This window comes from Hydrogenophaga sp. (genome assembly GCF_050250835.1).
GTDB lineage: Bacteria > Pseudomonadota > Gammaproteobacteria > Burkholderiales > Burkholderiaceae_C > Hydrogenophaga.
This window is the reverse complement of record NZ_JBFWNX010000021.1, coordinates 1-40990: the sequence shown is the minus strand read 5'-3', so window position 1 is coordinate 40990 and position 40990 is coordinate 1. Positions and strand designations below refer to the sequence as shown.

Sequence of the window (40990 nt, the reverse complement as noted above, 5' to 3'; positions counted from 1 at the left end):
TTCGCCCTGAGCTTGTCGAAGGGTTCGTCAGTGTGTGGGTGGGGGCTTCGACAGGCTCAGCCCGAACGGAGGTGGGCTCAGCCTGAATGGAGGTGGGGTCAGCCGGAACGGAGGTGGGGTCAGCCCGAACGGAGGTGGGGTCAGCCTGAACGGAGGTGGGGTCAGCCTGAATGGTGAAAGACGACGTGCGAGCCCACCAACCCGTTCGCCCTGAGCTTGTCGAAGGGTTCACCAGTGTGTGGGCGGGGGCTGTGCTCATGACATTTCCTCCGCTTTGCGTTTCTTCGCCTGTTTCTCGTTCTGACGCCGGTTCTCCTTGCGGAAATCGGGGAACGGGCGGGGCACTTCTTCCCACACGCCGGCTTCGTCGCCCTGGCCTACGTCACCGAAGAACGCCTTCATGTCGTCAAAGCGCGCCTGGTTGCCCATGGCGGCGTTCACCACTTGAATCAGCGAGCCCGCACCGGCCACACCCATGAGCGGACGGGCGGAGATGAGGTTGGTGAAATAGAGCGACGGCACGCAGGCTTCCTTGGCTGCCTGTACCACCGGCGTGGTGCCGATGGCCAACTGCGGCTGGTATTCGTGCAGGGCGTCGAGGTCGTTTTCCAGCGAGGCGCGGAACTGCACCTGCACGCCATGGGACTTCAGCCACTCGGCGTCGTGCGCGTTCCAGGGCGTGGCCGGGCAGGCCGAGCCCACGTAGCGCAGGTCGGCGCCGCATTCCACCAGCAGGCGGCCCACCAGCAACTCCGAACCTTCGTACCCGCTCAGCGTGATGCGACCTTGAATCTTCTGCTGCGACAACACGCCGCGAATGGCCCCTAGCGACTGGTTGCGCGCGGCATCGACCTGTGCCGATGCGATGCCCATGGCCTGGCCCACCGCCCCGAGCCAGTCGTGCGTGCCGTCCACGCCCACCGGGGCCGAGCCCACGATGGGTCGGCCGGCGGCTTCGAATTCGCGAATGCTGGCGGTGTAGAACGGATGGATGGCGGCTACCGCCGCTCCGTCGAGCGCGGCGTACAGCTCGCGCCATTCGCGCGTGGGTGCCACGGTGCCGACCGCAATGCCCATGGGTGCGATCATCTGCGCGATGCCCATCGGGTCGGCGGGAAACATCTCGCCCAGCAATGTGAGTGTGGGCAATGCTTGGCGGCCCTGGCGCGGCGCGGCCACCGGGCCCGCCATGATCTCGTCGCGGGCATAGCGCAGCATGGCGCCAGTGAGCACGTCCTTGGCTTCGGCGTGCGTGGGCACACCGAAACCCGGCACGTCGATGCCGATGATGCGCACGCCGTTGATGGCCTTGGGCAGGATCTGCAGCGGCACGCCGCTGGCGGTGGGCACGCAGAGGTTGATGATGACGATGGCATCGAGCTTTGCGGGATCGGCCTGTGCATGCACCGCTTCGCGGATGTCTTCGAACAGCTTTCCGGTGACCAGCGATTCGCTGTTGAACGGCACATAGCCCACGCTGCGGCGCGCGCCGTAGAAGTGGCTGGTGAAGGTGAGGCCGTAGACGCAGCAGGCCGAGCCGCTGAGGATGGTGGCGGTGCGGCGCATGCGCAGGCCCACACGCAGTGAGCCGAAGGCCGGGCACATGCTCTGCGGCTGGTCGTGCGGACCGGTGTTCTCGCGCTTTGGGTAGTCCTTGGCGTACTGCGCCAGCACCTCGCTCTTGCCGGCCGATTTCGCGGCCGCCAACAGCGTCTCGCCGCCCGCGTGGCAGCCCATGCCATCGCCCTCGATGGCGGTGGTGCCCTTCAAGGGAACGATCGGGATGACGGGCTGGGCCATGGCGTCACACTTCGTCGTAGACCACTTCGAGGCTGGGTTTGACGGTGTCGGATTTGCCGCACATATCGAACACGGTGGCCGGCTCCAGCACCACGTCGCGTCCTACTGAAGCGGCGGAGAAAAGGCCGAGCAGGCCGTCTTGAGACATGGGTTTGGGCCGCATGGGCGTGGAGGTCCCCACGTTCTCGGCCAGCTCGGCAAACAGGGGGCCCCACACGGATTCCGGGCGACCGATGATTTCGTAGCTCGCGCTTTTGCGGCGGATGTCGTCGTCGGCCGGAATCACGGAGAGCACCGGAATGCCGACCTGTTCGGCAAAGGCCATGGCCTCGCCAGTGCCGTCGTCGCGGTTGATCACCATGCCGGCCACGCCGACGTTGCCGCCGAGCTTGCGGAAATACTCCACCGCGCTGCACACGTTGTTGGCCACGTAGAGGGACTGCAGGTCGTTGGAGGCGACGACGATGACCTTCTGGCACATGTCGCGCGCGATCGGCAGGCCGAAGCCACCGCAGACCACGTCGCCCAGGAAGTCGAGCAGCACGTAGTCGAAGCCCCATTCGTGAAAGCCCAGCTTTTCGAGCAGCTCGAAGCCGTGGATGATGCCGCGCCCCCCACAGCCGCGACCCACTTCGGGGCCACCCAGTTCCATGGCGTAGACGCCGTCGCGCTTGAAGCACACGTCGCCGATCTGCACCGCTTCGCCGGCCAGCTTCTTCTTCGACGAGGTTTCGATGATGGTGGGGCAGGCCCGTCCGCCAAACAGCAGGCTGGTGGTGTCGCTCTTGGGATCGCAGCCGATCAGCAGCACCTTCTTGCCCTGCTGCGCCATCATGTAAGAGAGATTGGCCAGCGTGAAGCTCTTGCCGATGCCGCCCTTGCCGTAGATCGCGATGATCTGCGTCTCCTTCTTCACCTCGCCGGTGTGCACCGGTTCGGGCTCGATGGCAGCTTCCTGTCGCAGCGCTTCCATGAAGCGGGCCGGTTGCACGTTGACAGGCAGTGAGTTCATCAGTGTCTCCAGTCCAGAACCATCTTCAGACATTGCGGATCGCCGAAGGCGGTCGCATACGCGGCGCTGGCGTGCGCGGGCGTCTCGTTGTGGGTGAGCAGGCCCTCGAGCGACAGGCGGTCGGTCTGCACCAGTTCGGTCACGGCCAGCAGGTCGGCGCGCTTCCATTCGGCAGCCACCCGTATCTGCGCTTCGCGCATGAAGGCCGGTGCGTACGCGAAGGAAATGTTCTGCTTGTAGAAGCCGGCCAGCACCACCTCGCCACCCTTGTCCAGGCGCGGGATCACGCGGTGCAGGATCTCGGCATCGCCGCTCACGTCGTAGATGGCGCGGTAATTCTTGCGGTCGTCTTCGTCCGGGTGCACCACGCTGTAGCCCTCGGCACCTTCGCGGCGCTGTGCCTGCGTTTCCCACACCACCGGGGCGGCGGCGCCGGCTGCCACCGTGAGGCGCGCCAGCAGTCGACCCATCACGCCGTGGCCCACGATCAGGTCGGGCGGGGTGTCAGGAGCACGGGTGCCACCGTAGCTCACCGTGTGGTACGCGGTGGCCGCCAGGGCGAGCAGCACCATGTTGGCGCTGGGCGCCGTGTCCAGTCGCACCGCGCGGCTCGCCTGGACCACCAGGCGCGAACCGGCGCCGCCAAAGAGGTTGTGCACGCCTTCGAAGGCGTAGGACCCAGGCACGAACACGTGGTCGCCCACGGCCAGGGGGCAGGTCCCCTGCGTGCGCACCACGCGACCGACCGTTTCATAGCCGGGGACCAGCGGATAGCCCATGCCGGGAAAGGGCGGCATGCTGCCGTCCCAAAGGAGCCGCTCGGTGCCGGTGCTGATGCCGCTGTACGACACTTCCACTTCCACGTCGCCCTCCGCGAGGGGGCGAAGATCCAGCGAGCGCACCGACAGGTTGCATGGACTCTGGAAGACGATGGCATCGGCTGTCATGTGATGTATTTAATGAGTGACAGATAGAAGTGTCAATCTGTATTGACGCTTCGGCGGTCAATCGCGGGTAAACACCTAGCCTTGCGGGCGAGCAGCAGTTGCGCATGGAGCGGCAGGCGGTTCGGCACGCGCTCAATGTGCGAGAAGCCGGCCTCCTGCATCAGGGCCATGAGTTGCTCTGACGTGCGCAGCCGGCCCGCGCCCATGGCCAGCAGGTAGAAGTGAAAGTAGGGGTCGCTCGGTTGCGGCGAGCCGCCAGCTTCGGCCATGGGCTCGGCCAGCAGCAGGGCCCCGCCCATGGGCAGGGCATCGAAAATGGCGCGCAGCACTTTGAGCACCGTATCGTCGGCGTGGTCGTGTGCCACGCGCACCAGCGTGACCAGATCGGCGCCGCGCGGCAGCGGGTCGTGGGTGAAGCTGCCGCCGTGGGTGGTGATGCGCTTGCCCAGGCCCAGGCGCTGTACCTGCTCACGCGCCAGCGCTGCCACTGGCGGCAGGTCGAAGAGTTGCATTTGCAGTGGCGGGTGAGCCTGGGCGAGCGCGCAAACCCAGCCACCCATGCCGCCGCCCACGTCGAGCACCACGCGGTGGTCCTGGAACGGGTATGCCACGAGCAGTTCGTCGATCACGAAGCGCTGCGAACTCGCCATCAGCGCCGAGTAGCGCGCGCACTGTTCCTGCGGCGCAGGCAGACTGCCCTCCTCGGTGTAGGGCCAGTACCGGTGCATGCGGGTCTGCGCCGGATCGCGCAACAGGCCCAATGGGTCGCGCAGGTCGTCGAACAGCACGGCGTTGTGTTCCACCATGTCTCGAATGCCAGCATGCGCCAGCACCGGCGCGCCCAGGCTGCCCAGGCCGAAGCGGCTGTTGTGGCCTCGGCGCTCCAGCAGGCGCAGCGCCACGGCCGAATCAAGCAGGCGCGAGAGCGGCGCCGCAGGCATGCGCGTGAGGCGCGAAAGCTCGTCCAGGGTGCGCGGTGCTTCGAGCACGTGATCCAGCAGACGCAGCCGCACGCAGGCCAGCAACACCTGGGTGTGCACGAAACCGGCCATCAGCCCGAAGAGTTGCGCCGAGCGCCGGCGCACCAGCCAGCGCGTGAACGGGCTGGCGCTGGCCCAGCGGTTGAGCGCGGGGCTGGTCATCCAGCGGTCGGCGCGTGCGGCCAGGCGCTCGCGCCAGGAGGGTGCGGGAGCCTGCGAGAGCGGGGGCTCGGTGGCGTGCAGCGTGGTCATGGATCAGTGACTCGCGAGCGGCGTGACCAGGTGTTCGCGCTCGATGCGCTCGCAGGTGCTTTGCGGAATCAGCCGCTCGGATTCCTGCAGCACCAGATGGCGCATGGCGCCCCGGCTGGGGCAATCGGGCAGCGAATCCACCGCCGACTTCATGAGTCCACGGAAATGCTCGATGGCGCCCAGCAGGCCGAGGTCGGCTGCTGCGCTGGGTCGTCCATGGTGGGCGTCCTGTCCGGCGGGCTTGCCCAGCTGGTCGGCCTGCAGCATGACGTCGCGGATGTCGTCGGCCACCTGGTAGGCCTCGCCGAGACATTCACCCAGCGCGCGCCAGCCGGCCGGATCGGCGCCCGCCGCTTGCGCACCCGCGCAGGTGGAAGCCACGAAAAGGGCACCGGTCTTGGCCCGCTGGTACTGGCCCAGGTCCACACGGATTTCGCACTCCCACGCCTGCCCAGCCACGATGCCATCGGGAGCGCCGGTGCCCTCGCACACGGTTTCCAGCAACCCGGCCAGGCGCATGGGGTGCTTGACGCCAGCGCGAGCCAGCGCCTGGTAGGCCATCACGATCAGCGCGTCACCGGTCAGCAAGGCCAGAGGCTCTCCGTAGACCTTGTGTACGGTGGGCTGGCCGCGCCGCGTGTCGGCATCGTCGAAGCAGGGCATGTCGTCGTGCACCAGCGACGCACAGTGCAGCAGCTCGATGGCCACCGCCGCGGCGTCGGTCAGCTCTGGCGCATCTTCGCCGCAGGCTCGTGCCACGGCCAGGCAGAGCTTTGGACGGATGCGGGCGCCGCCGGGAAACACCGCATGCCGCATGGCGGCCATCAGTCGAGGAGGGGCACTGGAACCGCTGGCCCAGCTCAACTGCCGATCGAGCGCTAACTGGATGCGTGACATCATGTCCATGGCTCCTCGTCCGAGTGGTGCAATGTCATTAAAGCGTGACATTGATAAATGTCAATCTAACATGACACATCGGAATGTCAAAGGCTCTTTGGTTGTGCACTGCACACAAACTGGCCTGGGAGAGGCAAGGCTTCGACAGGCTCAGCCCGAACGGAGAAGCAGGCGCGGCCCGAATGGGAAACAGGCGCGGCCCGAACGGGTAAGTGAGCGCAGCCAAGTTGCGCACCAACCGCCCCGTTCGCCCTGAGCTTGTCGAAGGGATCCTCCGCAGGGCAAGGCTTCGACAGGCTCAGCCCGAACGGGGAAGCAGGCGCGGCCCGAACGGGTAAGTGGGTTCAGCCAAGTTGCGCACCAACCGCCCCGTTCGCCCTGAGCTTGTCGAAGGGATCCTTCCCAGGAGGGCATGGCTTCGACAGGCTCAGCCCGAACGGGGAAGCAGGCGCGGCCCGAACTGGTAAGTGGGTTCAGCCAAGTTGCGCACCAACCGCCCCGTTCGCCCTGAGCTTGTCGAAGGGACCCTCCCCAGGAGGGCAAGGCTTCGACAGGCTCAGCCCGAACGGGGAAGCAGGGTCAGCTCGATCGGGTAAGTGAGCGCAGCCAAGTTGCGCACCAACCGCCCCGTTCGCCCTGAGCTTGTCGAAGGGATCCTCTGCAGGTGGGCACAAGGCTTCGACAGGCTCAGCCCGAACGGGGAAGCAGGCTCAGCCAGAACGGGAGAGACAGGCTCAGCCCGAACGGGAGAGACAGGCTCAGCCCGAACGCACCGGTGCCGCTGCTTTTTCCCGCGCCAGCCCATAGGGCCGCACCAAGTGCACCACGTGCTCGGGCACCATGGTCTTGATGCGGGCCGGGGCTTCACGCTGCAGGTGAAGCAGGGTTTCGATGGCTTTCATTTCCACCCGGGCGCGGGCGAACTCCAGCCCGCGTGGCCCGATGCGAGGCATGAGCCAGCCCACGATGGGGCGCAGCCAGTCGGGCATGCGCCGCAGCGGAAGGCCGCCGGCCGCAAGTTCCACGTTCTTCAGGAAGCCACGCACCGCGCCGGCCCGCTTGCCCGCGCTGCCCGGCGCCTTTGTCACCACTTCGTTGCCCAACAACTCCAGCAGGGCCTGACCGCGCTCATTGCGCACCAGCAGCCACTGTTCGCCCTGACCGCCCATGTAGCCCACGGTGATGTCCGACAGCGCATTGGTGTAGTCCACACAGGTGCGGCAGGTGGTGGGAAAGAAGTCTGGTGGCAGGGTGGACAGCGGCAGTTGCAGGAACGGGATCGTGCGCACCTCACCGCCTTTCATGCGGATCTCGACGTGGTAGTCGGCGCGGAATTCCAGATACGTGATGTCCTCGGGCCGGGGCGAGATGAGCGAGAGGAAGTGGTGGAAGCGCTCGGTGGTGGTGTTGTCGGAGCAGGGCGTGCCGATCACGAAAAGTCTCTGCAGACCGAGTTCGCGTTCCAGTTCCGGCTGGATCGCCCGCAGCGCGTACACCTGGCAGGGAATGCCGATGACGGCCAGGCGCTTGAAGCCCTGGCGCAGCGCGGGCTCCACCAGCGCAATGAGCGGCGCATACCCCATGCGCATGCCGCGGCATTTCGCCATGTCTTCGGGCCGCGTCACCAGCACCGGCATCGGCCGCCAGGCATCGTCCGGGTGCGGCGCCATGGCGATCACGGCGTCCACCTCGCCGGCGCGCAGCAACTTCTCTGCGATGCGGGTGGTGATGCCGGTCCACTGCGCGCCGGCCAACGGCTCGGCCAGACGCGCTTGCAGCATCTGGCGGTGCGGCCCGAAGAAGAGCTCGTCGCTGCCGCTCTCGCCGGGGGCGGGCAGGGCGCGGCTGCGGCCATGCACGCGGCGCTCGAGCGCGGGGTAGTCGGGCGCGATGAACTGGCAGGCCTGGCCGCAGCGGCGTGGGTTGTCTGTGCGGGAGAGGCCGCAGTCGGTGCAGAAGTGCCGGGCCGGCGCCTCTCGCCAGGGAGGCATCTGCCAGCCCGACTTCGGGGTTTCTGCGTTTGTGTCAACCATCGACCGATGATATAAGTGTCACATTAAGTTGACAACAACCCTTGAGGCCAGCCGGTGAACACCCCCAACAACCTCGGCGAATGGAGCGCTGGCCTGGCGCTGAACCGGGTGGCGTGTGTCCGTGGCGGGCGGCGTCTGTTCAGCGGCCTGAATGTGGCGCTCGGCGTTGGCCAGTTGCTGCGAGTGGCAGGCGCCAATGGCGCCGGCAAGACCAGCCTGCTGCGGCTCATGTGCGGCCTTCTTCAACCCACCGAGGGTGACGTGCGCTGGCGCGGCCAGCCGCTGGCTGCGCAGCGCGAGACCTGGGGGCGCGAGCTCGTGTACCTCGGTCACGCTGCCGCGCTCAAGGACGACCTTTCCCCGATGGACAACCTGCAGACCGCCTGCACCCTGGGCGGGCAGGATGTGACCCGCGCCCATGCGATGCAGGCCCTGGGCGAAGCCGGCCTGTGCGGTTTCGAACGCGTGCCGGTGAGGCATCTTTCGCAAGGCCAGCGCAAGCGCTGCGGCCTGGCGCGGCTGGCGCTGGCGCGTCACGCACCGTTGTGGGTGCTGGACGAACCCTTCAACGCGCTTGACACCACCGCCACCGCCTGGCTCGCAGGCCTGGTGCGCACCCAGTTGCACCGGGGCGGCTCGGTGGTGCTCACCAGCCACCAGGGGATGGCGCTGGACGACATGGCTCACCAGGAGCTGGCGCTGTGAACACCGCCGTGGTGACCACCCCTGTGGTGACGGCCAGCGCACCCGGCTGGCTGGCTGGCCTGCGCTGCATTGTCCTGCGCGACCTGCGCATCGCCGCACGCCGCCGCACCGACGCGCTCGGTGGCCTGCTGTTCTTCGTGATGGTGGTGAGCCTGTTCCCGCTGGGCGTGGGCCCCGAGCCCGCGCTGTTGCGCACCATGGCGCCAGGGGTGGTGTGGGTGGCCGCGCTGCTGGCGTGCACGCTGCCACTGGCGCGCCTCTTTGCCGACGACCACCAGGACGGCACGCTGGAGCAGATGCTGATCGGCGCGCACCCGCTGCCGCTTCTGGTGCTGGGCAAGGTGGCGGCGCACTGGTGCAGCTCGGTGTTGCCGCTGGTGCTGGTTTCGCCTTTGCTGGCGCTGCAGTTCGACCTGTCGGCCTCGGCCACTGGCGTGCTGCTGCTCTCGCTGCTGCTGGGCACGCCGGTGCTCAGCCTGGTGGGTGCGATTGGCGCGGCGCTCACCCTGGGCCTGCGCGGTGCGGGCGTGCTCATGTCGCTGCTGGTGCTGCCGCTGCTCATGCCGGTGCTCATCTTCGGCGCGGGCGCGGTGCAGGCGCACAGCGCCGGGCTGGACGTGGGCGGCCATTTTTCGTTGCTCGGCGCCATGCTGCTGCTCTCGCTGCTGGCCGCGCCGCTGGTGACCAGTGCGGCATTGCGCATTTCGATGGAGTGAACACACCATGAACACGACGCGACGCATCGACTGGTTCCATTACGCGGCGCCACAGCGCTTCTACCCGCTGGCGGGCAGGCTCATTCCGTGGTTCGGTGCGCTGGCGCTGGTGCTCGCGGCCATCGGTCTCTACATCGGCTTCTGGCTGGCACCGACCGACGCGCAGCAAGGCGAGGCCTACCGCATCATCTTCGTGCACGTGCCCACGGCCTGGATGTCGATGGTGGTTTACCTGGCCATGGCGGTGTGGGCTGCCATCGGCCTCGTCTTCAACTCGCGCCTCTCCAGCATGATGGCCTGCGCACTGGCACCCACCGGCGCGCTCATGACCTTCCTTGCGCTGTGGACCGGCGCGCTCTGGGGCAAGCCCACCTGGGGCACCTGGTGGGTGTGGGACGCACGGCTCACCTCCGAGCTGGTGCTGCTCTTCCTCTACATCGGCTTCATGGCGCTGCACAGCGCCATCGACGACACGCGCCGAGCCGACCGCGCCGCCGGCCTGCTGGCCATCGTGGGCGTGGTCAACCTGCCCGTCATCTATTTCTCGGTGCAGTGGTGGAACACGCTGCACCAGGGCGCATCCGTGAGCCTGTCCAAGGCGCCCAGCATGGCCACGCCCATGTTGCTCGGCATGCTGGTGATGGCGCTGGCGTGCTGGATGTACTGCATCGCCGTGGCGCTGGCCCGGGTGCGCGTGATCATGCTCGAGCGCGAACGCCACACCGGCTGGGCACGCCAGACCCTGGAGGCTGCACGATGAACTGGACCGACCTGCGCGATTTCCTGGACATGGGTGGCTACGGCCTCTACGTGTGGGGTTCGATGGGCATGACCGCCGCCGTGGTGGTGGCCGAGCTGCTGCTGTTGCGCCTGCGCCGCCGGCTGCTGGTGCGCGAGGCGAGCGACACCCAGGCCATCGGGGAGCGCGCCGCATGAAGCCGCGCACGCGGCGCGCGGTGGCGCTGGCGGTGGGCCTGCTCACGGTGGGGGCGGCCAGTGCCCTGGTGCTCAACGCGTTTCGCAGCAACCTGGTGTTTTTCTACAGCCCCACGCAGGTGCAGGCGAAAGAAGCGCCGCGAGACCGCGCCTTTCGCATCGGTGGGCTGGTGGAAGAGGGCAGCGTGCGCCGCGACGGCAAAAGCCTCACGATCCAGTTTCAGGTGACCGACACGGCACGCGCCATTCCGGTCGTCTACACCGGCCTGCTGCCCGATCTGTTCCAGGAGGGCAAGGGCGTGGTGGCGCAGGGCCGGCTCGGGGCCGATGGCGTGTTTCGTGCCGACCAGGTGCTGGCCAAGCACGACGAGAACTACATGGCGCCTGAAGCAGCCGATGCACTGGCCCGCGCCCGCACGGGGCAGGGCAGCCTGGTGGAAGGCAGCGCGAAATGATCGCCGAGGTCGGACACTTTGCGCTGGTGATGGCGCTGTGCGTGGCGCTGGTGCAGGGCGTGCTGCCAATCTGGGGCGCGCAGTGTGGCCGCCTGGCGTGGATGGCGCTGGCCGTGCCGGCGGCGCGCGCGCAGTTTGCGTTGCTGCTGGTGTCTTATGTCTGCCTCACGCACGCTTTCGTCACGCACGACTTCACCGTGCTGCTCGCGGCCAACCATTCGCACAGCGCGCTGCCGCTCATCTACCGGCTCAGCGCCGTGTGGGGCAACCATGAAGGTTCCATCCTGCTGTGGGCGTTGATCCTCGGAGGATGGACGCTGGCCGTGACCGTGTTCGCGCGAGGCATCGACCTGCCCATGAAGGCGCGTGTGCTCGGTGTCATGGGGCTCATCAGCGTGGGCTTCCTGCTGTTCACCCTGTTCACCTCCAACCCGTTCGAGCGCGTGTTCCCAGCGCCGGTCGATGGACAGGATCTCAACCCCCTGCTGCAGGACCCGGGCATGGCCATTCACCCGCCCATGCTGTACATGGGCTACGTGGGTTTCGTGGTGGCCTTTGCCTTTGCCGTGGCCGCGCTGCTCGGCGGGCGGCTTGACGATGCCTGGGCGCGCGCGTCGCGCCCCTGGACGCTGGCGGCCTGGAGCTTTCTCACCGTGGGCATTGCGCTGGGCAGCTTCTGGGCCTACTACGAACTCGGCTGGGGCGGCTGGTGGTTCTGGGATCCGGTGGAAAACGCGTCCTTCATGCCCTGGCTGGTGGGCACGGCACTCATCCACTCGCTCATGGTCACCGAGAAGCGCGGCGCCTTCCGGCGCTGGACCGTGCTGCTCGCCATTCTGGCGTTTTCGCTCTCGCTGCTGGGCACCTTCATCGTGCGATCGGGTGTGCTCAGTTCAGTGCACGCCTTCGCCACCGACCCGGCGCGCGGTGTGTTCATTCTGGTGTTCCTGCTGCTGGTGGTGGGCGGATCGCTCGCGCTGTATGCGTGGCGCGCACCGAGCGTGGGCGAGGGCGAACGCTTCGGCGTGCTCTCGCGCGAGAGCTTCCTGCTGGCCAACAACCTGCTGCTGCTGGTGGCCACGGCCGCCGTGATGCTGGGCACGCTGTACCCGCTGGTGATCGACGCGTTCGGCATGGGCAAGCTCTCGGTGGGGCCGCCGTACTTCAACGCCGTGTTCGTGCCGCTGATGGCGCCGGCGCTGTTCCTCATGGGTGTGGGGCCGCTGGCGAAATGGCGGCAGGCCCGGGTGGGCGATCTGGTGAACAGCCTGCGCTGGGCCGCCGCCGTGAGCGCTGCGGCCGCGCTGCTGGGCGCGTTCTGGTGGCAGACCAGTGCGCCACTCACCGGCCTGGGGCTGCTGCTGGCGGCGTGGGTGGCGCTGAGCACACTCACAGGCGCACTGCAACGCCTGCGCGCGCACCCGGCTGGCTTCTTCGGTGGGCTGGCCTCACAACCCGGCGCCTGGCTCGGCATGTTGCTCGCGCATCTTGGCGTGGCGGTGTTCGTGGCCGGGGTAAGCGTGGTGAGCAGCTTCAGCACGGAAACGGACGTGCGCATGGAAGCAGGCCAGCACGCCGAGGTGGGTGGCTACCGCTTCACGCTGGAAAGCATGGGCGTGGTGCAGGGACCCAACTACACCTCGGCGCAGGCGCAGATGCGCGTGACCACGGCCGGCGGCGAGCCGGTGGCGCTGCTGCGGCCCGAGCGCAGGCTCTACGCCGTGAGCCGCATGCCCATGACCGAAGTGGCCATCGACCGCCGCGTGTTGCGCGACCTGTACGTGGCGCTGGGCGAACCGGTGAGCGAGAGCGCCTGGAGCGTGCGCCTGCACCACAAGCCGCTGGTGAACTGGATCTGGGGCGGTTGCCTGATGATGGCAATGGGTGGCCTGCTCGCCATGGCCGACCGGCGCTACCGCGTGGTGCGCCGCCGCCGCGAAGAACACGCCGAGGCAACGAGGCCCGTGCCGCCGCTGGTGGTGGCGCAGAAGGTGCAGCCATGAGCGCGCCCGCAGGCAAGCCCGCGCCACGCGGCCTGCGGTTTCTCTGGCCGCTGGTGGCTTTCATCGCGCTGGTCGGCGTGCTGGGTGCCGGCCTTCAGCTCAACCCGCGCGAGGTGCCTTCGCCGCTCATTGGCCAGCGCGTGCCCTCGTTTGCATTGCCCACGCTGGCGGCGCCCGAACGCACACTGGGCCCCGAACAGTTGCGCGGCCAGGTGTGGGTGCTCAACGTGTGGGCGTCCTGGTGCGTGGCCTGCCAGGCCGAGCACCCGCTGCTGGTGGAGATGGCGAAGACTGGGCAGGTGACGCTGATCGGCCTGAACTACAAGGACCGTCGCGATCTGGCGCTGGGCTGGCTGGCGCGGCACGGCAATCCTTACACGGCCACGCTGTCAGACACGCAGGGCCGCGTGGGACTGGACTTCGGCGTGTACGGCGTGCCGGAGACCTACGTGATCGACAGCGACGGCGTCATCCGCCACAAGCACACCGGCGAGCTCACGCGCGAGGTGGTGCAGAAGCAATTGCTGCCGCTGCTGCGGCAACTGGAAGGCTGACCATGTCGTTGCGTCGTGTCATGGTGTTGATCGTGTCCTCGCTGGCATTGCACGTCGCCGCACAGGATCCCGGCAGCGCGAAACTGGCCGTGGCCGACCCTGCGCTCGAAGCGCGCGTGATGGCGATCGGCGCCGAACTGCGTTGTCTGGTCTGCCAGAACGAAACCGTGGCTGCGTCGAATGCCGAACTGGCGGTGGACCTGCGAGGACAGATCCGCGAGCAACTGAGAGACGGTCGCAGTGAGGTCGACATCCTCGCCTTCATGTCGCAGCGCTACGGCGACTTCGTGCTCTACCGCCCGCCGCTGAAGACCAGCACGGTGTTGCTGTGGCTGGGGCCCTTCATGTTGTTGCTGCTCGGTGGCTTTGCGCTGGTGCGGCATCTGCAGCGGCGCGCCGCTGGCAGTCTTGAGGCGGGTGAGGGCAGCGACCTACCCGCCGAACACGCCACGGCCATTTCTGGCGGTGCTTACAGTGCGCGGCAACTCACGCTCGGCGCGCTGGTGCTCGCGGTGCCCGCGCTTGCGCTCTACAGCGTGCTCGGCCAGCCTGCGTCCATCCTGCAGCCCGCCCATGCCGCACCCACCTTGGCCGATGTGGACGGCATGGTGCGGCAGATGGAACAGGCCCTGCGCGCCCGGCCGGCCGGCAACGCAGCCGATGCGCCGGCGTGGGACATGCTGGCCCGCGCGCAGGCCAGCCTGCAGCGCTATGCGCAGGCGGCAGAGAGCTACGCGCGCGCCATCGAGCTGGACCCCGACGACGCGCAGCGCCTCGCCGACCGCGCCGACCTGCTGCGCCTGATCAACGGGCCCGGCGGTTCAGCCGAAGCCGAACGGCTGGTGCAGCGCGCGCTGGCAATCGACCCGCGCCATCCGAAAGCGCTGGCGCTGGCCGCAGCGCAGGCGCCTGCCGCCACGTCCACCACGGGCATCTCCGGACGCGTCGAGATCGCCCCTGAACTTCGCTCGCGCCTGCAGCCGGGCGACACGCTCTACATCACGGCTCGCACACCGCAGGGCCCGCGCCTGCCGCTGGCGGTTTTGCGCCTGAGTGCGTCGGAAGAACCCGTGGCGTTCAAGCTGAGCGACGACCAGGCCATGGCGCCCGATCACCGCATTTCTGACCACGCGCAGGTGGTGGTGGAAGCGCGCATCAGTCGCTCGGGTGATGCCATGCCGAAGGCGGGCGATCTGGTGGGCCGCACCGGTGCCATCGCCAACACCGAGCAGGGTCTGCGCGTGCTCGTCGCAGGCGTGGTGCCCTAACTTTCCTGCAGCGACAGCATGTGACCGATGCGCGGGTCCCCTAGCCCGGCCAGCACCAGCGCGTGAGCGGCCGTTACCGCATCGGGACCCCGGTGGTGCTGCACCTTCACCCAAGGCGCAGAAGGCTGGCTCACCTGCTCGATGAAGCCGTGCCATGCGCGTGCCATGCGCTCGTTGAACTCGACGGCACCCCAGTCCCCATGGCGTTTCTTCGCCTGCGCAGGCGCGAAGAACAGCACGGGACGTGGGCCGGGCAGGTCGCGCGCGCCCGACAACTGGTCCACATGCGTGCCGCCGATGGAGCAGCTGTAGGCCAGATATTCAAAGCGGCGGTGGATGTTCTTGCGAAGTGGGCTGCTGCCGGCAAAGTCCACATACACGCAGGGCGTGTCACTCGCTATTCGGTCCAGCTGTTCGTAGGCGAGCACGCGGCTGTAGACGCCCAGGCTCTGGCAGAACGCCACGTTGGCGGCAGAGGTCAGGCCGACCACGTCCGTCTCGGGCCGCTTCGCGAGTTGCGCGGCCGTCGCAAAGGCGGTCTTGCTGCTGGCCGAAGAGAGCAGCATCACGCCGCGCTGGCCGCCCTCGCAGGTGCCGAAGAACTGGTTGTCGGCGAGGAAATCGTCGATCAGCCACGCGGTGAGAAAGAGTGGCCGCAAGAGCGCCTGCAAGGCTTCGGTGTCGGGATCGTGCAGCGGGTCGGCAGCGCAGCGCAGGTACTGGTTGTAGAGGGTGTGCAGCGCTGCGCGGTGCGGCGCGTCGTCCAGGAACCCTGCTGGCGACACGCGCACCGGTTGCAACACCGCGTGCGTGGCCATGGGCCAGTAGCCGTACAGGCGCTCACCCACCGCCACGCCGGCGCAGCGCGAGTCTTCCACCACGCCAAAGCCCCACGCCGGCACGATGCCCCAGGCCTCTTTGTCTTCACCTGACACCGGGAAAAATTGCCAGTAGTTCATCGCGTCACCGAACGCGGCGTACGTGATGTTGTTGGCGGTGTAGGCGAACTGCTCGACGCGCACGCGCACCTCGCCATCGGTCAGCGCTGAAACCGGCAGGGTCACCAGGCGGGTGGTTGCCAACGCGTTCTTGCGAACCTGGAACTGGGTGGTGGTCATGGTGGCATCTCCAGAAAAAAGAGCCCGTCACTTTCGTGGCGGGCTCTTCGGTCAGACGGTCATGTCGACAGGCGTCAGAGTTTCACGCCGGTGATGTAGCTGTCGTAGCGCCACTCGGAGAAGCGGCTCCACAGAATCTGGTCGCGCTGGAAGGCACGCATGTCCTGGTGGATTTTCTTGAATTCGGGCGACTTGGCTTCGTGCGCGGCGAACACTTCCTTCGAGGCTTTGAGGCCGGCGTCCATGATGGCCTTGGAGAAAGGCATGAGCTTGGTGCCAGCAGACACCAGTCGCTTGAGGGCGATGGGGTTCTGGGCGTCGTATTTGGCGGTCATGTCGCGGGCAGCCACGGCACCAGCGGCGCGCACGATGGCCTTGTTTTCGGCCGACAGCGCGTCGAAGGCTTTCTTGTTGATGAAGAACTCCAGCTCGGCGCCGCCCTCCCACCAGCCAGGGTAGTAGTAGAAGGGAGCGACTTTCTGGAAGCCCAGGCGCTCGTCGTCGAACGGGCCGACGAACTCGGTGGCATCCAGCGAGCCTTTTTCCAGCGCCTGGTACACCTCGCCAGCGGGCATGTTCTGTGCCACCACGCCCAGCTTGGCCATGGTCTCGCCGAACAGGCCACCGCCCAGGCGCATCTTCAGGCCCTTGAGGTCGGCCACGGTCTTGATCTCCTTGCGGTACCAGCCGCCCATCTGGGTGCCGGTGTTGCCCGAGCTCATCGAGACGATGTTGAACTTGCCATAGAACTCGTCCATGAGCTTGCGGCCATTGCCGTGCTCCATCCAGGCGTCCATGTGGCGCGCGGTCAGGCCAAAAGGCACGGCGCAGCCAAAGGCGAAGATGGGGTCCTTGCCGGTGAAGTAGTACGAGGCGGTCTGCGCCATTTCGATGGTGCTGTCCTGGATCGCATCGACCACACCGAAGGCTGGGACCAGGTCACCGGCAGCGTGCACCGAGACTTCGAACTTGCCACCCGACAGGGCCTTGACCGTCTCGGAGAATTTCTCGGCGGAGCCGAATATGGTGGGCAGCGATTTGGGGAAACTGCTGGCCAGGCGCCAGCGCACAGCGGCCTGGGCATGCACGGCGGGGGCGATGCCAGCGGTCAGAACGCCAGCGATGCCAGCGTTCTTGATCAGGGAACGACGATCCATTGAAAAAGGCTCCTAGGGGGGAAGTTCGACGGTTGCGGTGAATGGGGCGTTGCACCCCTCGTAGGCCGCCGATTATGCCCGTACCCCCAGGGGGATGCCTGGGCAGGGTCTTAGGGGCAGGCCAGCTCGACGATCCGCTCCGGCGCCTCCTCATGAGCCAGATGGCCCAGCCCCTTCAGGACCACCAGCCTGCCGCGCGCTGCAGGTGTCACGCGCTCGAGGATGAGAGCGCCGTGCGCAGGTGGCACGGTGCGGTCGTTCTCCCCGACCAGCAGATCCAGCGTCGTCTTCAGTCGGGGCAGGTCGCGCGCGAGTTGCGGCAGGTTCCAGTTGGCCATCATGGCCAGCGCGCCCCCCGCGTGAGCGGGATGGCTGACCAGTCGGTGGTAGAGGGCGATGCCGGTGGCGTCGAGTTGTGAGCCCGTGCTGCCCAGCAGGCGTTCGAGCACGGCCGGGTCACGGGCGCGCCAGGCGAACAGTCGAGGCACCAGCGGCGCCGCAGCCATGAGCTTGGCGACCGGAGAGAACAACGGCCCCGCCAGCCCACCGAGCGGCAGCACGGCGGCATTGAGGCCAACAATTCGCCGTGGCGCGATGAGGCCGTCGATGGCCATTCGGATGGCGATGGCCGCGCCCGCGGAATGCCCAATCACCAGCGTGGGCTGGACTTGAAGTGTCTGCAGCAGCGCCTGCAGGGCGCGCGACATGCCCTTCAGGCTGAGCTGAGGTGCGCCCACGCCGCCGCTCGGCATGCCGGTGAACGCATGGCCGGGCAGGTCGGGCGCAATGACGGTGTGGCCTCGGCGCGCCAGCAGGGGCGCCACGTCGCGCCATGAGTGGGTGGAGGCGCCGGTTCCGTGCAGCAGCAGGACCACGGGTGGCGCGGGGTCCGCGCCCTCGAAAACCTGCACATGCCAGGTGAGGCCACCGGCCTGCACGAAGCGGCTGCATTCGTGATGTGGCCAGTCCTTGCCGTGGAGATTCCAGTCCATGGGTTAGAGCCTGTTCACGCTTGGGAAAAGTGTGTGAACAGGCCCTAGCCGGTGGACTGGGCCAGCAACACGGCCTGACTCAGGCCGGCGGCGCCCGCGTAGGGCAGCGGGATGTAGGCCGCGCACATGGCGTGGGCCAGTTCGCGTGCCGCATCCGCCGGTTGGGGTGAGGTGTCGATCAACAGGGCCTGGAGGCCCGTGAGCGCAAACGCCTGCCCGGCGATCAGCGCATCCTGCGTGGCCTGAGCGCGGCCAGGGTTGCCGTGGCGGTCGATGTTGGCGCGGCCGTCGGTGAGAAACACGGTGACTGGCGTGTCCCCTGCACGTGCGATCTGCTGCGCCAGTTCGAGTGCGGTGCTGATGCCCTGGGCCAGCGGTGTGCCGCCGCCGCCGGGCAGCGCAGCCAGCGCCCGTTTGGCTCGGGCGAGCGAGCGCGTGGGCGGCAGCAGCAGTTCGGTGCCCGAGCCGCGAAACGCGAGCACAGCCACCTTGTCGCGCCGCACATAGCATTCGGCCAGCAGGAGTTCGACAGCGCCTTTCGCCTCGGCCAGGCGGTGCAGCGCGGCAGAGCCCGAGGCATCGACCACGAACACGGTGGTGGTCGGCCGGTGCTGGCGGTGACGCACGACATGAAAATCCTCGCGCCGCACTTCGATGCGCCTGCGAGTGTTCGGTGTGGCTTCGCGCTGGCGCAGGCGCTGCCAGGGCGCGGCGGCGCGCAGGGTGTCCAGCAAGTGCAGGCGCGCGCCGGCTCTCGGTTCGCCCCGACGCGTGCCGACTGGTCGGCCCCGGTGCGCGTGTTTCTGCAGGGCGCCCGCCGTACCGGCGGCCCGGGCTCGTGCCTGGTGCTGCTCACCTGACTGCAACGCGGCCAGCAGGCCGGGGGGCAGGGCGGCCTGCATGGCTTCGATGAGCTGATCTTCCAGCGCTTGCGGCACGGCGGGAGCGTCGTCTTTCGTCCTGTCCAGCGCATCTTCTTCCGTGCGGCTGTTCTCCGGGCTGGGCGGTGGCTGTTCATCGGCTGGGGCCTGCTGTGGCTCTGCGGGTGCAGGCAGTCGCGTCGCCCGCGGCGCCAGCACCAGGCGCGCGGCGATCGAAGCGTGCGTTTCGTCCGCCACGCTCAGCCCGGCCAGCGCCGCCGCCGCCCGCAAGGCTCGCACAGCCATGTGTGGCGCGCGCAGCGAGGCCACACCCCATGCCATCGCCGCACCACAAATGGCTTGCACCAGTTCATCAGGCACTTGCACAGTGGGCAGCGCGGCGCGGGCCAGGGCGATCTCAGCCGGCGTGAACACGGGGGCGTCGTCCATGGGGTTGGCGGGCTCCAGCACCACATGAAAGGCCAGCCGGTCAAGCAGGGTGGCGGGCAGGCACTCGTCGTCGCCCTGGCCTTCGTCCAGCGCCACCAGGCCCAGGCGTGCGGGCGCAGTGTGGGCCAGGCCGTCGCGCTGCAAGCGCACTTCACGGTGGTCGAGCGCGGCGCTCAGGTGGGCGGCCACGTTGGCGCCGCAACGTTCGGCCATGGCCAGCACCAGCCAGCCGCCATCGGCGCGTGCAAGCAGGCCGCGTTGCGCCACTGGCCGGCCGGTCTGCAGCGTGGCAGCGAGGTCGAGCCCGCCCAGCAGGGCAGCGTCGGTGGCATGGTGGGGAAGGCGCAGCCAGGGGGCGCCTTCGGCTTGCAGCGACTTGAGCAGGTTCAACCAGGCATCTCGCAACGGGCCAGCGTGCGATCGAATGGCGACGCCACCCAGACCCACGGGGTCCACCGCGCACAGGGCGGCAGTGAGTGTCGCGTCGGTGCTGAGCGCGGGGGGGGCGAGTTCAAGCATGGGTGTGGAGTGCGCTTGGCTTCGACAGGCTCAGCCCGAACGGTGTGTGGTGCAGCCGGAAGGTGTATCGGTGCAGCCCGAGCGGCTACGGGAGCAGTTCGGCCACAGCGCGTTCCACGCGAGCGCTCGAGCCGGCGTTGTCCAGTGGATTGCGGCGCAGACGGTGACGCAGCGCTGGTGCGGCCACGCGGCGGATGTGCGCATCGAGCACCGTCTTGTCACCGTCGAGCGCGGCCAGCGCTCGCGCGGCGCGCAACAGGGTGAGGTCGCCACGCAGGCCGTCGGTGCCGAGCGCAGCGCACAGCACGCTGATGCGTTCGCGCACCGCTTCGCTGATGGAAACTTCAGGCAGGCGCTTGCGCGCTGCGGTGATCTGCTTGCGAATGCGTTCGTCGTCCTTCTGCCAGCGTTCGATGAAGGCGGCGCGGTCCTGCTCAAACGCATCGCGGCGCCGAACCACTTCAACGCGGTCGGCCAGCGCCTCTGGCGTCTTCACCTCCACCGAAAGGCCGAAACGGTCGAGCAACTGCGGACGCAGTTCGCCTTCTTCCGGGTTGCCGCTGCCCACCAGCACGAAGCGCGCCGGGTGGCGCACCGAAAGGCCCTCGCGCTCCACCACGTTTTCGCCCGATGCGGCCACGTCGATGAGCAGATCGACCAGGTGGTCTTCGAGCAGGTTGACTTCGTCGATGTAGAGAAAGCCGCGATGCGCCTGCGCCAGCAGGCCGGGCTCGAAGGCCTTGACACCCTGGGAGAGCGCACGCTCCAGGTCGAGCGCACCGACCACGCGGTCTTCGGTCGCGCCCAGTGGCAGGTCGACCACAGGCACGGGGATCAGGTGGCTCCTGGCGGTGTTGCGTTGAGCGGCGCATTCCTCGCAGTGGCTGGCGGACTCGGCCGGGTCGCAGCCGTAACGGCAACCCACCACGGCGCGCATTTTGGGCAGCAAGGCGGCCAGCGCACGAACCGCCGTGGACTTGCCTGTGCCCCTGTCCCCGAGGACGAGAACCCCGCCAATGCCAGGGTCGATGGCGGCGATCAGGATCGCCGTCTTCATCTCATCCTGACCCACGATCGCCGAGAAAGGGAATGCCTGTGCCATATGGGAAATCAGTATGGCATGGCACCCCGTGATTGGCCCAGGGACTTGTACTGAAGCCGGTGTCGTTCCGGGGACTCAGTGGCTGGCGTTGCTCACATCCACAGCGCGCGCCAGGCCAGGCGCGGCAGGTCGCTTGAGCCGAGCTTCATGCGGGTCTGCCAGCTGCGGTGCTCGATCGCGGCGATCTTGTCCAGCACGGCCAGGCCGCCTTGCACGACCAGGCGAAGCTCCCAGCCGGCTCGCCCCGGCACGCGGTGCACCAACGGGGCGCCCTGCTGCATGAGGCCGCGCGCGAAGCCGCACAACTCGGCCACCACGGCCTGCTGGCGGGGGAACGACAGGCCCGCCGCGCTGGTCTCCTGGGGCAGGAAGTCGGCCACCGTGGCGCCCTGGCGCTGCAGCACGTCGGCCGGCAGGTAGTTGCGCCCTCGCGGCAGGTCCACGCTCAGGTCTTGCCAGAAGTTGATGAGTTGCAGGGCGCTGCAGATCTGGTCGCTGTGTTTCAACGACGCTTCGTCGCGCACGCCGTAGAGGTGCAGCAGCAATCGGCCTACCGGGTTGGCCGAGAGGCGGCAATACGCCAGCAGCTCCGCCATGTCGGCATAGGGATGCGCGCTCGCGGTGTGGCGCACGTCTTGCTCGAATGCACTGATCAGGTCGTGCAGGTGTTCGGGCGGCAGCGTGTGGCGACGCACCGCCTGAGTCAACGGACCGAAAACCTTCGGCCAGCGCCGGGAGGGGGCCTCGGCGGCGACGGCGCCCGGCAGGCACTGCACCAGGTCGGCGCGGTAGGCTGCCAGTTCGGCCAGGCGTTCCTCAGGGGTGGCATCGCCCTCGTCGGCAATGTCGTCGGCGGTTCGTGCGAAGTGGTAGATGGCCGCCACGGCGGGTCGCAAGGCAGCCGGGCACAGCCAGGAGGCGACAGGGAAGTTTTCGTCGTGTCCGACCGCACCGCCGAGCCAGTCCGCGCGCGAGGCGGCAGTGGCGACGGAGGATGACGAGGGTTCGAGGGTCGGGGGCATGGCGGAAATCCTGGAGAAGGGGGTCGAATTTACACTACAATTTTGATTACTAACCGGTCAGTCATTAATGATCTGACCAAATTCCAACCGCTTCACACCCCTGGGCGCAAGCCAGCACCGCCATGAGAACACCCCGAATGCTGCTCATCGTTTCCGTTGCCCTGGCTGTGGCTGCCTGCGCCCGTCCGGAAGCCTCGCAGGAGCCGATCCGATCCGTCAAGCTGCTCACTGTCGGCACGGGCGACTTCAATGTCCGGGCCGAGTACGCGGGCGAGGTTCGGGCCCGCACCGAATCGCGGCTGGGTTTCCGGGTGGGTGGCAAGCTGGTGCAGCGCCCGGCCGAAGTGGGGCAGCGCGTCAAGCCCGGCCAGTTGCTCGCCCAGCTCGATTCGCAGGACCTGGCACTCTCCAGTCAGGCGGCGCAAGCCCAGGTGAGCGCGGCGCAGACGCAGCGCGACCTGGCCGCCGCCGACCTCCGGCGCTACCAGGACCTCTTGTCCCGTGGATTCGTGAGCGGTGCCGAGATCGAGCGGCGCCAGGCCACGCTGCAATCGGCCGAGGCCACCTTGCGGCAGGCGAAAGCCCAGGGCGCGGTGCAGGGCAACCAGGCGGCCTACGCGCGCCTGCTGGCCGACGGCGCGGGCGTGGTGCTGGCGGTGGAGGCGGAAGTGGGGCAGGTGGTGGCTGCGGGCACACCGGTGGTGCGGGTGGCGCGCGACGGCGCGCGTGACGTGGTGATCGCGGTGCCCGAAGACCGGGTGGGACAGCTCAAGGCGGGTACGAACGCGCAAGTCCGCCTGTGGGCGGGAGCGGGTGGCGCGGGTGGGACAGCGGCGCCGATGAACGCGGTGGTTCGTGAAGTGGCCGCGAGCGCCGATTCGCTCACGCGCACTTACCAGGTCAAGCTCGCGCTGCCCGACGACGCCACCGCGCCGCTGGGTGCAACAGCCTACGTGACGCTGGCGCCATCGGCCAGCGCGGTCGTGGCCGGTCCGGTGATCAAGCTGCCCACCAGCGCACTGATGCGCTCCACCGATGGTGACCGATCGGGCACGTCGGTCTGGGTCTTCGACGCAGCGGCGGGCACCGTGCAGCCGCGCCCGGTGGTGGTGGCCGGCGCCGATGGCAACGAGATGGTGATTGCTGCCGGCCTCAAGCCTGGCGATGAAGTGGTGGCCGCGGGGGTGCATGTGCTCGCGCCAGGCCAGAAGGTCACGCGCTTCGTTGGCACCACCGCGCAGTGAGCTCCGAATGAGCGAAACCAGTCACGACGCCACGCAGCCCGGTTCCTGGGTCTCGCGCTTCAACCTTTCGCAGTGGGCGCTGGACCACCAGGCATTCACGCGCTACCTCATGATCGTGCTCATGCTGCTGGGGGTGGCGGCCTATTTCCAGCTCGGGCAGGACGAGGACCCGCCCTTCACCTTCCGTGCCATGGTGGTGCGCGCCTACTGGCCCGGTGCCACCGCCGAGCAGGTGGCCGAGCAGGTGTCGGACCGGATCGAGAAGACCCTGCAGGAAGTGCCCTACGCAGACAAGATCCGCAGCTACTCCAAGCCGGGTGAGACGCTCATCATCTTTCAGCTCAAGGACTCTGCGCCGCCGGGCGAAGTGCCGCAGGTCTGGTACACCGCACGCAAGAAAGTGGGCGACATGCGCGGCACCTTGCCACAAGGTGTGGTGGGGCCGTTTTTCAACGACGAATTCGGTGACGTGTACGGCGTCATCTACGCGCTGCAGGGCGAGGGTTTCTCGCCCGCAGAACGCAAGACGGTGGCCGACGATGTGCGCCAGCAATTGCTGCGCGTGCCCGATGTCAGCAAAGTCGAGCTCTTCGGGGTGCAGGACGAAAAGCTCTACATCGAGATGTCGCAGAAGCGCCTGGCGGTGCTCGGCCTGAACCTGCAGCAGGTGCTGGACGCCATGGGCCAGCAGAACGCGGTGGAATCGGCGGGCGCGGTTCAGTCGCCGCAGGACGTGGTGCAGGTGCGCGTGGCCGGCGCCTTCAACTCGGTCGATCAGTTGCGCGCCATGCCCATCCGTGCGGCCAACGGCACGCAGATCCGCCTGGGCGACATCGCCGACATCGGCCTGGGCTACGAAGATCCTCCGGCGGTGCTGGTCCGCCACAACGGCAAAGACAGCATCGCCCTGGGCATCTCCATGGCCAAGGGCGGCGACATCATTGCGCTGGGCAAGGCCCTCAAGACCTCGGTGGCGGGCATCGAGGCGCGCCTGCCGGCGGGCATGACGCTGGCCCAGGTGCAGGACCAGCCCTCGGCCGTGACGAACTCGGTCAACGAGTTCGTGAAGGTGCTGATCGAGGCGGTGGTGATCGTGCTCGCGGTGAGTTTCCTGGCGCTGGGCCTGCACCGGCGTGAAGGTGGCAAGGGTCTGCGCCGCTACACGCTGGACATGCGTCCGGGCCTGGTGGTGTTCATCACCATACCGCTGGTGCTGGCCATCACCTTCCTTGCCATGAACTACTGGGGCATCGGCCTGCACAAGATATCGCTGGGCTCGCTCATCATCGCGCTCGGCCTGCTGGTGGACGACGCGATCATTGCGGTGGAGATGATGGTGCGCAAGCTGGAAGAGGGCTACAGCATGATGCGCGCGGCCACCTTCACCTGGGAGGCCACCGCCATGCCCATGCTCACCGGCACGCTCATCACGGCGGCTGGCTTCCTGCCGATCGGGCTGGCCAATTCCACCACCGGGGAATACACGTTTGCCATTTTCGCGGTCACCGTGCTTGCGCTGGTCATCTCCTGGGTGGTGGCGGTCATGTTCGTGCCCTACCTGGGCGTGAAGCTGCTCAAGGTCAAGCCCCATGTGGGTCAGGTGCATGAGGTTTTCGACGGTCCGTTCTACGTGCGGTTTCGGGCCACGGTGGACTGGTGCGTGGAGCACCGCTGGATCACGATCGGCGCGACCATCCTCACCTTTGTGCTCGGCATCGTGGGAATGGGCTCGGTGCAGCAGCAGTTTTTTCCCGATTCGAGCCGGCCGGAGATTCTGGTTGATGTGTGGCTGCCTGAGGGAAGCAGCATGCAGGCCATGGACGAGGTGACGCGGCGCCTGGAGACGCGCCTGGCTGCCGAGCCCGGCGTGCGCAGTGTGAGCACCTGGGTGGGATCGGGCGTGCCGCGCTTCTACCTGCCGCTGGACCAGATCTTTCCGCAGACCAACGTGTCGCAGATGATTGTGCTGCCCAGGGACCTGAAGACGCGCGAACAGATGCGCAAGGCGCTGCCGGCGCTGCTGGCCACGGAATTTCCCGAAGTGCGTGGGCGCGTGAAGTTGCTGCCCAACGGCCCACCCGTGCCCTATCCGGTGCAGTTCCGCGTGGTGGGCACCGACCCGGCGGTGTTGCGCGGCCTGGCCGACGAGGTCACGCAGGCGATGCGCGCCAACCCGAACACGCGCGGCGTGAACGACAACTGGAACGAGTCGGTCAAGCGGCTGCGGCTCGAGGTGGATCAGGCCAAGGCGCGCGCGCTCGGCGTGTCCAGCCAGTCGATTGCCCAGGCTTCGCGCACGCTGCTGAGCGGCAGCACGGTGGGCCAGTACCGCGAGGGCGACAAGCTGATCGACATCGTGCTGCGCCAGCCGCTGGAAGAGCGTGACGCCATCAGCAGCCTGGCCAATGCCTACCTGCCCACGGCCAGTGGCCAGGCCATACCGCTGCTGCAGATCGCCCGGCCAGTGTTTGACTGGGAACCGGGCGTGATGTGGCGCGAGAACCGCGACTACGCGATCACGGTGCAAAGCGACGTGGTGGAGGGCTTGCAGGGTGCGACCGTGACGGCGGAGCTGCAACCGGCGTTGAAGAAGATCAGCGACGGCTGGGCCGAGCGGGGGCTGAATGCCTACCGCATCGAAGTGGCCGGCGCGGTGGAGGAAAGCAGCAAGGGCTCGGCTTCGATTGCGGCAGGCATTCCATTGATGCTGTTCATCGTCTTCACCCTGCTCATGTTGCAGTTGCAGAGCTTCAGCCGCTCGCTGCTGGTGTTCCTCACCGGTCCGCTGGGCATGGCAGGCGTGGCCGGGGCCTTGCTGCTGCTGAACCGTCCGTTTGGTTTCGTGGCGCTGCTGGGCGTGATTGCACTCATGGGCATGATCCAGCGCAACTCGGTGATTCTGATTGACCAGATCGAACAGGACCGTGCGCGCGGCGTACCGGCGTGGGACGCGATCGTGGAGGCGGCGGTGCGGCGGATGCGGCCCATCGTGCTGACGGCAGCGGCGGCGGTGCTGGCGATGATTCCGCTGTCACGCAGCGTGTTCTGGGGGCCGATGGCGGTGGCGATCATGGGCGGGCTTGTGGTGGCCACCGTGCTGACTCTGCTGGCGTTGCCTGCGATGTATGCGGCGTGGTTCCGGGTCAGGCGGGAGACCGTCGCTGTTGGCCGATGACCGATCCCACCGGAGAAAAGAGGGAACAATACCAAGCATGCGCCTACGCCACATCGAAGTCTTCAATGCCGTCATGCTCACAGGCAGCGTGAGCGCCGCCGCCCGCATGATCAATGTGACGCAGCCCGCCGTGAGCCGCACGTTGCAGCACGCCGAACTTCAACTGGGCTTTCAGCTTTTTCAACGCGTCGGCGGCAGGCTCAAGCCCACGGTGGAGGCGCAGGTCTTGTACCCGCACATCGAACGGCTGTTCACCCAGCTCGACGAGGTGCAGCGCCTCTCCGCCAGCCTCAAGGCCGGGCGCGGAAAGGGTGAGCTTCGCGTGCTCACCGTGCTCGCGCTGAGCTACGAAGTCTTTCCGCGCGCCATGCGGCTGTTTCGCGAAAAACATCCCTCGGTGGTTGTGCATCATGAGGCACTGCACTCGCCACAGATCGTGTCTTCACTGGTGCTGCAGGAGGCCGATGTCGGCTACGTGTTCAGCGCCGTCTCGCACCCCGCGCTGGCTCAGGAGCAACTCGCGCAGCGGCGCGTGGTCTGCGTGGTGCCCAAGGGCATGCTGCCATCAAAACAGGTCAGGGCAGGCACCATCACACTGGCCCAGCTGGCGAAGCTGCCCGTGATCGCACTCGATGGCCAGGACCCGCTGGGCACCTTGCTGGCGCATGCCGTGCGAGACAGCGGTGCCGGCCTGCAGGAAGTGATGACCGTGCAGACCTACCACGTGGCACTGGCGCTCGCGCACCACGGCGTGGGCGTGGCCATGGTGGAGGGCTGCACCGCCGCTTCGGCAGATGCCGACCGGGTCGACGTGCTTACCCTGGAACCCGAACTGGCCACCACCGTGCGCATGCTGCGCCCGCTCGCGCGGCCCAATTCGCTCACCACCCGCACCTTCACGCGCTGCATGCAACAAGCCCTCCAGCAGCTGGACTGAGACTTTCATTCAACGCGCGCGCCACCCGCTGCGCGCTGCCAAAGGCCAGTGTGAATCCCAGGGCGCCGTGCCCGGTGTTGAACAGCAGGTTGGATGGCGAACCCGGCAGCCGGCCCAGCACCGGCAGGCCGGTCGGCGTGGCCGGGCGCAGGCCGGCCCAGGGTTGCACATCCTCGAAGTTGCCGGCCTGGGGAAACACCTCGCGTGTGCTGGCCACCAGCGAAGCGATGCGCTGGGCCGGTATCGCGCGGTCGTGCCCCACCAGTTCGGCCATGCCCGCCACGCGCAGGCGGTCTCCAATTCGAGCGAAGACCACCTTGCGCGCAGCGTCGGTCACGTTCACGCGCGGCGCCGCGCCATCGGCTTCGCTGGCCTGCAAGGTGATGCTGTAGCCCTTGAGCGGATACACCGGCACATCCAGCCCCAGCGGTGCGGCAAATCGGCGCGAACCCGTGCCGAGCGCGACCACGAAGGCGTCGGCTTCGATGCGACCCTCGCGCGTTTCGGCGGCCACAATGCGTTCACCCTGGCGCAGCAGCCGCGTGACCTCGGTGTGGAACAGGAAGCGCACGCCGCGTTGCGCCAGCCGTTGTTGCAAAGCCTGGCACACCTTGAAGCAGTCCGCCGCACATTCGCTGGGTGTATGGATGGCACCGGCGAAGTGGGGCGCGTGGTGCGCCAGCGCGGGCTCGATGGCCAGCGCCTCGGAGGGCGAGAGCGCGTGCTGCACGGTACCCAGACTGCGCTGCAGTTCCATTTGCCGTCTCGCGGCAGCGAACGCGGGGGCGTCCGGGTAGAGCACCAGCTTGCCGGTGGCAGAGAAATCGCAGTCCAGCGATTCTTGCGCCATCAATTGTTCAAACCCTGCCCGGCTCTCCGCCGCCAGCGCGAGCAGGCCGGCCGTGGTGCGGCGCGACACGCTGGCGCGGCACGCGGCCAGAAAGCGCAAGCCCCAGGCCCACTGCTGCGGATCGAACTGCAACCGGAACTTCAAGGGCGAGTCGGGCGCCAGCAGCAGCTTGGGCAACTGCAGCCACAGCGAAGGGTCGGCCAGCGGCTGCACATAGGAATAGCTCAGTTGCGCACCGTTGGCGCCACTGGCGCCGGCACCGGCCTGGGCGCTGTCGATCAGCGTCACCTGGTGACCATCGCGCTGCAACTGCCAGGCTGTGGCCAGGCCGACGATGCCGGCGCCAAGCACGCAGACGTGAAGGGATGGGGAAGGAGGGGCGCTCATGCTGCGCACTGTAGAGGTGAGGATGGCTGTTTGAAAAATGCCGTTCATGCCATCGCCCATGCCGTGAAGTCATGGGTGTTTCGAGACCGCGAGGCCATAAACCCCAGACATGGATGGGCGACAAAAAAGCATTCTCAAAGTGCAGGTGTGCTCCGTACACTGGGACGGTCGTCTCACCTTGGCACACCGCAGAATGAAACCCACCCGTGTCTTTCACCGCCAGCTTCGTCACGACCTGCCTGTGGCGGTGAGCGGGCGGGGCATCACCCTGACGGATGCGCAGGGCAAGAGCTACCTCGACGCCTCCGGCGGCGCAGCCGTTTCCTGCCTGGGACATGGCCATCCGGACGTGCTCGCGGCCATGCATGCGCAGATGGATCGCCTGGCCTACGCGCACACCAGCTTTTTCACCACCGAGGTGGCCGAGGAGCTGGCGAGCGTGCTGATCGACACCGCCCCGGCGGGCATGAGCCACGCGTACTTTGTCAGCGGCGGTTCGGAGGCGGTTGAAGCGGCGCTCAAGATGGCGCGACAGTATTTTGTGGAGATCGGCCAGCCGCAGCGGCGGCACTTCATCGCCCGGCGGCAGAGCTACCACGGCAATACCCTGGGTGCGCTGGCCGTGGGTGGCAATGCATGGCGGCGCGAGCAGTTCAAACCGTTGCTCATCGAGGTGAAGCACGTCTCGCCCTGCTACGAATACCGCGACCGCCGTGATGGCGAAACACCCGAGCAATACGGCCAGCGGTTGGTGATCGAGCTGGAAGAGGCCATCCAGCAGCTGGGCCCCGACACGGTGATGGCTTTCGTGGCCGAGACCGTGGGCGGCGCCACGGCGGGCGTGCTGGTACCCGTGCCTGGCTACCTGAAGGGCGTGCGCGAGGTCTGCGACCGCCACGGCATCCTGCTGATCCTGGACGAGGTGATGTGCGGCATGGGGCGCACCGGCACCCTGCACGCGTGCGAACAGGACGGCGTGGTGCCCGATCTGCTCACCATCGCCAAGGGCCTGGGCGGCGGTTACCAGCCCATTGGCGCCGTGCTCGCTCAGGGCAAACTGGTCGATGCGTTCCGCCGAGGCAGCGGACTCTTCCAGCACGGACACACCTACCTCGGGCACGCCGTGGCCTGCGCGGCGGCGCTGGCGGTACAACGCGTCATCGAGCGCGATGGCCTGCTGGCCCAGGTGCGCGAACGTGGTGCACATCTGCACAGTTTGCTGCAGCAGGCCTTCGGCGACCATCCACACGTTGGCGACATCCGAGGGCGTGGTCTTTTCTGGGGCATCGAGCTGGTGGCCGAGCGCGAAAGCAAGCAGTGGTTCGACCCCTCGCACAAGCTGCACGCCAGCATCAAGAGCAAGGCCATGGCAAATGGCGTGCTTGTTTACCCCATGGGCGGCTCGGTGGATGGTCGCTGCGGCGACCACGTGTTGCTGGCGCCGCCCTTCATCAGCACGCCGGGCGAACTGGAGCAGATCGTCGATCGTCTGGCCAGCGCGATCGACCTCGCGGTGGCTCAGGCCGACGCCCAATTGACTTCATGACGCATTTGCATACCCTTCTGGGGTAAACACTATGCCCGGAGCCCGAGGCCGGCACGATGCTTGCCTTAGGATTCGAAGGCATCGGGGAACGTCCTTGAGGGGCGCCACGATTGTTCAACCACGCAGAAAACTGCAGGAGCTTCAACCATGAAAAAATTCCAACTCTGTCTGAGCGCCATGGCCACCGCCGCCGCGCTGATGGCTCCCACGGCGCCGGCCCAGGCCCAGCAGAAGTTCATGACCATCGGCACCGGCGGTGTCACCGGCGTGTACTACGCCGCAGGCGGCGCAATCTGCCGTCTGGTCAACAAAGACCGCGCCAAGCACGGTTTCCGCTGCTCGGTGGAGTCCACGGGTGGCTCGGTCGTGAACATCAACACCATCAAGGCGGGTGAGCTCGATTTCGGTGTCTCGCAGTCGGACGTGCAGTACAACGCAGTCAACGGCGCGAAGCAATTCGAGAAGGATGGCAAGCACGCCGACCTCCGCGCGGTGTTCTCCATCCACCCCGAGCCCTTCACCGTGCTCTCGCGCAAAGAGTCCAACATTGCCAAATTCGATGACCTCAAAGGCAAACGCTTCAACATCGGCAACCCTGGCTCCGGCACGCGCGCTGCCATGGAGGAGTACCTGACGGCGGCCGGCTGGAAGGTCTCTGACTTCGGCCTGGCCGCAGAGCTCAAGGCCGATGAACACGGAGCTGCCCTTTGCGACAACAAGATTGACGGCTTCTTCTATGGTGTGGGTCACCCCAGTGCCAACATCCAGGACCCCATCACCACCTGTGGCGCCAAACTGGTGCCCATGACCGGTGCCGCAGTGGACAAGCTGGTGGCTGCCAACAGCTACTACGCCAAGGTGAACATTCCGGGCGGCCTGTACGCGGGTCACCCCAACCCCACGCCCACCTACGGCGTGCTGGCATCGTTCGTGACCTCTGCCAAGGTGTCGGATGCGGCCGTGTACGAGCTGGTCAAGGCGGTGTTCGAGAACTTCGACGAATTCAAGAAGTTGCATCCGGCTTTTGGTGCCCTCGATCCCAAGGCCATGATCAAGGACGGCCTGTCGGCTCCGCTGCACCCCGGTGCCGTGAAGTATTACAAGGAAAAAGGCTGGATGTAATCCACCTTCCGGAGCCGATGTCTTGACGGACTGACGCACGCAGGAAAGCTCTGACTCGTCAGGGCTTTTTTGTTTTCAACGCAGATCAAACAAAACGAGAACAAGAGGACCGCATGAACACCCCTGCCGCACCTGAGGTGGATGTCAATCAACTGGTGGCCGACAACGACACCGGTGGCCGTGCCCCGGGTCCCTGGATGAGCCGGTTTCTTCTGTACATGGCGATTGCCTGGTCGCTGTTCCAGTTGTGGATTGCCTCGCCTCTTCCTTTCAGCCTGGGCGTGCTGGTGTTCAACGACACGGAATCGCGCGCCATTCATCTTGCCTTCGCGATTTTCCTGGCTTACATGGCCTACCCGGCGTTCAAACGATCGCCCAGGGCCTATGTGCCGGTGACTGATTGGGTATTCGCCATTGCAGGGGCGTTTTGTGCGGCGTACCTGTTTCTCTTCTACAACCAGCTGGCTACGCGCCCAGGGCAGCCCACGGACATGGATGTCTACACGGCCGCAGTCGGCATGGTGCTTCTGCTGGAGGCCACGCGCCGAGTGCTGGGCCTGCCCATGGTGGTGGTGGCGGTGGTGTTTCTCATCTACACCTTCGGCGGCCCTTACATGCCCGACATGATTGCTCACAGGGGCTTCTCGCTCAATCGCGCGATGAGCCACCAGTGGTTGACGACCGAGGGCGTCTTCGGTGTTGCGCTTGGCGTGTCCAGCAGCTTCATCTTTCTGTTTGTCCTGTTTGGCTCACTGCTGGACAAGGCGGGCGCGGGCAACTACTTCATCAAATCGGCTTTTGCGTTGCTGGGCCACATGCGTGGAGGGCCCGCAAAGGCAGCCGTGCTGTCGTCTGCCGCCACCGGAATCATCTCGGGCTCGTCGATTGCCAACGTCGTCACCACCGGCACGTTCACCATTCCACTCATGAAACGGGTGGGCTACAGGCCGGATCAGGCGGGCGCCGTCGAAGTGTCCAGTTCGGTGAACGGCCAGATCATGCCGCCGGTGATGGGCGCGGCGGCGTTCCTGATGGTGGAGTACGTGGGCATTCCCTACATCGAGGTGATGAAGCACGCCTTCCTGCCCGCCATCATTTCCTACATGGCCTTGCTGTACATCGTTCATCTGGAGGCACTGAAGGCCAATATGGTCGGATTGCCCCGACGTGGAACCGGGTCCGCGGGATCCCGGCTGCTGGCGTTTGCACTGACCGTCTCGGGCTTTTTCGTCCTGGCCGGGGTCGTGTACTGGGGCATCGGCTGGATCAAGACGGTGATGGGTGACGCCGCGGTCTGGGTGGTGGGGCTCGGGCTGCTGGCTTCCTATGTGGGTCTCCTGTGGTTTGGATCGAAGCAACCTCAACTTGAACTCGATGATCCGAACGCACCCGTGTTCGAACTGCCCGAAACCGGCCCCACGGTGAAATCGGGTCTGCACTACCTGCTGGCGGTGGTGGTGCTGATCTGGTGCCTGATGGTGGAGCAGATGTCGCCGGGACTCTCGGCGTTCTGGGCCACGATGTTCATGATCTTCGTCATGGTCACCCAGAAGCCCATCGTGGCAGCCTTCCGGGGGGACGTCGGCATGGGCGCGGCCACGCGCCAGGGCTTTGCCGACCTTGTCGATGGCCTGGCCACCGGCGCGCGCAACATGATCGGCATCGGCGTGGCAACAGCCGCAGCGGGCATCATCGTGGGCACTGTCTCGCTCACCGGCGTCGGCCTGGTCATGACCGAGCTGGTGGAGCTGCTTTCGGGTGGCAACCTGATGCTCATGCTGGTGCTCGTGGCGCTCATCAGCCTGATCCTCGGCATGGGTCTGCCCACCACGGCCAACTACATCGTGGTCTCCACCCTGATGGCGCCGGTGGTGGTCGAGCTCGGGGCGCAAAGCGGCCTGATCGTGCCGCTCATTGCGGTCCACCTCTTCGTGTTCTATTTCGGCTTGATGGCCGACGTCACGCCCCCGGTAGGTCTGGCTTCATTTGCAGCGGCCGCCATTGCGCGGGCCGATCCGATCAAAACCGGCATCACCGCCTTCGCCTACAGCATGCGCACGGCGATCCTGCCGTTCCTCTTCATCTTCAATACACAGCTTCTGTTCATTGGGCTCACGGGTCCGTTCCACCTGATATTGACGGTGGGCAGTGCCATCGTGGCCATGCTGGTCTTCGCTGCCGCCACGCAGGGCTACTTCCTGGTGCGTTCGCGCTGGTACGAGACGCTGGCGTTGCTGCTGGTGACGTTCACTCTGTTTCGACCGGGCTTCTGGTGGGACATGATTTACCCGCCCTACGACACGGTGCCCGCCGCCAGGATGAATCAACTGATCGAGGAAGCGCCAGCCAATTCAGGAAAGCGACTTTGGATCGAAGGAACGAACCTGAATGGCGACGACATTCGCAAGGGCGTGCTGTTGCCGCTGGGGCCGCAAGGCAGTGCGCGCGAGCGACTTGCAAGCTCGGGCGTGAGCGTGGTGGCCCAAGGCGAAGAGTTGCTCATTTCCGGCGTGAAGTTTGGCAGCCCTGCCGAAAAGCTCGGCATCGAGCAGGGGTACCGAATCGTCTCTGCGGAGGTGCCTGCCGATCGGCCCGAAAAGGAGTGGATGTTCATTCCTGCCGTGTTGTTGCTGATGATCGTGATTGGCCTGCAGCGCATTCGCAGGCCACGCAAGTCGGCGTCGGCGGCAGCGGTGGGGACCTGATTGGTGCGCATTGCCCTGATCCACGCGTTGTCGCACTCGGTCGCGCCGATCAACGAGGAGATGGCGCGCGCCTGGCCCGAGGCGGTGCGCATGAATCTGCAGGATGACAGCCTCTCTGCCGATCTCGCCAGCAGTGGCAAAGGCCTGGACGAGGCCATGCACCGACGATTCGAAACGCTCGCGGCGTACGCCGAAAGCACGGGTGCGAAGGCGATCCTCTTCACCTGCTCGGCCTTCGGGCCGTGCATCGAGGCGGTGGCCGCGCGCCGGCCGCACATGCCCGTGCTCAAACCCAACGAGGCCATGGTGGCCGAAGCGGTGGCGCGCGGCGGCCGCATCGGGCTGGTGGCCTCGTTCGCACCCACGCTGGTGTCCATGCCACAGGAGTTCCCGGCTGGCACCGAGCTCGTCACCTGCCTGGCCGAGGGCGCCATGGATGCCCTGAACCGGGGCGATGACGCGGGCCACGACGAACGCGTGGTGGAAGCCGCTCACTGGCTGGCGGGGCAGGGCTGCGATCTGATCGCCCTGGCCCAGTTCAGCATGGCACGCGCCCAGCGCGCCGTGCACAAGGCCACAGGCCTGCCCGTGCTCACCACCCCCGGGAGCGCGGTGCGGGTGTTGCGCCAACGCCTGGGCGCCTGAGCGGGCCGGGCGAGGAGAAACACAGCGGCTACAATCTAAGGTTGCCGTGAAGTGGACAACCGGCCGCTCAGCGAACCCATTGCTGCGTCGGAAACCCTCTACGAGGCGCGCGGGTGGCGAAATTGGTAGACGCACCAGGTTTAGGTCCTGACGCCAGCAATGGTGTGGGGGTTCGAGTCCCCCCCCGCGCACCACACCACAGACAAAGACATTTCCCCGGGTCCGCCAGGCAGGCTGGTTGACCGACACCCTTTTGGAGAGAACCATGACCGTGACCGTTGAAACCCTGGAGAAGCTGGAGCGCAAGATCACGCTGACGCTGCCGGCCGATGTGATCCAGAACGAAGTGTCCAACCGACTCAAGCGCATTGCCCGCGACGTGAAGATGGACGGATTCCGTCCAGGCAAGGTGCCCATGAACGTGGTGGCCCAGCGCTATGGCTACTCGGTGCACTACGAGGTCATGAACGACAAGGTGGGCGAGGCCTTTGCCAGCGCTGCCAACGAGGCGCAGTTGCGCGTGGCCGGCCAGCCAAAGATCACCGAGAAGGAAGGCGCACCCGAAGGCCAGCTGACTTTCGACGCCGTGTTCGAGGTCTACCCCGAGGTGAAGATCGCCGACCTGTCCACTGCCACCGTGGAGAAAGTCGCCGCCGAGGTGGACGCCGCCGCCATCGACCGCACGCTGGACATCCTGCGCAAGCAGCGCCGCACCTTCGCGCAACGCGCCCAGGATCAGGCCGCCCAGGACGGCGACCGTGCCACCATCGACTTCAGCGGCAAGATCGACGGAGAGCCGTTTGAAGGTGGCAAGGCGGAAGCCTTCCAGTTCATCGTGGGTGATGGCCAGATGCTCAAGGAATTCGAAGACGCCGTGCGCGGCATGAAGACCGGCGAGTCCAAAACCTTCCCGCTCGCCTTCCCGGCCGACTACCACGGCAAGGATGTCGCCGGCAAGACCGCCGACTTCCTGGTCACGGTCAACAAGCTCGAGGCCGCGCACTTGCCTGAAGTGGACGAGGCTCTGGCCAAGTCGCTCGGCATTGCCGAGGGCACCGTGGAAGGGCTTCGCGCCGACATCCGCAAGAACCTCGAACGCGAAGTCAAGTTCCGCCTGCAGGCCCGCAACAAGCAGGCCGTGATGGACGCCCTCATCTCCAAGGCCGAACTGGACCTGCCCAAGTCGGTGGTCCAGTCCGAACTGGACCGCCTGGTGGAAGGCGCCCGCGCCGACCTCAAGCAGCGTGGCGTGAAGGATGCCGACAAGGCCCCGATCCCCGAAGAGCTCTTCCGTCCGCAGGCCGAGCGCCGCGTGCGCCTGGGCCTGGTGGTGGCTGAGCTCGTGCGTGCCAACGAACTGCACGCCAAGCCCGAGCAGATCAAGGCCCACATCGAGGAGCTGTCAGCTTCCTATGAAAAGCCCGCCGACGTGGTGCGCTGGTACCAGAGCGACAACCGCCGCATGGCCGAAGTCGAGGCCATCGTGATCGAGAACAACGTCACGGAATTCGTGCTGGCCAAAGCTCAAGTGACCGAAAAGTCGGTCAGCTTCGACGAGCTGATGGCCCAGGCCTGATCGTCCTGGCGGGTGACAGTCAAAGGGCGGAGCGATCCGCCCTTTCTTTTTCCGCTCCACCCCCCATCTGGCAGGTTCCGTGGCCCTGCGTCTGTTCCGGTCTTGTGCCGAAGCGGGTGATGGCCGAGGCGGGTTGGTTACAGTAGTGACATGGCAAGCATCAATACATGGAGAAACGCATGAGCGCAATGGACATTCAAGGTTTGGGCATGGTGCCCATGGTCATCGAACAGTCGGGCCGCGGTGAGCGCTCCTACGACATCTATTCGCGCCTGCTCAAGGAGCGCGTGATTTTCCTGGTGGGTGAGGTGAACGACCAGACCGCCAACCTCGTGGTGGCGCAGCTGCTGTTCCTGGAGAGTGAAAACCCCGACAAGGACATCTCCTTCTACATCAACTCCCCTGGCGGAAGCGTGACCGCCGGCATGGCGATCTACGACACGATGAACTTCATCAAGCCCGACGTGTCCACGCTGTGCTGCGGCTTTGCCGCGAGCATGGGCGCCTTCCTGCTGGCCGCCGGTGCCAAGGGCAAGCGCTTTTCGCTTCCGAATTCCAAGATCATGATCCACCAGGTGCTGGGTGGCGCGCGTGGCCAGGCGACCGATATCGAGATTCACGCCCGCGACATTCTGCGCACCAAGGACCAGATGAACCGTATCCTGGCCGAGCGCACGGGCCAGCCCCTCGAAAAGGTCAAGCAGGACACCGAGCGAGACTACTTCCTCACGGCCAGCGAAGCCCAGGATTACGGCCTGATCGACAAGGTGATCGAGAAGCGTCCCGGCACACCCTGAAGCACCGCTGCGGGCCGGATGGCCCCCGCAGGAGCGGTAAATGACGGACATCGTGCCAAATCCGGCGCTTTTCCGCCGTTTGTCGCCCCTCGCCCTTGAACTATCATTGTTGTCATCGCTTTACCGAGCCCCCCAACCTATGGCCGACAAAAAAGCCGCCTCCAGTGAAAAAGCGCTCTATTGCTCCTTCTGTGGCAAGAGCCAGCACGAGGTCAAAAAGCTGATCGCCGGTCCTTCGGTGTTCATTTGCGACGAGTGCATCGACCTGTGCAACGACATCATTCGCGATGAGTTGCCCGGTCTCGAGTCGGTCAAGGCCTCGGGCGATGACGTGCCCACGCCGGCGCAGATCAAGGCAAACCTGGACAACTACGTCATCGGCCAACAGCCCGCCAAGCGCGCGCTGGCCGTGGCGGTCTACAACCACTACAAGCGCCTGCGCCACAAGCAGACGGCCCGCAAGGACGACGTGGAACTGGCCAAGAGCAACATCCTGCTCATCGGTCCCACCGGATCGGGCAAGACGCTGCTGGCCCAGACCATGGCGCGCATGCTCAATGTGCCTTTCGTGATGGCCGACGCCACCACCCTGACCGAAGCTGGCTACGTGGGCGAGGACGTTGAAAACATCGTGGCCAAGCTGCTCCAGAGCTGCAACTACGACGTCGAGCGTGCCCAGCAGGGCATTGTCTACATCGACGAAATCGACAAAATCACGCGCAAGTCCGACAACCCGTCGATCACCCGTGACGTGTCGGGCGAGGGCGTTCAGCAGGCCTTGCTCAAACTCATCGAGGGCACCATGGCCTCGGTGCCGCCGCAGGGCGGCCGCAAGCACCCGAACCAGGATTTCCTCCAGGTGGACACCACCAACATTCTCTTTATCTGCGGTGGCGCGTTTGCCGGGCTGGAGAAAATCATTGACAACCGCACCGAAGCTTCGGGCATCGGTTTCGGTGCCACCGTCAAGAGCAAGCAACAGCGCAGCGTGAGCGAGGCGTTCCAGGAGATCGAGCCGGAAGACCTGATCAAGTTCGGACTGATTCCCGAGCTCGTGGGCCGCGTGCCGGTGATCGCTGCATTGGCGGAACTCAGCGAGGACGCGCTGGTCGAAATCCTCACCGAGCCCAAGAACGCGGTCGTCAAACAGTTCGCCCGGCTGCTGGCCATGGAAGGCGCGGAGCTGGAAGTGCGCCCCACGGCGCTCAAGGCGATTGCCCGCAAGGCGCTGGCGCGCAAGACAGGCGCGCGCGGACTGCGTTCGATCCTGGAAAACGCGCTGATCGACACCATGTTCGATCTGCCGGGCATGAGCAATGTGGAGAAGGTGGTGGTCGACGAGTCCACCATTGATGAGAACAAGCCGCCCCTGCTGGTGTACCGCGAAGCGGCCAAGCAGGCCTGAATGGTCCACCCGCGCGCCCTGGAAGCGCGCTGAAGTGGTCGATGCGTCCGGTTGAGATCGCCCGCACCAACCCCATTTACCCGTTTTAGTCGAGGTTGACATGTCCGGACAAACCCCATTGCCCAGTTCGCCGGTTGAACTCCCGTTGCTGCCTCTGCGCGACGTGGTCGTGTTCCCGCACATGGTGATTCCCCTGTTCGTGGGTCGCCCCAAGAGCATCAAGGCGCTGGAAGCCGCGATGGAGTCCGAGCGTCGCATCATGCTGGTGGCGCAAAAGGCCGCTGCCAAGGACGAGCCGTCCACCGACGACATGTTCGAGATGGGCTGCGTGGCCACCATCCTGCAGATGCTCAAGCTGCCCGATGGCACGGTGAAGGTGCTGGTCGAAGGCGTGCAGCGCGCCAAGGTGCTCGCCATACAGGACGGTGAAACGCATTTTGTGGCCAGCGTGAGCCCGGTCGATCCCGGCGTGGAAAAGGCCGACACGCAGTCCAATGAACTGGAAGCCTTGCGCCGCGCCGTGATGCAGCAGTTCGACCAGTACGTCAAGCTCAACAAGAAGATCCCTTCCGAGATCCTCACCTCCATCTCCAGCATCGACGACCCGGGTCGCCTGGCAGACACCATTGCTGCGCACCTGCCGCTCAAGCTGGAGTCCAAGCAGGTCGTTCTTGACCTGGATCCGGTCAACAAGCGGCTGGAAAACCTGTTCGAGCAGCTCGAGCGCGAGGTCGACATCCTCAACGTCGACAAGAAGATCCGTGGACGCGTGAAGCGCCAGATGGAGAAGAACCAGCGCGACTTCTACCTCAACGAACAGGTCAAGGCGATCCAGAAGGAACTGGGTGAAGGCGAAGAGGGCGCCGACATTGAAGAGATCGAGAAGAAGATCAAGGCGGCCAAGATGCCCGCCGAGGCTCGGAAGAAGGCCGACGCCGAGTTCAAGAAGCTCAAGTTGATGTCCCCCATGTCGGCCGAGGCCACCGTGGTGCGCAACTACATCGACGCACTGGTGGCGCTGCCATGGAGCAAGCGCACCAAGATCAAGCACGACCTCGCGCACGCCGAGGCGGTGCTCAACGAAGACCACTACGGGCTGGAGAAGGTCAAGGACCGCATCCTTGAATACCTTGCTGTGCAGCAGCGCGTGGACAAGGTCAAGGCGCCCATTTTGTGCCTGGTGGGGCCGCCTGGCGTGGGCAAGACCTCGCTCGGCCAGTCGGTGGCCAAGGCCACGGGTCGCAAATACGTGCGCATGGCGCTCGGTGGCATGCGCGACGAGGCCGAGATCCGCGGGCATCGCCGCACCTACATCGGCGCCATGCCAGGCAAGGTGCTGCAGAGCCTGTCCAAGGTGGGCACGCGCAACCCGCTGTTCCTGCTCGACGAGATCGACAAGCTAGGCACCGACTTCCGGGGCGACCCGTCGAGCGCGTTGCTGGAAGTGCTGGACCCGGAGCAGAACCACACCTTTGGTGATCACTACGTCGAGGTCGATTTTGATCTCTCCGACGTGATGTTCGTGGCGACCTCCAACTCGATGAACATTCCTCCGGCGCTTCTGGACCGCATGGAAGTGATCCGCCTCTCGGGTTACACCGAGGACGAGAAGGTCAACATCGCCATGCGTTACCTGCTGCCCAAGCAGCTCAAGAACAACGGGCTGAAAGAGGGTGAGCTGGAAGTGCGCGAGGATGCCGTGCGCGACGTCGTTCGCTACTACACCCGCGAAGCCGGAGTGCGTTCGCTGGAACGCGATCTCTCCAAGATCTGCCGCAAGGTCGTCAAGGGTTTGTTGCTCAAGAAGTACACGCCCACCGTGGTGGTGACGGCCGACAACCTCAGCGAGTTCCTGGGCGTCCGCAAGTACAACTACGGTCGTGCCGAGGCGCAGAACCAGGTGGGTCAGGTCGTGGGCCTGGCCTGGACCGAGGTGGGTGGCGATCTGCTGACCATCGAAGTCGCCATCATGCCGGGCAAGGGCGTCATCACGCGCACCGGCTCGCTTGGCGACGTGATGAAGGAATCGGTCGAGGCGGCACGAACGGTGGTGCGCAGCCGCGCACACATGCTGGGCATCAAAGACGAGCAGTTCGACAAGCGGGACATTCACATTCACGTGCCCGATGGCGCCACTCCCAAAGACGGCCCGAGTGCCGGCGCGGCCATGACGACCGCACTGGTGTCCGCCATCACCGGCATCCCGGTGCGTGCGGACGTGGCCATGACCGGCGAGATCACGCTTCGCGGCGAGGTCACGGCCATCGGTGGCCTGAAAGAGAAGCTGCTTGCAGCACTTCGAGGCGGCATCAAGACCGTGATCATTCCGGAAGAGAACGTAAAGGATCTGGCCGAGATTCCAGACAACGTGAAAGAGGGCCTGGAGATCGTGCCGGTGAAGTGGATCGACAAGGTGCTTGCGATTGCGCTCGAACGTCTGCCCGTGCCGCTGACCGAAGAAGAGGTGGCGGCGCAGATTGCGGCCGCTTCCGTGCGCACGCCGGCGCCTCCCCCGGACGCCGTGAAGCACTGATCAAAAAATCAAATCGGGCTTGAAAGAGCCCGATTTTTTACGCTATAATTTTGGTTTTCGGCGAACACTGAATCAACGCAGTGCCAACGAAAAAAATGCGGGAATAGCTCAGTTGGTAGAGCGCAACCTTGCCAAGGTTGAGGTCGCGAGTTCGAGTCTCGTTTCCCGCTCCAGATTCAAAAAGGGAAGCTCTGCTTCCCTTTTTTGTCAGAGTTTCAGTTCGGCGCTCCACGTGCCGATCCTGATGGCGCGATAGCAAAGCGGTTATGCCCCGGATTGCAAATCCGGTT

32 protein-coding genes and 2 tRNA genes are annotated in these 40990 nt (G+C 66.2%); 21 read left to right on the top strand and 13 right to left on the bottom strand.

The genetic code is table 11. The features are described 5' to 3' along the window. Window positions 1-255: 255 nt before the first annotated feature. From bchY to AB7F11_RS19415, 6 genes are all read right to left on the bottom strand, one after another. Window positions 256-1800: a chlorophyllide a reductase subunit Y gene (gene bchY, locus AB7F11_RS19440; RefSeq protein WP_428291408.1), complete on the bottom strand. Its 1545-nt coding sequence runs from the start codon at window positions 1798-1800 to the stop codon at window positions 256-258. A 4-nt stretch (window positions 1801-1804) separates the two neighbouring features. Next, window positions 1805-2812 (bottom strand): chlorophyllide a reductase iron protein subunit X, encoded by a 1008-nt coding sequence (locus tag AB7F11_RS19435; protein WP_428291409.1) that lies wholly within the window; start codon window positions 2810-2812, stop codon window positions 1805-1807. Further along, entirely contained in the window at window positions 2812-3759 is a 948-nt protein-coding gene (gene bchC, locus AB7F11_RS19430) for a chlorophyll synthesis pathway protein BchC (RefSeq protein WP_428291410.1), read from the bottom strand. Before bchC ends, AB7F11_RS19435 begins: the two co-directional genes overlap by 1 nt. Before the next feature lie 32 nt (window positions 3760-3791). Then, window positions 3792-4991 (bottom strand): methyltransferase, encoded by a 1200-nt coding sequence (locus AB7F11_RS19425; RefSeq protein ID WP_428291411.1) that lies wholly within the window; start codon window positions 4989-4991, stop codon window positions 3792-3794. Window positions 4992-4994: 3 nt separating this feature from the next. Then, a complete protein-coding gene (locus AB7F11_RS19420) occupies window positions 4995-5891 on the bottom strand; it encodes a polyprenyl synthetase family protein (RefSeq protein WP_428291412.1) in 897 nt (298 codons plus the stop codon). A gap of 755 nt (window positions 5892-6646) precedes the next feature. Further along, a complete protein-coding gene (locus AB7F11_RS19415) occupies window positions 6647-7921 on the bottom strand; it encodes a Coenzyme F420 hydrogenase/dehydrogenase, beta subunit C-terminal domain (protein ID WP_428291413.1) in 1275 nt (424 codons plus the stop codon). Between the two features lie 54 nt (window positions 7922-7975). Between AB7F11_RS19415 and ccmA the strand changes: the two genes are divergently transcribed. The 8 genes from ccmA to AB7F11_RS19375 are packed head-to-tail and all read left to right on the top strand — an operon-like array spanning window position 7976 to window position 14558. Next, window positions 7976-8626 carry a cytochrome c biogenesis heme-transporting ATPase CcmA gene (gene ccmA, locus AB7F11_RS19410; protein WP_428291414.1) on the top strand — a complete coding sequence of 217 codons (651 nt, stop codon included), beginning with the start codon at window positions 7976-7978 and terminating at the stop codon, window positions 8624-8626. Further along, window positions 8623-9342 carry a heme exporter protein CcmB gene (gene ccmB, locus AB7F11_RS19405; RefSeq protein WP_428291415.1) on the top strand — a complete coding sequence of 240 codons (720 nt, stop codon included), beginning with the start codon at window positions 8623-8625 and terminating at the stop codon, window positions 9340-9342. Before ccmA ends, ccmB begins: the two co-directional genes overlap by 4 nt. Before the next feature lie 7 nt (window positions 9343-9349). Further along, complete coding sequence (gene ccmC, locus AB7F11_RS19400) at window positions 9350-10102, top strand: heme ABC transporter permease CcmC (RefSeq protein WP_428291416.1); 753 nt, start codon at window positions 9350-9352, stop codon at window positions 10100-10102. After that, window positions 10099-10278: a heme exporter protein CcmD gene (ccmD, locus tag AB7F11_RS19395; RefSeq protein WP_428291417.1), complete on the top strand. Its 180-nt coding sequence runs from the start codon at window positions 10099-10101 to the stop codon at window positions 10276-10278. The genes ccmC and ccmD overlap by 4 nt, the downstream gene beginning before the upstream one ends. After that, complete coding sequence (gene ccmE, locus AB7F11_RS19390; protein ID WP_428291418.1) at window positions 10275-10733, top strand: cytochrome c maturation protein CcmE; 459 nt, start codon at window positions 10275-10277, stop codon at window positions 10731-10733. Before ccmD ends, ccmE begins: the two co-directional genes overlap by 4 nt. Next, entirely contained in the window at window positions 10730-12736 is a 2007-nt protein-coding gene (locus AB7F11_RS19385) for a heme lyase CcmF/NrfE family subunit (protein WP_428299921.1), read from the top strand. The genes ccmE and AB7F11_RS19385 overlap by 4 nt, the downstream gene beginning before the upstream one ends. Next, window positions 12733-13290: a DsbE family thiol:disulfide interchange protein gene (locus tag AB7F11_RS19380; protein WP_428291420.1), complete on the top strand. Its 558-nt coding sequence runs from the start codon at window positions 12733-12735 to the stop codon at window positions 13288-13290. The genes AB7F11_RS19385 and AB7F11_RS19380 overlap by 4 nt, the downstream gene beginning before the upstream one ends. A 2-nt stretch (window positions 13291-13292) precedes the next feature. Beyond that, window positions 13293-14558: a cytochrome c-type biogenesis protein CcmH gene (locus tag AB7F11_RS19375; protein WP_428291421.1), complete on the top strand. Its 1266-nt coding sequence runs from the start codon at window positions 13293-13295 to the stop codon at window positions 14556-14558. Here AB7F11_RS19375 and AB7F11_RS19370 read toward each other — a convergent pair. The 6 genes from AB7F11_RS19370 to hpnC all read right to left on the bottom strand — a co-directional run bounded on the left by AB7F11_RS19370 (window position 14555) and on the right by hpnC (window position 21778). After that, on the bottom strand, window positions 14555-15676 hold the full coding sequence (locus tag AB7F11_RS19370; RefSeq protein WP_428291422.1) for a DUF2855 family protein: 1122 nt from the start codon (window positions 15674-15676) through the stop codon (window positions 14555-14557). The two genes, AB7F11_RS19375 and AB7F11_RS19370, sit on opposite strands and share 4 nt — an antisense overlap. Before the next feature lie 74 nt (window positions 15677-15750). Beyond that, window positions 15751-16833: a TRAP transporter substrate-binding protein gene (locus AB7F11_RS19365; protein ID WP_428299922.1), complete on the bottom strand. Its 1083-nt coding sequence runs from the start codon at window positions 16831-16833 to the stop codon at window positions 15751-15753. 110 nt (window positions 16834-16943) lie between these two features. Next, a complete protein-coding gene (gene bchO / locus AB7F11_RS19360; RefSeq protein WP_428291747.1) occupies window positions 16944-17825 on the bottom strand; it encodes an alpha/beta fold hydrolase BchO in 882 nt (293 codons plus the stop codon). A gap of 44 nt (window positions 17826-17869) precedes the next feature. Continuing rightward, entirely contained in the window at window positions 17870-19654 is a 1785-nt protein-coding gene (locus AB7F11_RS19355) for a magnesium chelatase subunit D (protein WP_428291746.1), read from the bottom strand. Window positions 19655-19739: 85 nt separating this feature from the next. Continuing rightward, window positions 19740-20756 (bottom strand): magnesium chelatase ATPase subunit I, encoded by a 1017-nt coding sequence (gene bchI, locus AB7F11_RS19350; protein WP_428291745.1) that lies wholly within the window; start codon window positions 20754-20756, stop codon window positions 19740-19742. A gap of 92 nt (window positions 20757-20848) precedes the next feature. Next, complete coding sequence (hpnC, locus tag AB7F11_RS19345; RefSeq protein WP_428289975.1) at window positions 20849-21778, bottom strand: squalene synthase HpnC; 930 nt, start codon at window positions 21776-21778, stop codon at window positions 20849-20851. Window positions 21779-21900: 122 nt separating this feature from the next. On the opposite strand from hpnC, the gene AB7F11_RS19340 reads away from it, so the two are divergent. From AB7F11_RS19340 to AB7F11_RS19330, 3 genes are read left to right on the top strand one after another with little or no spacing between them, the layout of a single operon-like run. After that, window positions 21901-23022 (top strand): efflux RND transporter periplasmic adaptor subunit, encoded by a 1122-nt coding sequence (locus tag AB7F11_RS19340; protein ID WP_428289976.1) that lies wholly within the window; start codon window positions 21901-21903, stop codon window positions 23020-23022. A 7-nt stretch (window positions 23023-23029) separates the two neighbouring features. Then, window positions 23030-26197 carry an efflux RND transporter permease subunit gene (locus AB7F11_RS19335; RefSeq protein WP_428289977.1) on the top strand — a complete coding sequence of 1056 codons (3168 nt, stop codon included), beginning with the start codon at window positions 23030-23032 and terminating at the stop codon, window positions 26195-26197. 37 nt (window positions 26198-26234) lie between these two features. Continuing rightward, window positions 26235-27134, top strand: coding sequence for a LysR family transcriptional regulator (locus AB7F11_RS19330; RefSeq protein WP_428289978.1), 900 nt, complete (start codon window positions 26235-26237; stop codon window positions 27132-27134). Here AB7F11_RS19330 and AB7F11_RS19325 read toward each other — a convergent pair. Further along, window positions 27094-28371 (bottom strand): D-amino acid dehydrogenase, encoded by a 1278-nt coding sequence (locus AB7F11_RS19325; protein WP_428289979.1) that lies wholly within the window; start codon window positions 28369-28371, stop codon window positions 27094-27096. The two genes, AB7F11_RS19330 and AB7F11_RS19325, sit on opposite strands and share 41 nt — an antisense overlap. A 193-nt stretch (window positions 28372-28564) precedes the next feature. On the opposite strand from AB7F11_RS19325, the gene AB7F11_RS19320 reads away from it, so the two are divergent. The 10 genes from AB7F11_RS19320 (at window position 28565) to AB7F11_RS19275 (ending at window position 40873) form a co-directional block, all read left to right on the top strand. Continuing rightward, window positions 28565-29917 carry an aspartate aminotransferase family protein gene (locus AB7F11_RS19320; protein WP_428289980.1) on the top strand — a complete coding sequence of 451 codons (1353 nt, stop codon included), beginning with the start codon at window positions 28565-28567 and terminating at the stop codon, window positions 29915-29917. Window positions 29918-30064: 147 nt separating this feature from the next. Next, entirely contained in the window at window positions 30065-31039 is a 975-nt protein-coding gene (locus tag AB7F11_RS19315) for a TAXI family TRAP transporter solute-binding subunit (protein WP_428289981.1), read from the top strand. A 113-nt stretch (window positions 31040-31152) separates the two neighbouring features. Then, window positions 31153-33744, top strand: coding sequence for a TRAP transporter permease (locus AB7F11_RS19310; RefSeq protein WP_428289982.1), 2592 nt, complete (start codon window positions 31153-31155; stop codon window positions 33742-33744). Then, entirely contained in the window at window positions 33745-34389 is a 645-nt protein-coding gene (locus tag AB7F11_RS19305) for an aspartate/glutamate racemase family protein (RefSeq protein ID WP_428289983.1), read from the top strand. A 107-nt stretch (window positions 34390-34496) separates the two neighbouring features. Beyond that, window positions 34497-34583: transfer RNA gene (locus AB7F11_RS19300), tRNA-Leu, on the top strand. 71 nt (window positions 34584-34654) lie between these two features. Then, entirely contained in the window at window positions 34655-35965 is a 1311-nt protein-coding gene (gene tig, locus AB7F11_RS19295; protein ID WP_428289984.1) for a trigger factor, read from the top strand. Between the two features lie 179 nt (window positions 35966-36144). Further along, on the top strand, window positions 36145-36762 hold the full coding sequence (gene clpP, locus AB7F11_RS19290) for an ATP-dependent Clp endopeptidase proteolytic subunit ClpP (RefSeq protein WP_428289985.1): 618 nt from the start codon (window positions 36145-36147) through the stop codon (window positions 36760-36762). 139 nt (window positions 36763-36901) lie between these two features. Then, entirely contained in the window at window positions 36902-38167 is a 1266-nt protein-coding gene (clpX, locus tag AB7F11_RS19285) for an ATP-dependent Clp protease ATP-binding subunit ClpX (RefSeq protein WP_428289986.1), read from the top strand. Window positions 38168-38267: 100 nt separating this feature from the next. Continuing rightward, on the top strand, window positions 38268-40700 hold the full coding sequence (gene lon / locus AB7F11_RS19280; RefSeq protein WP_428289987.1) for an endopeptidase La: 2433 nt from the start codon (window positions 38268-38270) through the stop codon (window positions 40698-40700). A gap of 97 nt (window positions 40701-40797) precedes the next feature. Then, window positions 40798-40873, top strand: a tRNA-Gly gene (locus tag AB7F11_RS19275). The last annotated feature ends 117 nt before the right edge of the window (window positions 40874-40990 follow it).

What these genes read in the sequence shown, in the direction of transcription:
- AB7F11_RS19355 (WP_428291746.1), bottom strand. Translation starts at nt 19,654, where the DNA reads ATGCTTGAACTCGCCCCCCCCGCGCTCAGCACCGACGCGACACTCACT.
- AB7F11_RS19365 (WP_428299922.1), bottom strand. Translation starts at nt 16,833, where the DNA reads ATGGATCGTCGTTCCCTGATCAAGAACGCTGGCATCGCTGGCGTTCTG.
- AB7F11_RS19425 (WP_428291411.1), bottom strand. Translation starts at nt 4,991, where the DNA reads ATGACCACGCTGCACGCCACCGAGCCCCCGCTCTCGCAGGCTCCCGCA.
- bchI (WP_428291745.1), bottom strand. Translation starts at nt 20,756, where the DNA reads ATGGCACAGGCATTCCCTTTCTCGGCGATCGTGGGTCAGGATGAGATG.
- AB7F11_RS19310 (WP_428289982.1), top strand. Translation starts at nt 31,153, where the DNA reads ATGAACACCCCTGCCGCACCTGAGGTGGATGTCAATCAACTGGTGGCC.
- ccmD (WP_428291417.1), top strand. Translation starts at nt 10,099, where the DNA reads ATGAACTGGACCGACCTGCGCGATTTCCTGGACATGGGTGGCTACGGC.
- AB7F11_RS19315 (WP_428289981.1), top strand. Translation starts at nt 30,065, where the DNA reads ATGAAAAAATTCCAACTCTGTCTGAGCGCCATGGCCACCGCCGCCGCG.
- AB7F11_RS19340 (WP_428289976.1), top strand. Translation starts at nt 21,901, where the DNA reads ATGAGAACACCCCGAATGCTGCTCATCGTTTCCGTTGCCCTGGCTGTG.
- AB7F11_RS19420 (WP_428291412.1), bottom strand. Translation starts at nt 5,891, where the DNA reads ATGATGTCACGCATCCAGTTAGCGCTCGATCGGCAGTTGAGCTGGGCC.
- AB7F11_RS19380 (WP_428291420.1), top strand. Translation starts at nt 12,733, where the DNA reads ATGAGCGCGCCCGCAGGCAAGCCCGCGCCACGCGGCCTGCGGTTTCTC.
- ccmC (WP_428291416.1), top strand. Translation starts at nt 9,350, where the DNA reads ATGAACACGACGCGACGCATCGACTGGTTCCATTACGCGGCGCCACAG.
- AB7F11_RS19375 (WP_428291421.1), top strand. Translation starts at nt 13,293, where the DNA reads ATGTCGTTGCGTCGTGTCATGGTGTTGATCGTGTCCTCGCTGGCATTG.
- hpnC (WP_428289975.1), bottom strand. Translation starts at nt 21,778, where the DNA reads ATGCCCCCGACCCTCGAACCCTCGTCATCCTCCGTCGCCACTGCCGCC.
- bchC (WP_428291410.1), bottom strand. Translation starts at nt 3,759, where the DNA reads ATGACAGCCGATGCCATCGTCTTCCAGAGTCCATGCAACCTGTCGGTG.
- clpX (WP_428289986.1), top strand. Translation starts at nt 36,902, where the DNA reads ATGGCCGACAAAAAAGCCGCCTCCAGTGAAAAAGCGCTCTATTGCTCC.
- AB7F11_RS19330 (WP_428289978.1), top strand. Translation starts at nt 26,235, where the DNA reads ATGCGCCTACGCCACATCGAAGTCTTCAATGCCGTCATGCTCACAGGC.
- AB7F11_RS19370 (WP_428291422.1), bottom strand. Translation starts at nt 15,676, where the DNA reads ATGACCACCACCCAGTTCCAGGTTCGCAAGAACGCGTTGGCAACCACC.
- AB7F11_RS19325 (WP_428289979.1), bottom strand. Translation starts at nt 28,371, where the DNA reads ATGAGCGCCCCTCCTTCCCCATCCCTTCACGTCTGCGTGCTTGGCGCC.
- lon (WP_428289987.1), top strand. Translation starts at nt 38,268, where the DNA reads ATGTCCGGACAAACCCCATTGCCCAGTTCGCCGGTTGAACTCCCGTTG.
- AB7F11_RS19335 (WP_428289977.1), top strand. Translation starts at nt 23,030, where the DNA reads ATGAGCGAAACCAGTCACGACGCCACGCAGCCCGGTTCCTGGGTCTCG.
- bchO (WP_428291747.1), bottom strand. Translation starts at nt 17,825, where the DNA reads ATGGACTGGAATCTCCACGGCAAGGACTGGCCACATCACGAATGCAGC.
- clpP (WP_428289985.1), top strand. Translation starts at nt 36,145, where the DNA reads ATGAGCGCAATGGACATTCAAGGTTTGGGCATGGTGCCCATGGTCATC.
- AB7F11_RS19385 (WP_428299921.1), top strand. Translation starts at nt 10,730, where the DNA reads ATGATCGCCGAGGTCGGACACTTTGCGCTGGTGATGGCGCTGTGCGTG.
- AB7F11_RS19320 (WP_428289980.1), top strand. Translation starts at nt 28,565, where the DNA reads ATGAAACCCACCCGTGTCTTTCACCGCCAGCTTCGTCACGACCTGCCT.
- bchY (WP_428291408.1), bottom strand. Translation starts at nt 1,800, where the DNA reads ATGGCCCAGCCCGTCATCCCGATCGTTCCCTTGAAGGGCACCACCGCC.
- ccmE (WP_428291418.1), top strand. Translation starts at nt 10,275, where the DNA reads ATGAAGCCGCGCACGCGGCGCGCGGTGGCGCTGGCGGTGGGCCTGCTC.
- AB7F11_RS19415 (WP_428291413.1), bottom strand. Translation starts at nt 7,921, where the DNA reads ATGGTTGACACAAACGCAGAAACCCCGAAGTCGGGCTGGCAGATGCCT.
- tig (WP_428289984.1), top strand. Translation starts at nt 34,655, where the DNA reads ATGACCGTGACCGTTGAAACCCTGGAGAAGCTGGAGCGCAAGATCACG.
- AB7F11_RS19435 (WP_428291409.1), bottom strand. Translation starts at nt 2,812, where the DNA reads ATGAACTCACTGCCTGTCAACGTGCAACCGGCCCGCTTCATGGAAGCG.